Consider the following 56,107-nt stretch of genomic DNA (forward strand, 5'->3'; position numbering starts at 1 on the left):
GAAGATCGCATCCGGCAGCAGCGGCCCTTGGCCGCGATCTGCAGAACCTCGGCGCTCCGTATGCGCCGGACCGCCATGGCCTTGATAAGGCTAACCTCGTAGCGTGGAAAACGGCGCAGCCTTTTCCACTTATGAATCCGCAGGGACGCCCTCACCCCAACCCTCTCCCCCAGGGAGAGGGGGTAGCTCAGTGCATCTTGTAGCATCAGCGCACCGTCATAGCCGCGATAAGGGTGTCCTCCGAGATGGGCTCAGGTACATGCCCTCATCCAGACATTCCCTCTCCCTTTGGCAGAGGGCCAGGGTGAGGGTAACGGCACAGCCTTTTCCACTGGAGCATCCACTACGGGAATGCTAACGGAACGCCCAAAGAAAAAGGGGCTATTGAGCCCCCTTCCTTTCGCAATGCCCTGCCGGCTTACCGCCGCTTGTCCTTGCGCTTCTTCTCGGCCTTCTTGTGGTGGCTCATCAGGCGACGCTTCTTGTTCACCTGGCGTTCGGTGAGGGTGTTCTTCTTGCCCTCAAAGGGGTTTTCACCCCCGCGGTACTCGATGCGGATCGGCGTCCCCACCAGCTTGAGCACCCGGCGATAGGTCTTCTCCAGGTAGCGGGTGTAGGACTTGGGCACCGCATCGGTCTGGTTGCCGTGGATGACGATCAGCGGCGGATTGGCGCCGCCCAGGTGGGCGTATCTCAGCTTGATGCGGCGACCGCTGACCATCGGCGGCTGGTGCTCCTGCACCGCGTCCTCGAGGATCTGGGTCAGGCGACTGGTGGGCCAGCGGGTGGTGGCCGAGGCGAAGGACTGCTGCACCGACTTGTACAGATGGCCCACGCCGGTGCCGTGCAGCGCCGAGATGAAGTGGATGTCGGCGAAATCGACGAACAGCAGGCGGCGCTCCAGCTCGGTCTTGACGTAGTCGCGCTCGCCGGACTCCATGCCGTCCCACTTGTTGAGGGCGATCACCAGGGCGCGGCCGGTTTCCAGCACGAAGCCAAGCAGGTTGAGGTCATGCTCGACCACCCCTTCGCGGGCGTCCATGACGAAGATCACCACGTTGGCGTCCTGGATCGCCTGCAGCGTCTTGACCACCGAGAACTTCTCGACCGCCTCGAAGATCTTGCCGCGGCGGCGCACACCAGCGGTGTCGATCAGGGTGTAGCGCTCTTCGTTGCGCTCGAAGGGGATGTAGATGCTGTCCCGCGTGGTACCGGCCTGATCGAAGACGATCACCCGCTCCTCGCCGAGCATGCGGTTGACCAGGGTCGACTTGCCGACGTTGGGGCGACCGATGACGGCGATCTTGATCCCGGTAGTCTCGTCGATGCCCTGCACGCGGCGGAAGACGTCACCGCCCTCTTCCGCAGCCGCCCGCACCTCCTCCTCGGAGAGCTCCTCGACCTCCACCTCGTCCTTGGGAAAGACGCCTAGGGCGGCTTCCAGCAGGTTGTTCACGCCGCGGCCATGGGCCGCGGCGATGGGATAGGCGTCGCCGATGGCCAGCGGGCTGAATTCCGCCCGGGCGATGTCGGGGTCGACGGTGTCGACCTTGTTGGCCACCAGGAAGGTGCGCTTGTTTCTCTTGCGCAGGTGCTCGGCAATCATCTGGTCGGCGACGGTCAGGCCGTCGCGGGAGTCCACCAGGAACAGCACCGCATCGGATTCTTCGATGGCCTGTAGGGACTGCTCGGCCATCTTCAGGTCGATGCCTTCCTCGTCACCGGAGATACCGCCGGTGTCGACCACGATATAGGTCCGTCCCTGCCACTTGGCTTCGCCGTACTTGCGATCGCGAGTCAGGCCGGCGAAGTCGGCGACGATGGCGTCGCGGGTTTTGGTCAGGCGGTTGAAAAGCGTGGATTTGCCGACGTTCGGCCGCCCCACCAGGGCAATTACGGGAACCATGCGGCTCTCCCAGAGCAGAAAACACGATGGCCGCTACCGAAATTCCCGGTAGCGGCCATCGGTTGAGGATAATAGTTTCTAGCGCAGGCGATAGGCGACGAGTTTACCGCCATTGCCGTAAACGTAGAGCATGTCGCCGACGACCAGGGGTCGTACCCGGACGCCATCGCCATCGACCTTGGTGCGGCCGACGAAACGGCCATCGACCTGGCTCAGCAAGTGGATGTAGCCGGCGTAGTCGCCCACCACCACGTTGCTCGACCAGACCACCGGACCGGTGAGCTGGCGGCGCGCCAGATCGGCGTTGGTCCACAGCGCGGAGGTGGAGGATTCCTCGACCGCCTCGACGGTGCCGTTGTCCAGGCTCAGGTAGACGTTGCCAAAACCTTCGGCCACGCCGTCGTAGCTGGAGGCATCGCGCTGCCAGAGTACCTGGCCATTGGCCGGGTTGAGCGCAGCCACGCGACCGTTGTAGCTGACCACGTAGAGCGTATCGCCGGACAACGACAGGCCGCCGTCGATATCCACCACGCGCTCCAGCTCGGAACGGCCCTTGGGTATGGCGATCTGCTGTTCCCACAACGGCAGGCCACGCTGGACGTCCAGGGCGACCACCTTGCCGCTGGCGAAGCCGGCCATGACCACCTGGTTGGCCACCAGGGGCGCACCGGTACCGCGCAGGCTCAGCACCGGCTGGGTGTCTTCGTAGATCCAGCGACGGGTGCCGCTGCCCAGTTCGAAGGCCTGCAACTTGTCGTCCTGGGACTGGACCACCACCACGTCGTTGTTGACGACCGGGGCGGACAGCACCTCGCTGGAAGCCTGGGCGCGCCACTTCTCGTCACCGCTGGCGGCGTCGAGGGCGATCACCTGGCCACGCAGGGTGCCGACCAGCACCAGGCCGGAACCGACCCCGACCCCACCGGAGACCGGCAGGTCCAGGTCCTTCTTCCACAGCACCGCGCCGGTCTCGCGATTCATCGCCATGACTCGGCCATCGGCATCGGCGGCAAAGATGGTCTGGCCGTCCACGGCCGGCACCAGGCGGTTGTATTCCTTGCCCTGGCCGTCACCCACGGAGCGACTCCAGACTTCATCCAGCCGGACTTCCGCCTTGAAGTCCTTCAGTTCGGCCGGGGGCAATTCCTTCTTGCCAGTGCTGCTGCACCCGACGACCGCAAGGGCGAGACCCAGTACCGCGATAGGCTTCCAGCGCAACATCAGGCATCTCCTTTGGCGAGATCATCGAGTTTCATCTGCAACACGCCTTCGGCTGCATCGTTGGGCAACGCAGCGCGGGCTTTTTCGTAGGCCGCACGGGCCTCGGTGGGCTTCTTCAACGCCACCAGCAGGTCACCGCGCAGTTCTTCGCGATTGGCGACATAGGCCTTGGGCGCATCGCCGGCGAGCAGCTTCAGGCCTTCTTCGGCCTTGCCCTGGGCGGCGAGGACCCGGGCCAGGCGCTGGCGCGCCAGCTCGCCGAGTTCGGCGTCGTGGGGCTTGTCCACCACCGCCTTCAGCTCGTTGGCGGCATCGTCCAGACGGTTGTTCTCCACCGCCACCTTGGCGACGAAGAGGCTGCCGTACTGGGCGTAGGCGGTACCGGAATAATCCTGCTTGAGCTTGCCGTAGGTATCGGTCACCTGGGCAGTGTCGACCTTGCCGCCGGGCGCCAGGGCCGCTTCAACCAGCTGCTGATAGAGCACCGAGGCGCCCTGCGCCTGGTTGTTCTGATAGCGCTGCCAACCCTGCCAGCCGAGCACCGCCACCAGGGCGATGACCCCACCCGCCACCAGCGGCTTGCCGTTACGCTGCCACCAGGCCTTGGCGACCACCAGATTGTCGTCGTCGATGGAACTCAAATCCGTTCTCCTCAATTCCCGCGACCGGTACCGGCCGGGGGCAAAATCTCGTCCAGACGTGCGGCCAGGGCCGCGAAATCCACCGTTTCCTGGGGCGCTTCGCCGCGCAACGGCTTGAGCGCCACGCGCTGCGCGGCCAGCTCGTCCTCACCGAGGATCATGGCCCAGAGCGCGCCGCTCTTGTCGGCCTTCTTGAACTGGCTCTTGAAGCTGCCGCCACCGGCATTGACCAACAGGCGCAGGTCGGGACGGGCATCACGCAGTTGCTCGGCCAGGCGCAGGCCGGCCAGCTCGGCCGCCTCGCCGAAGGCACAGAGGTACAGGTCGGCGGGACGCTGCAGGTCGCCCGGCAGGCACTCCAGGGTTTCCAACAGCAGCACCAGTCGCTCGACGCCCATGGCGAAACCGACGCCGGGAGTCGGCTTGCCACCGAACTGGGTGATCAGGCCATCGTAGCGGCCGCCGGCGCAGACGGTGCCCTGGGCGCCGAGCTTGTCGGTGACCCACTCGAACACGGTGCGGCCATAGTAATCCAGGCCACGCACCAGCTTGGGATTGATCTGGTAGCGGATCCCGGCGGCGTCCAGACGGGCCTTTAGGCCGTCGAAGTGGGCGCGGGAGTCGTCGTCCAGGTAGTCGGCCAGGGTCGGCGCCTCCTGCAGCAGCGCCTGGGTCTGGGCATTCTTGCTGTCGAGGATGCGCAGAGGATTGGTGGTCAGGCGGCGCTGGCTGTCTTCGTCGAGCTGCTCGAAGCGCTCCTGCAGATAGGCCACCAGGGCGTCGCGATAGCGCGCGCGATCGGCACTGGAGCCCAGGCTGTTGAGTTGCAGGGTGACGGCGTCGGCCAGGCCCAGGCGCTGCCACAGGCGCGCGGTGAGCACGATGAGCTCGGCGTCGATGTCCGGCCCGGGCAGGTTGAACACCTCCACGCCGATCTGGTGGAACTGGCGATAACGGCCCTTCTGCGGCTTTTCATAGCGGAACATCGGTCCGGCGTACCAGAGCTTCTGCACCTGGCCACCGCCGGTGAGGCCGTGCTCCAGCACCGCCCGCACGCAACCCGCGGTACCTTCGGGCCGCAGGGTCAGGGATTCCTCGTTGCGGTCGAGGAAGGTGTACATCTCCTTGTCGACCACGTCGGTGCCCTCGCCGATGCCGCGGGCGAAGAGTTCGGTGAACTCCATGATGGGCAGACGGATCTCGTGGTAGCCGTAGCCATCGAGCAACGTCGCGAAGGTACGCTCCAGGTAGCGCCAGGCCGGAGTCTGCTCCGGCAGGATATCGTTCATGCCACGGATGGCTTGCAGGGACTTGCTCACGAAAGGGCCTTATTCCTTGATCTTTCAGCTGCGCGCGATCAGCGCGGCATCCGCCGCGGCCTTTTCGGCCGCCTTGCGGCGGATGAGCCCTTCCAGCTCGTCCACCAGATTGTCGTTGTTCAGCTTGGACGCAGGCTTGCCGTCGATGTACACCAGGTTGTTCGGCGTACCCCCGGTCAGGCCGACGTGGGCTTCCTTGGCTTCGCCGGGGCCGTTGACCACGCAGCCGATCACCGCGACGTCCAGGGGTACCAGCAAGTCTTCCAGGCGCCCTTCCAGCTCGTTCATGGTCTTGACCACATCGAAGTTCTGCCGCGAGCAGCTCGGGCAGGCGATGAAGTTGATGCCACGCGAACGCAGGCGCAGGGACTTGAGGATATCGAAACCGACCTTGATCTCCTCGACCGGATCGGCCGCCAGGGAGATGCGGATGGTGTCACCGATGCCCTCGGCCAGCAGCATGCCCAGGCCCACGGCGGATTTTACCGTGCCCGAGCGCAGGCCGCCGGCTTCGGTGATGCCCAGGTGCAGCGGCTGCTCGATGCGCGTCGCCAGTTGGCGATAGGCGGCCACGGCCATGAAGACGTCACTGGCCTTTACGCTCACCTTGAAGTCCGGGTAGTCCAGCTTCTCCAGGTGATCGACATGGCGCATGGCCGATTCCACCAGGGCTTCCGGGGTGGGCTCGCCATATTTCTTCTGCAGGTCCTTTTCCAGCGAACCGGCGTTGACGCCGATACGGATCGGGATGCCACGCTCGCGCGCCGCATCGACCACCGCCTTCACCCGGTCTTCGCGACCGATGTTGCCGGGGTTGATGCGCAGGCAGTCCACGCCCAGCTCGGCCACGCGCAGGGCGATCTTGTAGTCGAAGTGGATATCGGCCACCAGCGGCAGGCTGACCCGCTGCTTGATGCGGCCGAAGGCTTCGGCGGCGTCCATGTCGGGCACGGAGACACGCACGATGTCGGCACCGGCATCCTGCAGGCGCTGGATCTGCGCCACTGTGGCGTCGACGTCGCAGGTTTCGGTATTGGTCATGCTCTGCACGGCGATGGGGGCATCGCCGCCGACCGGCACCGAGCCGACCCAGATCTTGCGGGAGGGCCGACGTTTGATGGGCGATTCGCTATGCATGCTGGTTTCCCATGAGGTCGCCGGACGTCATTGTCCGGCCTGACCGAGTTTGATTCGGGCGGTCTCGCCCTTGGTGAAGGGCGCGAGGTCGACGATCTGACCGTTGTAGGTGATCTGGGCTCCGCGAGCGAAACCGAGCCGGATATTGACCGGTGCCTTGATCGAGGCGTAATCGAGGGTCTCGCCGCCCTTCTTCATGCCACTGAAGAGGATCTTGCCGGTGCCGTCGCTGACCTGCAGCCAGCAGTTGGCGGAGAAACGGATGTTCAGGCTGTCGGCACCAGCCACGGGAGCGGTCGCTGGGGCGTTCGGCGCTGGCGTGCCGGGCACGGTTGCCGGGGCCGCGCTGCTCGGCGCCGGCGTGGCGGGTGCCGGGGTCGCGGACGCAGGGGGGGCGGTAGGCGCGGGCATGGAGGCCACGGTGCTGGCGTCGGGCACCGGGGTCCCTACGGGCGAAGGCACGCTGGCGGCCGGCGTCTGGGCTTGCGCCTGGGGCTGCTCTTCCGGCTCGTCGATGGGGTGGATCTCGGTCTTGCCATCGGCGCCCTCCACTTCCACGTGTTCCAGGCTGACTGCGCCGCTGCTGGAGGCCTGGCGACTGCGTTCCTGCCACCAGAACAGGCCCATGGCGATGATCAGTACCACCAGGATGAAGCTGACGAATCTCAGGACGTTACGGGACAAGCGCACCGGCTCGTCGAGCCGCCCCAGGCTGTGCACGGTGCTGCCCTTGGCATCGGTACCGGTATAGCCGTCGAAGGCACGCACCAGCTCCACCTGATCGAGGCCGAGCAGCTTGCCGTAGGCCTTGATGTAACCCCGGGTGAAGGTATGTCCCGGCATCTGCTGGTAATTGCCGGCTTCGAGTTGCTCGATGATACGTCCGCTCAGATTGAGACTCTGGGCGACCTGGGCCTGGCTCCAGCCAAGCTCCTCGCGTTTTTGCCGCAGGATTTCACCAGGGTGGCCCCGTCCGGCGTGTACCGCTTCGGATTGCACTGCGGTCATTTCTGCTCCGACTGAAGTTGACGATATTCAGGTGAGTTCGGGTACAGGCGCTTCAGCTGCAGGGCATAGCTCGCCGCGGTGTTGCGGTCGTTGAACACTTCGGCGAGGCGGATCCCGAGCAATAGGCTGCGGGCATCCTGGGGACTGAGCTGGCTGAAGGCCTGGTAATAGCTACGGGACGGCACGTAGTCCCGCGACTGATAGGCCAATTGAGCCAATTCGAACAGGGCCCTGGGCTGGTTACGGTCCAAGCGCAGGGATTTTTCCAGATTTTCCTTGCCCAAGTCGATCTGATTGAGTCGCAGGGCGGTCAGGCCGAGATTCTCGAAGACCCGGGCGCGCTCAGGATAGAGGGTGTCTTCGGCCGCCTGGGTGAAGCGTTCGTAGGCATCCTTATAACGGGCCTGCTCATAGAGGAAGCTGCCGTAGTTGTTGAGGATACGCGCATCGCGGGGGCGCTCGCGCAGGGCCAACCGGTATTCCTCGTCCGCCAGCTTGGCTTCGCCCTGGGCCTGGAAGACCAGCGCGAGGGCAGCGTGGGCTTCGGCGCTCGAAGAATCCAGCTCCAGGGCTTTCTTCAGCGGCACCTTGGCCTGCTCGGTGTTGCCCTCCTGGACATAGCCGAGGCCGAGCTGGATGTAGGCATCACGCGCCTGCATCCGTCCCTGGCGGGTATCCATGGGATTGCGGTCACCCTCGGTCACGCAGCCGGCGAGGCCACCGACCAACAGGGCGAGCGCGACAATGGCACAGCGCGTGATCGCCATGGTCGCGCCCTCAGCCCTGGAGCGGCGTTACGGTTTCGGCACCGTCGAGCTGGCGGACGGCGATGTAGCGCTGGCTGCGCCGCGTACGGTCCATGACCTGCCCGACCAGCTGCCCGCAAGCGGCGTCGATGTCATCACCGCGGGTGGTGCGCACGGTGACGTTGAAGCCGGCCTGCTGCAGCAGCTCCTGGAAACGGCGGGTAGCGTTCTTGCTCGGCCGCTCGTAGCCGGAGTGCGGGAAAGGATTGAACGGAATCAGGTTGATCTTGCAGGGCACGTTGCGCAGCAGCTCGATCATCTGGTGCGCATGCTCGGGCAGGTCGTTGACATCCTTGAGCAGGGTGTACTCGATGGTCAGGACGCGCTTCTCGCCCAGTTGGCCGATGTATCTCTGGCAGGCATCCAGCAGCATGGCCAGCGGATACTTGCGGTTGATCGGCACCAGCTCGTTGCGCAGCTCGTCGTTGGGCGCGTGCAGCGACAGCGCCAGGGAGACGTCGATGTGCTTGGCCAGCTCCTCGATCATCGGCACCACGCCCGAGGTGGACAGGGTGACCTTGCGCTTGGAGATGCCGTAGCCGAGGTCGTCCATCATGATGCGCATGGCGGCGACGACGTTGTCGAAGTTCAGCAGGGGTTCGCCCATGCCCATCATCACCACGTTGGTGATGGCACGGTCGATCTTGGCCGGTACGGTGCCGAAGGACTTGTTGGCGATCCACACCTGGCCGATCACCTCGGCGGCGGTGAGGTTGCTGTTGAAGCCCTGCTTGCCGGTGGAGCAGAAGCTGCAGTCCAGGGCGCAACCGGCCTGGGACGACACGCACAGGGTGCCGCGGCCGTTCTGCGGGATGTAGACGGTCTCGACGCAGCTGCCGGAGGCGACGCGGATCACCCACTTGCGGGTACCGTCGCGGGAAATGTCCTCGCTGACGATCTCGGGGCCACGGATCTCCGCGGCGGCCTTGAGCTTTTCCTTGAGCGCCTTGCCCAGGTTGCTCATGGCGTCGAAATCATCGATACCGAAGTGATGGATCCACTTCATGACCTGGCCGGCGCGAAAGCGCTTCTCCCCGATGGACTCGAAGAACGACTCGAGTTGCGGCTGGGTCAGGCCCAGCAGATTGACCTTATCGGTGGCTGTGGTCATGGGATCACCTCGACGAAATCTGTTTGGAACCCGCGCAGGGCGCGGGCGGTGCCAGGAAGGCGGACTGGCCGCTTTCCTGGCCGGCGCTCATCCTTAGCGGACGCGCTCGCAGACTTCGGTAGCTGCGAAGAAGTAGGAGATCTCGCGAGCGGCGGACGCTTCGGAATCCGAACCGTGAACGGCGTTCTCGTCGATGGAGACGGCGAAATCGGCGCGGATGGTGCCGGCGTCGGCCTTCTTGGGATCGGTAGCGCCCATCAGTTCACGGTTCTTGGCGATGGCGTTCTCGCCTTCCAGCACCTGAACCACGACCGGACCGGAGGTCATGAAGGAGACCAGGTCCTTGAAGAAGGGACGCTCTTTGTGTTCGGCGTAGAAGCCACCGGCTTCGCGCTCGGACAGCTGGACCATCTTGGCAGCGACGACGCGCAGGCCAGCCTTCTCGAAGCGGGTGACGATCTCACCGACGACATTCTTGGCTACGGCATCGGGCTTGATGATCGACAGGGTACGTTGAACAGACATGTAAACTCCGAATGTGGGAATAAAGCAAAAACGAAACCCGCGGATTATACGCGGGTCCCGGTGAAAAGCGTAGCGCGGTGCGGGCGAGGCGTCAGGCGGATTCTTCGATCCAGGCGGCCTGGATGGCTTCCAGCACCTTCTCGCCACCGCGCAGGGGATCGTCGTCGAAGTCTTGCAGGGCCACCACCCAGTTGCGCAAATTGACGAAATTCACGTAGCGCGGATCCACGTCGGGATGGGCGTCATTGAGTTCGATGGCGATATCCAGCACATCGGTCCATTTCAGTGCCATGACGCTACCCTCAGTGACCTTCGGAAACCTGATTGATGGTGTAACGTGGAATTTCCACCACCAGGTCTTCGCTGCCCACTACCGCCTGGCAGGACAGGCGCGAGCGCATTTCTAGGCCCCAGGCCTTGTCCAGCATGTCGTCCTCGAGTTCGTCGGAAGGTTCGAGCGAATCGAAGCCTTCCTGGATGACCACGTGGCAGGTGGTGCAGGCACAGGACATCTCGCAGGCGTGCTCGATGTCGATGCCGTTGCGCAGGGCGGCGGCGATGATGGTCTCGCCTTCGCTGGCTTCGAAGACCGCGCCCTCGGGGCAGTGTTCGGCGTGGGGCAGCAGGGTGATCTGCGGCATGATGGAACTACTCCTCGATATCGTTGAGACGGCGACCCGCCAGGGCCGCCTTGACCGAGGCGTTCATCCGCCGGGCGGCGAAGGCATCGGTCACGTGAGAAAGACGCTTGGTCTGCTCTTCGAGCGCCTGGACGTCGGTGGCTTCCAGCAGTTCGGCCAGCCGGCCGATTTCCAGCTCGATCACCTGACGCTCCTCGACGTCCAGCAGGCGCTCGCCATCGGCGGCCAGCGCGGCGGTGACCGCCTCGACCAACCGCCGGGCCTCGACCTGCTGCTCGCGTAGCGCGCGGGCCTGCATGTCGTCACCGGCATGGCGAAAGGAATCCTGCAGCATGTTGGCGATCTCGCCATCGGTCAGGCCGTAGGACGGCTTGACCTGCACACTGGCTTCCACGCCACTGGACAGCTCGCGGGCGCTGACGCCGAGCAGGCCGTCGGCATCGACCTGGAAGGTCACGCGAATCTTGGCGGCACCGGCGACCATGGGCGGGAAGCCGCGGAGTTCGAAGCGGGCCAGGGAACGGGCATCCTTGACCAATTCGCGCTCGCCTTGCAGCACATGCACCAGCATGGCGGTCTGGCCGTCGCGATAGGTGGTGAAGTCCTGGCCGCGCGCCACCGGGATGGTGGTGTTGCGCGGGATGATCTTCTCCATCAGGCCACCCATGGTTTCCAGCCCCAGGGACAGCGGAATGACGTCCAGCAGCAACAGCTCTTCGCCGGCCCGGTTGCCGGCCAGGGAGTCGGCCTGCAGGGCCGCGCCGATGGCGACCACGCGATCCGGGTCGATGTCGGTGAGCGGGGTGCAGTCGAACAGCTCGCCGACCGCTTCACGGACATAGGGCACGCGAGTGGAACCGCCGACCATGACCACGGCGGCGATGTCCGCCGGCTCCACGTCGGCATCGCGCAGGGCGCGACGGCAGGCCTTGAGGCTACGGGCGACTAGGGGCGCGATGAGCTCCTGAAAGGTGCTGCGCTCGAGCACGCCCGACCAGTCGCCATGGCGGACCTCGACGCGCTCGGCGGCAGACAGGGCTTCCTTGGCGGCACAGGCGCTCTGCAGCAGGCGCCGCTGGGTGCCCGGGTCCAGGTCACTGGACAGCCCGGCCTGCTGGACGATCCAGTTGGCGATGGCATGGTCGAAGTCGTCACCGCCCAGGGCGCTGTCGCCACCGGTGGCCATGACTTCGAAGACGCCACGGGTCAGGCGCAGGATGGAGATGTCGAAGGTACCGCCACCCAGGTCATAGATGGCGACCACGCCCTCCTCGCCCCGGTCCAGGCCATAGGCCACGGCGGCAGCGGTGGGTTCGTTGAGCAGGCGCAGCACGTTCAGCCCCGCAAAACGGGCGGCATCCTTGGTGGCCTGGCGCTGGGCATCGTCGAAATAGGCCGGCACGGTGATCACGGCGCCGACCAGCTCGCCACCGAGGGTGGCCTCGGCGCGCTCGCGCAACACGCGCAGGATGTCGGCAGAGACTTCCACCGGGCTCTTGCGACCCGCAGCGGTCTCGATGAAGGGCATTTCCGATTCACCGGCGACGAAGCGATAGGGCAACTGCTCACCCAGCTGCTTGACATCGGCGATGCCACGCCCCATGAGGCGCTTGACGGACAGAATGGTGTTGAAAGGGTCCTGGGCCGCGGCAGCCTTGGCGCCGGCGCCCACTTCCACGCCGCCGGCGGCGTAGCGCACGGCGGACGGCAGGATCACCTCACCCTGCAGATCGGGCAGGGTCTCGGCCACGCCACTGCGCACGGCGGCCACGAGGGAATTGGTAGTGCCCAGGTCGATGCCTACCGCCAGCTTGCGCTGATGCGGCTTAGGCGCCATCCCGGGTTCGGCAATCTGCAATAGAGCCATTGGCTAGTCGGCTTATGGTTGTCGGTGCCTCGGCGACACCTGTGATTAATCGTCCAGACGCTCTTCGAGCTGGCGGATCTCGCTGGCCAACTTGTCGAGGAACTGCATGCGACGGACCAGGCGCTCGGCGTGCTCGCGCTGGACAGCGTCCTGCCAGATCGCGGCGAAGGCCTGCTCGATGTCGCGCTGGGCATCCTTGAGACGCTGGCGGAAAGCGGGAATGCCGGCGCTGTCGCCCGCCTCCTGCAGCTCTTCCAGTTCTTCGCGCCATTGCAGCTGCTGCATGAGGAAGTCGCCGTCCTGGATGGTCGCTTCGAGGGGCATCTCATGCCCTTCGAGCTCCAGCAGATAGCGCGCACGGCGCGAGGGAGCCCGCAGCACGTGGTAGGCCTCGTTGAGCTCGGCCGAACGCTCCAGCGCCTGGCGGCGCTCGCGCTCCGGCGCATCGGCGAAGCGATCCGGGTGGACGGTACGAGCCAGATCGCGATAGCGCGAAGACAGGCCCGCCTGGTCGATCTCGAAGGCGGGCTTGATTTCGAACAGCGCGAAGTGACAGGGCTTACCCATGGCTGGCCTCAGATGTTGAAGCTTTCGCCGCAGCCACACTCGCCACGCACGTTGGGATTGTTGAACTTGAAGCCCTCGTTGAGGCCTTCACGAACGAAATCCAACTCGGTGCCGTCCAGGTAGACCAGGCTCTTGGGGTCGATGATGACCTTGACGCCATGGCTTTCGAACACCTGGTCCTCGGCCGCGAGTTCATCGACGAACTCGAGGACGTAGGCCAGTCCCGAGCAGCCCGTGGTACGAACGCCCAGGCGGATGCCGGCACCCTTGCCACGCCCATCGATGGAACGCTGCACGTGACGGGCGGCGGACTCGGTCATGCTGATCGCCATGGTTCCTCCTTAGAGCAGGCCTTTCTTCTGCTTGTAGTCGCTGACGGCCGCCTTGATGGCGTCTTCGGCGAGCACCGAGCAGTGGATCTTCACCGGCGGCAGGGCCAGTTCTTCGGCGATCATGCTGTTCTTGATCGACGCCGCTTCCTCGATGCTCTTGCCCTTCATCCACTCGGTGGCCAGGGAGCTGGAGGCGATGGCGGAGCCACAGCCGTAGGTCTTGAACTTGGCATCTTCGATGATGCCCTGCTCGTTGACCTTGATCTGCAGACGCATCACGTCGCCGCAGGCCGGGGCGCCGACCATGCCGGTGCCGACATCGGGATCGGCCGCGTCGAACTTGCCGACGTTGCGCGGATTTTCGTAGTGGTCGATGACCTTTTCACTGTATGCCATGGTTCAATCCTCACTCATCAGGGGTGGGTCAGTGGGCTTGCCACTCGACCTGACTCAGGTCTACGCCTTCTTTGAACATGTCCCACAGCGGAGACAATTCGCGCAATTTGTTGACGGCTTCGGTGACCTTGCTCGCGGCGTAGTCAACGTCTTCTTCGGTGGTGAAGCGGCCGAAGGTGAAGCGAATGGAGCTATGCGCCAGCTCGTCGTTGCGGCCCAGGGCGCGCAGGACGTAGGACGGTTCCAGGGACGCCGAGGTACAGGCCGAACCGGACGAGACCGCCAGGTCCTTGAGCGCCATGATCAGCGACTCGCCTTCGACGTAGTTGAAGCTCAGGTTCAGGTTGTGCGGCACCCGATGGATCAGGCTGCCGTTCAGGTAAACCTCCTCGAGGCCTTCGAACTGACGGTAGAAGCGATCGCTCAGAGCCTTGATACGGGCATTTTCCTGGGCCATCTCTTCCTTGGCGATGCGGAAGGCCTCGCCCATGCCGACGATCTGGTGGGTGGCCAGGGTGCCGGAACGCATGCCGCGCTCATGGCCACCGCCGTGGGTCTGGGCCTCGATACGGACGCGCGGCTTGCGGCGCACATAGAGGGCACCGATACCCTTGGGACCGTAGGTCTTGTGCGCCGAGAAGGACATCATGTCGACCTTGAGCTTTTCCAGATCGATCTCGACCTTGCCGGTGGACTGGGCCGCGTCGACGTGGAAGAGCACGCCGCGGGAGCGGGTCAGCTCACCGATGGCGGCGATGTCGTTGACGGTGCCGATCTCGTTGTTGACGTGCATGATGGACACCAGGATGGTGTCTTCACGCAGGGCGGCCTCGACCATCTCAGGCGTCACCAGGCCATCTTCGCCGGGTTCGAGATAGGTCACCTCGAAGCCTTCACGCTCGAGCTGACGGGTGGTATCCAACACCGCCTTGTGCTCGATCTTGGAGGTGATGAGGTGCTTGCCCTTGTTCTGATAGAAGTGCGCGGCGCCCTTGATGGCCAGGTTGTCGGACTCGGTGGCACCGGAAGTCCAGACGATCTCGCGCGGGTCGGCATTGACCAGCTCGGCCACCTGGCGACGGGCGTTTTCCACGGCTTCCTCGGCCTTCCAGCCGAACAGGTGGGAGCGCGATGCGGGGTTGCCAAAGTTGCCGTCCACCAGCAGGCACTCGCTCATTTTCTGAGCGACGCGCGGATCGACGGGCGTGGTAGCGGAATAGTCTAGGTAGATCGGCAATTTCATCGGTTACTCCTAATCAGACGGGCGTCTCTGCTCAGTCGATGGTGGACGCTTCGATTTTTTCGACCGCCAAGGGCGATTGCTTGCTGGCACAGGCCTTGTTGTCCTGACGCTTGGCAACCTGCTGGATCTCGTTGCGGGCGACCAGGTCGGCCAGGGTGATGCCACTGAGAAAGGTGTGGATCTGATCGCTCAGATCGCACCACAGATGGTGAGTCAGGCAGGTATCGCCCTGGTGACAGCCACCGCTGCCCTGGCAGCGCGTGGCATCCACGGATTCGTTGACGGCATCGATAACCTGGGCCACATGGATACCGCCCATGTCGCGCGCCAGCTGATAGCCACCGCCCGGGCCGCGTACGCTGTTGACCAGCGAACCACGGCGCAGCCGGGCGAACAGCTGTTCCAGATAGGACAGCGAGATGCCCTGCCGCTCGGAAATGTCGGCCAGCGACACCGGGCCCCGTTGGGCATGCAGCGCCAGGTCGAGCATGGCGGTGACGGCATAGCGGCCTTTGGTGGTCAGTCTCATGACGAACTCGAGCGGGTTGCATCGGATAACCCGATTATCGGATTCCCGACCAAAAAGGTCAACTTTAAAACCGACCAAATCACTCAGGCATTATCTATCGGGGGGATAGTCCGCGGGTGGGATTCGCCACGGGCGGCCTTCTGGGTTTCGGTGAGGATGCCGCGCAGGATGTTCATCTCCAGCTTGCTGATGCCGGCACGGCCGTAGAGTCGGCGCAGGCGACTCATCAGGTGACGTGGCTTGGCTGGATCGAGGAAGCCGATCTCCACCAGGGTCTGCTCCAGGTGGTCGTAATAGAGTTCCAGCTCCTCCACCGTCACCGGCTGGGTATTGAGCATGGCGGTGGCTTCGACCTTGTTCATCTTGGTCGGCTGGTTCTGCGCGGCAAGCCAGGCCATGCGCACCTCGTACACCAGCACCTGGACCGCGGCGGCGAGGTTGAGCGAACCGAAGGCCGGGTCCGAGGGGATGTGCACATGGTAGTGGCAGCGCTGCAGCTCTTCGTTGGTGAGGCCGGCGTATTCGCGACCGAACACCAGGGCCACCTCGCCGCCCTGCTCCACCTGGGCCAGGGAGGTAGTGGCGCACTCACGCGGATCGAGCAGCGGCCAGGGAATGCGACGATCCCGGGCACTGGTACCCAGTACCAGGCTGCAGCCGGTCAGGGCTTCCTCCAGGGTGTCGACGACGATGGCGGCATCGAGCACGTCATTGGCGCCGGAGGCGCGGGCATTGGCCTCGCCGCTGGGGAAATCCTCGGGCTCGACCAGATAGAGGCGCGACAGGCCCATGTTCTTCATCGCCCGGGCGGCGCCGCCGATGTTGCCGGGATGGCTGGTGTTGACCAGGACGACGCGGATGTTGTTCAGCACGTGGCTATCCTCGAGCGGACGCGGGAAATCGGCGCCGTATACTACGCCCACCTGCGCCCGCATGCTACGAATACCCCTTCCCGCGCCACGAAGTCTGCTATCATTGCCGGCTTTCCTTATACAACCCAGGTGATCTATCCATGCAGCCCATGCTGAACATCGCACTGCGCGCGGCCCGCAGCGCCGGTGAATTGATTTTCCGTTCTATTGAGCGCCTGGACGTGATCGCCGTCGACGAAAAAGGCGCCAACGACTTCGTCTCCGAAGTGGATCGCGCCGCCGAGCAGACCATCCTGGCCACCCTGCGCAAGGCCTACCCCACCCATGGCTTCCTCGGTGAGGAGTCCGGCTATCTGCCTGGCGAAGGCGAAGGCGCCGACTACGTCTGGGTAGTCGACCCCCTGGACGGCACCACCAACTTCCTTCGTGGCGTCCCGCACTTCTCGGTGAGCATCGCCTGCAAGTACAAGGGTCGCCTGGAGCACGCCGTGGTCCTGGACCCGGTACGCCAGGAAGAATTCACCGCCAGCCGTGGCCGCGGTGCCGCGCTGAACGGTCGCCGCATTCGCGTCACCAATCGTCGTAGCCTGGAAGGCGCCCTGCTGGGTACCGGCTTCCCCTTCCGCGCCAATGACGTCGACCACCTGGACAACTACCTGGGCATGTTCCGCAGCCTGATCGGCCAGACCGCCGGCATTCGCCGTGCCGGTTCCGCCGCCCTGGACCTGGCCTATGTCGCCGCCGGTCGTTTCGACGCCTTCTGGGAAATGGGGCTGTCGGAATGGGACATGGCCGCGGGCGCCCTGCTGGTGCAGGAAGCCGGTGGCCTGATCGGTGACTTCAACGGTGGTCACGACTTCCTCGAGAAGGGCCACATCGTCGCCGGCAATCCCAAGTGCTTCCGCGGCCTGCTGACTCAGATCCAGCCGCATCTGCCGGCTTCGCTCAAGCGCTGAGTCCGTAGCGGTCACAGAAAAGCCCCTGTCGGCAGCGCCGACAGGGGCTTTTTCTTGCCTGCTGCAGAAGTCTCTGCAGCAGGTGTCGGTCAGCTTTACTTGACCACTTTCAAGCTCGGTCGGGCTGGCGTGGGCTTGGGTGCCTCGGGCTTGTTGCCACCATTGTCCGGCCCCTGGTCATCAGGCGGCGTGGGCTCGCTGTCGAAGACCATGCCCTGGCCGTTCTCCCGGGCATAGATGGCGAGGATGGCGCCCACGGGAATGTAGAGGTTGTAGGCCACACCGCCGAAACGGCCGTTGAAGCTCACGGCTTCGTTGTCCATGTGCAGGTCGCGCACGGCACTGGGCGAGGCGTTGAGTACGATCTGGCCGTCGTTGGCATAGCCCGGCGGCACGCGCACTTCGGCGTACTCGGCGTTGACCAGCAGGTGGGGCGTGCAGTCGTTGTCCACGATCCACTCATAGAGCGCGCGGACCAGGTAAGGGCGACTGGAATTCATGGGGTTCTCCTCTAGCGCATCTCACGCTCGGTGACCGAAAGGCTGGATCGGAAACTGTCGCGGACGAACATACGATCCATGTAGTCCTGCAGCGGCTTGGCCGCCCGGGACAGTTCGATGCCCAGGCGCGGCAGTCGCCACAGGAGGGGGAGCAGGCAACAGTCCACCAGGGAAAAGTCGTCGCTCAGGAAGAAGGGGGTTTCCGCAAAGATCGGCGCCACGCCGGTCAGGCTCTCGCGCAACTCCTTGCGCTTGACGGCGAGGTCGGCACCGGGCGCCGCCTGCAGGATGGCGTCCGCCAGGGTACACCAGTCACGGCCGATGCGGTGCATCAGCAGCCGGGACTTGCCGCGCGTCACTGGGTAGGCCGGCAACAGCGGCGGATGCGGATAGCGTTCCTCCAGGTACTCCATGAGCACCTCGGTGCCATAGAGCACCAGATCGCGATCCATCAACGTCGGCACGGTGCCATAGGGATTGTGCTCGGCCAGTTGCCGCGGGCACTCGCCACGGCGTACGGCGACCAGCTCGCACTCGACGTTCTTCTCCGCCAGGATCAGACGGATCCGGTGGCTGTAGTGATCCTCAGGATCGTGGAAACAGGTCAGGCGGGTTATGGCGCCCATGGGTCCCTCCCCCGTTGGGGGCGAAGCTGTAAAGGCGGGATTATCTCGCACCTTGCCGCCTGCCACCTAGTCTCATCGCTCACTGTCGGGCAATCGCCGCCAGAATTGGCGCTTGAGCCAGAAGGCCAGGATGGCGAACAGCACCAGATAGCCCAGCACCCAGGGGGCGAGACGCCAGGCCAGGGCACGTTCCGGCGCGGCCGAATAGCCCAGGTAGGCGACCAGATCCTCGACCGTGCGGGCGAATTGCTCGGGCGTCTGGGCGCCGCTGCCGGATTCCAGGCGTAGCACGCAACGCCCGTCGTTGCAGTCGCGCAGTTGCCGACCGCGCAGGGCGGCCAGGACGTCGGGCATGCGGGTACCGGGCGCCGCGAGGTTATCGACTCCGAGCGGGCGATCCGGCGCCACATAGAACTCCTGCAGGAAGGCACGCAGCCAGGCCTCGCCCCGCACGACAGCGATGAGGGTGAGATCGGGCGGCACGCTGCCGAAGGCGCGGCGGGCGTCTTCGGGCTTGAGCAGGCCGAGCATGGGCGCACTGGCGGTGCGGCCAGGCGCCCAGCTGGCGAGGTCGAGGTGGAGATCGGCGGCGACGCGGTCGAAACGCTGGTACTCCTGGCCGTGGCAGGCGAGGCAGTAGCGGCCAAAGGTGATGGCGCCCGCGCGTGGATCGCCCGGTTCGGCAGCGCCGGCCAGACCGGTGCACAGCAGCAGCAGGCTCAGCAACAGGTACCTCATGGCGTTTGCTCCACCAGCGGTCGAGCACGCCCCAGACGGCTGTACCAGGGCATGCCCAGCAGACTGGCGAAGTAGAATCCAGCGGCCAGGCGCGCCAGCAACAGGCGCCCGTCGGTGATCGCCACTATGCCCAGCACGCCCAACGCGGCGAAGGCCAGGCAGCCGGCATACAACCCCAGCCGCGCCGGCCAGGCCTTGTGGCGGACCGAGCGCACCGGACTGCGATCCAGCCAGGGCAGCACGAACAGCAGGGCGATGGCCAGGGCCGCCAGGCCGAGACCACCGGCCTTGCTCGGCACCGCCCGCAGCAACGCATAGAAGGGTGCCAAATACCAGGGCGGGGCGATATGGCTGGGGGTGACCAGCGGATCGGCCGGCTGCTGGTTGGCCGGTTCCAGCACCAGGCCGCCCAGCTCCGGCGCCAGCAGCACCACGCCGAGGAAGACCAGCAGGAAGATCGCCAGCCCGCAGAGATCCTTGAGGGTCAGGTAGGGATGGAAAGGCACCCCAGCCGCACCACGCAGGTCGCGCTCGTCACCCTCGGGGTTGTTCGAGCCGGTCTGGCGCAGGGCGACGATGTGCAACGTCACCAAGGTCAGAATCAGCAGCGGTAGCCCCACCACATGCAGGGCCTGGAAGCGGCGCAAGCTGGCATCGGATAGCACCACCCCGCCCCGCAACAAATCGGCCAGGCTCGAACCTATCAGCGGCACCGCCTCGACCGCGCTCAGGGACACCTGGGCTCCCCAATAGGATAGTTGCCCCCAGGGCAGCAAGTAACCGAAGAAGGCCTGGGCCAGCAGCAGGACGTAGAGCAGCACGCCGAAGGTCCAGACCAGCTCGCGCGGGGCACGATAGGAGCCGTACAGCAGGCCGCGCAGCAGGTGCAGATAGAGGCAGACGAACAGCGCCGAGGCGCCTACCGCGTGCAGGTAGCGGATCAGCCAGCCGAAGGGTACCTCGCGCATGAACAGCTGGACCGAGGCGAAGGCGCCCCGCACCGTCGGTTCGTAGCCGAACAGCAGCCAGAGCCCGGTCAGCACCTGCAGCGCCAGGATGAAGACTAGCAGCGCACCGAATAGATAGAAGACGTTGAGGTTGCGCGGCACGCGATAGTCGCTGATATGCCGGCGCCAGAAGGCGCCTAGCGGCAGGCGTCGCTCCAGCCAGCCACGCTCGTTGTCCTTCATGCCGCTCCCTCCTCGTCGCTGCCGATCACCAGCAGGCTGTCGCCGCGGAAATGATAGGGCGGCACGGCCAGGTTCAGTGGTGCTGGCTGGTCGCGATAGACCCGGCCCGCCAGATCGAAGTGGGAGCCATGGCAGGGGCATAGATAGCCGCCGTCCTGATTCGCCGCGCTCGGCGCCAGGGAGGGGATGCAGCCGAGGTGGGTACAGATGGCGGTGACCACGAAGATGTCCGGACGCCGCGAGCGCAGGCGGGGGTCGACATAGAGCGGCTGGCTGGATTCCCTGGAGTCCGGGTCGGCGAGGTTGGCCTGGTCGGCCAACAGTCGCGCCTGATCCGTCGCACTACGGCGCAGGACGCAGACCGGCTGGCCGCGCCACTGCACCGTGAGCTGCTCGCCTTCGCCCAGCGTCCTGATATCCACCTCGACCGGAGCCGCCGCCACCTCCGCCGACCGACCGGGCCGCAGGGCGCAGACGAAGGGCACGCTGCCCGCCACCAGGCCCAGGCCGCCGACAGCGGAGGTGGTGGCGATCAGCAGGCGGCGACGCTGGGCATCGGGCGAGTCGTCGGTCACGTCAGGCTTCCCGGCTCCATTTCCAGCGTCACGCCGAAGCGCTCGCGGACCGAGGCGCGGATGCGCTCGGCCAGGGCCAGGACGTCACGGCTGCTGGCGCCGCCAAAGTTGACCAGCACCAGCGCCTGGGCGGCATGTACCCCAACGGCACCGTCGCGATGGCCGCGCCAGCCAGCCTGGTCGATCAGCCAGCCGGCGGCCAGCTTGACCGTGCCATCGGCCTGGGGATAGGTCGGCAGCGTCGGATGGTCTTCCTTGAGGACGGCGGCAGTCGCCGCGCTCACCACCGGATTCTTGAAGAAGCTGCCGGCATTGCCCAACACCGCCGGGTCGGGCAGCTTGCTGCGGCGGATGCTGCAAATCGCAGCACTGACGGCTTCCGGCGTGGGCTGCGCGACCCCGGCTTCGGCCAGCGCCTGGCGCACCGGACCGTAGTCCAGCACCAGCTGTGGCTGGCGGCTCAGGTGGAAGCGCACGCGCAGCACGATCCAGCGTCCGGCTTCAGCCTTGAAGCGGCTTTCACGATAGGCGAAGGCGCAGGCGTCCGGCGCCAGGTCATGGATTTCGCCGCTGTGGCGGTCGAGTGCCGTGACGCCGGCGCAGCGATCCTTGAGTTCGACGCCATAGGCGCCGATGTTCTGGATCGGCGAGGCGCCCACGGTCCCCGGGATGAGACTGAGGTTTTCCAGCCCGTACCAGCCGTTGGCCAGGGTGGTCATGACGAAGGGGTGCCAGGCTTCGCCGGCTTCGGCTTCCACCAGCAGGGCATCGCCCTCCTCCGCCAGCAGGCGAATACCGCGCGAGGTCAGCCGCAGCACCAGGCCCTCGACCCGTTCGGGCAGGACCAGGTTGCTGCCGCCACCCAGTACCCGTAACGGCACGCCCTGATCGCGGGCCAACGCCAGGGCCTCGAATACATCGGCATCGCTCGCGGCTTCCAGATACCCATCCGCTTCGGCCACCAGGCCGAAGGTATTGAGTCCCTGCAGCGGGACGCCCTGTTGCACCTCAGCGACCATGACGGGCAGCGACCTCGGCAACCAGACCGTCGCAGGCGCTTTCGAGCAGGTCGAGCACCCGTTCGAAACCGGCCGCGCCGCCGTAATAGGGATCGGGAACCTCGTCCACCGCCAGGCCCTGGCGAGCCAGGAACAGCTCGGGCACCTTGCCGCCCTCGGGGCGCAGTTGCTCCAGCCAGGCGAGGTTGTCGTGGTCCATGGCCAGGATCAGGTCGAAGCGTTGGAAGTCCTCGACGGTCACCTGGCGCGCGCGTAGGCCGCTGATATCGTAACCGCGACTGGCGGCCGCCTCGATGGCGCGGGAATCCGGCGCCTTGCCGCGGTGCCAGTCGCCGGTTCCAGCCGAATCAAGCTCCACCGCTGCGGCCAGGCCGGCGGCTTCCAGCTTGGATCTCAGGATGCCTTCGGCGGTCGGCGAGCGGCAGATGTTGCCCATGCAGACGAAGAGGATGCGCAGGCTCATCTAGGCTCCCAGCAGGCGGCGGACGCGCTCGAGATCTTCCAGGGTATCCACCCCGGCCTGGGGCGCTTCCAGGGCATCGGCGACGTGGATGCGCACGGCATGCCAGAGGGCGCGCAGTTGCTCCAGGGCTTCCGTCTCTTCCAGGGCGCAGGGGCCCCAGCCGACGAAATCGGCGAGGAAGCCGGCGCGATAGGCATAGATGCCGATATGGCGACGATAGGGAAAGCCGGCAGGCAGTTGCGTGCGGTCGCCGGCGAAGGCGCTACGTGCCCAGGGCAGCGGCGCCCGGCTGAAGGTCAGCGCCAGGCCGTTCACGTCGGTGCTCACCTTGACCACATTGGGATTGAACAGGCTGTCGACGTCGTGGATGGGCTCGGCCAGGGTGGCCACGCCCGCCTCGGGATGGGCGGCGAGATTGCCCGCCACCTGGTCGATCACCGCCGGGGGAATCAGCGGCTCGTCGCCCTGGACGTTGACCACCAGGGCGTCGTCGGCCAGGCCGAGCAACTCGGCCACCTCGGCCAGGCGATCCGTGCCCGAGGCATGGTCGGGCCGGGTCAGCAGCACTCGGGCGCCGAAGCCTTCACAGGCGCGCAGGATGTCGTCGTGGTCGGTGGCTACCACCACCTGCTCGGCACCACTGCGCCGGGCCTGCTCCCAGACGTGCTGGATCATCGGCTTGCCGGCGATGTCGAGCAGCGGCTTGTTGGGCAGCCGGGTGCTGGCGAGCCGCGCCGGGATGACGACGGTGAAGGCGGTGCTCATTTATCCAGACGCTCGTCCGTGGTGATGATGCGCGCCTCGCTTTCCAGCATCACTGGGATGCCGTCACGAATCGGGAAGGCCAGGCCGGCGGCCTTGCTGATGAGCTCGGTCTTGTCGTCGCTCAGGATCAGCGGGCTCTTGGTCAGGGGGCAGGCGAGGATGTCCAGCAGCTTGAGGTCCATGGCGAGGGTTCCGTCAGAGAGAATGTTCGGGCAGGAGACGATCGAGACGCGCATCCAGCCAGGCGACGAAGGCGGCCGAGGGCTGGGCGTCCACCGCCAGGTACCACCAGTCGGCGGCGGCGAAGGGCCGGCACTTGACCGCATCCTTCTCGGTCATCACCAGCGGCAGTTCCGGCGTGAAAGCCAGTTCCGCAGCGCTGTAGGCGGCATGATCGGCGAAGGCATGGGGCAACGGCTGCCAGTGTAGTCCTTCGAGGGTAGCGAAGAAACGTCCAGGGTTGCCGATACCGGCCAGGGCGTGCAGGCGCTGCCCCGGCGGAAAGAAATCCAGCGGCCGCGCCTCGCCGCTGCGCAGATTGATCAGGGCGCTGGGCTGCAGGATCAGGCCGTAGCCATCGACGGGGTCGCGGGTAGCGCCGTTATGGATCACGGCGTCCACCTCGGCCAGGCGCTCCAGGGGCTCGCGCAAGGGGCCGGCCGGCAGGCAGCGACGGTTGCCGAAGCCCCGCGCCGCATCGACCATGACCAGTTCCAGATCCCGCGCCAGGCGATAGTGCTGCAGGCCGTCGTCGCTGAGGATCACATCGAGCGCTTCTTCAGCGAGCAGCCGCTCGACGGCGCGACCGCGGTCGGGGTCGATCACCAGGGGCACCGCGGTGCGCTGCACGATGAGCAGGGGTTCGTCGCCGGCCACCGCCGCGGTGTCGGTGGCCTGGACGCGCCAGGGCAGACTCGGCGGGGTGGCGCCATAGCCGCGACTGACCACGCCGACTTTCAGGCCGCGGGCGCGCAGATGGCCGATCAGCCAAAGGATCATGGGGGTCTTGCCGGTACCGCCGACGGTGAGATTGCCCACCACGATGACCGGCACCGGCGCACGATGGATGCTGCCCTGCCCCGCCAGGAAGCGTTGGCGCTTGCGCCGGGCGACCTGGCGATAGAGGGCTTCCAGGGGCGCCAGCAGGCGCAGGGCGGGATGGCCCTCGTACCAGGCGCGGACCAGGCGTTCGCCCAGGCTCACGGGCGTTTCGCCTGGGCCTCGAGAGTGGTGATGCGCAACTGACTGAAGCCCAGCTTGCCGGCGGCGTCCATGGCCATGACCACCGACTGGTGGGTGGCGCGGCCATCGGCGGTGATCACCAGCGGCAAGCTGTTGTCGCCACCGGATTCGCGTTGCAGCGCGGTGGTCAGGCCGGTCAGGTCGTTGCGCACCAGCGTCTGGCCATTGAGCGCCATCTGGCCGTCGGCGGTGATGCTGATCTCCAGGGTCTTGCCCTGGTTGGCGGCCGCGGCGGCGCTGTCGGCCTCGGGCAGTTCGATCTTCAATTGGCTGGGCCGGCTGAAGGTCGCGGTCACCACGAAGAACAGCAGCAGGACGAAGATGACGTCGATGAAGGACGCCAGGTTGATATAGACCTCTTCGCGAGCGGCGCCCCCGGCGCGGCGACGGAATTTCACGCGGCGGCTCCTTCGCGGACGTCCACCTCGCGATCACCATGGAGGATGTCCACCAGCTTGACGGCTTCCTGCTCCATGCCCACCACCAACTCGTCGACCCGGCGCAGCAGGTAGCGGTGGAAGAACACCGCGGGGATCGCCACCAGCAGGCCAGCAGCGGTGGTCACCAGGGCCTTGGAGATACCGCCGGCGAGGATGGGGGCATTGGCCATGCCGTCGTTCATGAAGGCGCTGAAGATGTCGATCATGCCGAACACTGTGCCGAGCAGGCCCATCAGCGGCGCCAGGGCGGCGATGCTGCCGAGGGTGTTGAGATAGCGTTCGAGGTCGTGCACCACGCGGCTGCCGGCTTCCTCGATGGCCTCCTTCATGATGTCGCGACCATGGCGGGAATTGGTCAGGCCCGCGGCGAGGATGTCACCCAGCGGCGAACCGGCGCGCAACTCGCGCAACCGCTCGTTGTTCAGCTGCTTGTCCTGGATCCAGCGCCAGACCTGGGCAAGCAGGTTGGGCGGTGCGACCCGGCTACGTCTCAGGGTCCACAGCCGCTCGGCGATGATGGCCGTGGCCAGGATGGAACTGAGGATGATCGGCAGCATCATCCAGCCGCCAGCTTTGACCATTTCGAACACGAGACCGTTACCCCCGCCGCAAAATGCCGCCACTCTAGCACGAACGCTTCAGGGTGTCGGGGCGGGAGGGGGCGTCCGCCACCAGTGACGAGCCTGGCGCAGCCCCCGGGGCAAGTCCCATTTGCCGAGGGTCCAGTCCAGGGCGCCGAGTTCGGCGGTGTCGTAGCGCGTCACGCCGCGTTCGCGATAGCGCTCCACCACCAGGGGATGCGGATGGCCGTAACGATTGTGCCGACCGCGGGAAATCAGCACTCCGCGCGGTAGCACGGCGTCGATGAAGTCGGCACTGGAGCCGCTGCGGCTGCCATGGTGCGGCGCGCTGAGCCATTGCGCCGCAAGGGGCAGGCCGCTGGCTAGCAGTTCGACCTCGCGGCGTTCGTCGATGTCGCCGGTCAGCAGCAAGCGTTCGCCATTGGCTTCGACCTTGAGCACGCAGGAGGAGGCATTGGAGTCCGCGCTGGGCCGCCACCAGGTGGTGAAGTTGACGGCGTTCCAACGCCAGTTGGCGCCATCCACGCAGTCCTGGGCGCGCAAGCGCGGCGCCAATTGACCAGCCTCGCCACTGAGCACCAGGCCCGGCGGTAAACCCTTGGCTACGGCCGACGCCCCACCGGCATGGTCGGCATCGGCGTGGCTGAGCAGCAGGATGTCGAGTTCGTCGACGCCCGCGGCGCGCAGATTGGGCAGCACGACACGGGCGCCGCTGTCGTAGCTGCCCTGCCGCGGACCGGCGTCATACAGCAGCGCGTGCTCCCGGGTGCGCACCAGCACGGCCAGGCCCTGCCCCACGTCCAGTACCGTGATCCGCGCCTGCCCCTCGGCAGGCAGCGGGATCGCCGGGAATAGCCCCGGCAACATGAGCAGTGCCCCACAGCCACGTAGCGGTACGCCCGCCGGCAGCAGCGCCAGCAAGGCGCCGAGTCCGGCCAGCCAGAGCGCCCAGGCGGGCGCCAACGCGGGTTGCCAGGCCGCGGCCAACTGCGCCAGCCAATCCAACAGCCACAGCAGCACCTTGAGCAGAAAGCCAGACAGCCAGAGCGCGGGATCGCCCAGTGGCGACCATGGCAGGGACAGCAGCGTCCCCAGCAACGCCAGGGGCACGATGGCCATATCCATCAGCGGCACCGCGATGGCATTGGCCAGGGGCCCGCTGAGGCTCAGGGGCAGCCCCAACGCCAGGAGCAGCGGCGCCAATCCCACGCCCATGCACCACTGTGCGCGACCCAGGGTATGCCACCAGGGCAGCCGCCCCAGGCGCCCGGCGAAGCTCCACAGCAGCAGGAGCACCGCGCCGAAGGACAGCCAGAAGCCCGGCAACAGGCTGACCAGCGGATTGGCCGCCAGCACGCCCACCAGCGCCAGCAGCAGGGCATCTCCCAGCCGTACCTGTTGCCGTCCGAGTTGCCAGAGCAGGCCCAGGGTGACCATGAGACAGGCGCGCTGCACCGGCACCTCGAAGCCGGCCAGCAGGCCGTAGCCCAGGGCGGTGACCATCGTCAGGACGGCGGCGGACAGACGCCAGGGCAGCCGGCGCGGCCAGTAGCCACGGCGCGCCAGGGTGACCACCCCGGCATAGACACCCAGGGCGATCAGCCCGATGTGCTGGCCGGAAATCACCATCAGGTGCACGGTGCCGGTGTCCTGGAACAGTTGCCACTGGGCGTCGGTGATGCCGGAGGCGTCGCCGATCACCAAGGCGGCGAGCAGGCCGCCCTGCCCGGCCGGATCGCGGGTGTGCAGGTACTGGCGGATGGCATCGCGCCAGGTCGCCAGGCCGCTGGCCGCCTGGAGGCGCTGGCCATCCTTGACGCTGCCGGTGGCGCCTATGCCCTGGGCGAGCAGCCAGGCCTCGCGATCCTGGCCCAGGGCATTGGCCAGGCCCGCGGGACTGCGCAGCTCCACGGCAAGCCGCCAGCGCTCGCCCGCCAAGGGGCGCGGGCCGCCATACCAGTTCAGGCGTATCAGTGTCGGCAGCTTCAGGTCGCGCCGACTGCTGGCGTCGGCGAGCAGGAAACCCACCGAATCGGCGTCCACCGCTGGCAGCCCGCTCACCCGCCCTTCGATCCACAGCACCCGCTGTTCCAACCCCGGATCAAGACGATCCTGCAGTGCCCACTGGGCATGGAGCGCGGCCCAGGCCAGACCAAGACCGAAAGCGCCCACGACCGCCAGACGGGTGCCGAGCGAGATGAAGGCGACGGCAGCGAGTGCCGCCAGCAGGGGCATCGATGGCAAGGCCGGGAAGGCGCGCAGGACCAGCACACCCAGGGCGAAGGCAAGCAGAACAGCACGCATCAGGACTCCATCCGTGGAGAACCGAAAGGTCTAGGATGCGCGAATTAGAGCAGCTTGAGGGCGGAAGAGCCAGGGCTACGGGTGGACTCGCCTAAGTTGCCCTGGCGAAGGGATCAATCGTAGCGCAGGGCTTCGGCCGGCGAGGTGCGCGAGGCGCGCCAGGCAGGGTAAAGGGTCGCCAGGAAACTCATGCTCAGGGCAGCCACGGCGATCAGCACCACGTCCTCCAGCTCCAGCCGCGATGGCAGGTTGCTGATGAAGTACATGTCGCCACCGAACAGCTTGTGGCCGACCAGTCGCTCCAGGGCGGCGATCCAGTTGCTGACGTTGAGCGCCGCGATGACGCCGAGGATGCCGCCGATCAGGGTGCCGACCAGGCCGATCACCGTGCCCTGGACCATGAACACCGCCATGATCTGCCCCGGCGTGGCGCCCAGGGTACGCAGGATGGCGATGTCGGCCTTCTTGTCGGCCACCACCATGATCAGGGTGGCGATGATGTTGAAGGCGGCCACGGCGACGATCAGCAAGAGCAGCAGGCCGATCATGGTCTTTTCCATCTGCATCGCCTGGAACAGGCTGCCCTGGGAGATCGTCCAGTCGCGCGCCTGGTAGCCATCGCCGAGGGCCTTGGCCACGTCACGGGAAATGCGCGGCGCCTGGAACAGATCGTCCAGCGCCAGGCGGATGCTCTCCACCTGGCCCGGCTGCCAGCCCTTGAGCGGCGCGGCGTCGGCCACGTTGATCAGGGCCAGGGAGGCATCCAGCTCGGCGCCGACCTTGAAGGTACCGACCACGGTGAAGCGCCGCAGCCGCGGGGTGATGCTGCCGGTGGCACCGACCTCGGGGATGATCACCGTGACCTGGCTGCCCAGCTCCAGCTGGAAGCGTCGCGCGGCGATCTCGCCCAGCACGATGCCGAATTCGCCCGGCTTGAGGGCATCAAGGCTACCCTGGGTCATGCGCTCGCCGACGATGGACACGCGCTTTTCCTGGGCCGGATCGATGCCGTCCACCAGCAGCGGCTGCATGCGACCCCGTACCGAGAGCATGCCCTGCAACTGCGTATAGGGCACCGCCGCCAGCACATGGGGCTGCTGCTCGGCCTTGGCCGCCAGCGGGCGCCAGTCGTCCAGCGGCTGGGCGCCGCTGATGAAGGCATGGGGCACCATGCCGAGGATGCGGCCGCGCATCTCTTCCTGGAAGCCGTTCATAACCGACAGCACCAGGATCATGGCCAGCACGCCCAGCGCCAGGCCGAACATGGAAACCAGCGAGAAGAAGGAGATGAACGACTTGCGCCGCTTGGCGCGGGTGTATCTCAGGCCGATGAACAGCGAAAGCGGTCTGAACATGGCGACCTCAGACCTGCCGGGCCGGCGTGGCGTCGACCAGATGGCCTTCGTCCAGGCGCAGCATCCGGTCCATCTGGCCAGCCAGCACCTGGTCGTGGGTCACCACCAGGAAGGCCGTGCGCAGCGAGGTGGACAGTTCCAGCATCAGGTCCTGGATGCCGTGGGCGGTGTGTTGATCGAGGTTGCCGGTGGGTTCGTCGAGCAGTACCAGCTTGGGCTGGTTGACCAGGGCGCGGGCGATGGCCACGCGCTGACGCTCGCCGCCGGACAACTCGGCCGGCTTGTGGCCCAGGCGATGACCGAGACCGACCCGCTCCAGCAGCTTGGCGGCGCGCTCACGGGCTTCGCCGATGGAGGCCTTGCCGATCAGCAGGGGCATGCAGACGTTTTCCAGGGCGCTGAATTCGGGCAGCAGGTGGTGGAACTGGTAGACGAAGCCCATGGCGCGGTTGCGCAAGAGGCCACGGGCCTTCTCGTTCAGCGCCGACAGCTCTTCGCCATCGAGCCAGACGCTGCCGCTGCTGGGGGTGTCCAGGCCACCGAGCAGGTTCAGCAGGGTGGTCTTGCCCGAACCGGAACTGCCGACGATGGAGACGCGCTCACCTGGTTGCAGGGTGAGCTGGACGTTGCTCAGCACCTCGACGGTCTGGGGGCCTTCCTCGTAGCGCTTGCCCAGGTCCTGGCAACGCAAAACGGCTCGATCATTCATAACGCAGGGCCTCGGCGGGTTGGGTACGGGCAGCGCTCCAGGAGGGATAGAGCGTGGCCAGGAAGCTCAGGGCGAAGGACGCGCCACAGACCAGCAGCACGTCGTGCAGTTGCAGCTGGGCCGGCAGGTAGTCGATGAAATACACCTCGGCGTTGAGGAACTGGTGCCCGCTGAGACGCTGCACCCAGGCCAGCGCGGCGCTGACGTTGAGCGCGGCGAGCACGCCCAGCACGCAGCCGATGGCGGTACCGATGACGCCGATGAAGGTGCCCTGGACCATGAACACCGCCATGATCTGCCGGGGCGTGGCGCCCAGGGTGCGCAGGATGGCGATGTCGGATTTCTTGTCGGTCACCACCATCACCAGGGTGGAGACGATATTGAAGGCGGCTACGGCGACGATCAGCAGCAGCAGCAGGCCGATCATGGTCTTCTCCATGCCGATGGCCTGGTAGAGGTTGCCATGGGTGCGGGTCCAGTCGCGGGCATACCAGTCGTTGCCGGGCAACTGGCGGGCGATGTTCCAGGACACGTCGGGCGCTTGGAACAGGTCGTGCAATTTCAGGCGCACACCTTGCACCGCACTCGCCGGCCAGCGTTGCAGCCGGGCGGCGTCCTCGATGTGGATCAGGCCTACCGAGCCATCCAGCTCGCCGGCGCCGACGCTGAAGATGCCCACCACGGTGAATCTCTTCATGCGCGGAAACATGCCGGCGGGAGTCACGGCCACTTCGGGGGCGATGTAGGTGAGCTTGTCGCCGACCTTGACGCCGAGTTTCTCGGCGGCCAGCGACCCTATGATGATGCCGAATTCACCCGGCTTGAGGTCGTCCAGCCTACCCTCGCGCATGAAGCTCGCGATGATCGAGACCTTGGGCTCCTCGGCCGGGTCGATGGCGTTGAGCAGGACGGTCTGCACCGCCTTGTCGTGGGCCAGCATGCCCTGCAACTGGGTGAAGGGCGCCACCGCCGCCACCTGGCTGTTCTGCAACGCCCGCTCGCGCACGCTGCGCCAGTCGGTCACCGGCTGGTAGGACTCCACCGTCGCATGGGGAATCATGCCCAGGACGCGCTCGCGCATCTCGCGGTCGAAGCCGTTCATGACCGACAGCACCACGATCATGACGACCACGCCGAGCGCCAGGCCGATCATGGACGTGAGCGAGATGAAGGAGACGAAATGATTGCGGCGCTTGGCGCGGACGTAACGCAGGCCAAGGTAGATCGGCAGGGGTCTGAACATAGGCTCGCTTGCACGGCGGGAAGACGTAGGCGCCCTGCGGGGTGGACGGCGACACCGTGCCGGCTCGCCAGCTACACTCGGGGCCATCACCCACGGAGCGGCCCGACATGACCACCCCAGACGCGCGTGAACGGCGGGAATACTATCGCATCACCGACCGCATCGCACTGCAAATCGGCCCTGCCGAAGGCGCCTCCGGCGAGACCGCGCCGCTGTTCGCACTGCTGAGCGAACTGCACCAGCTGGAATTCGAATCCCGTCATCTGCTGCGCAACCTGGACGAACGCGACCGCGCCATCACCGCCTGCCTGCGTCTGGTGCACAAGCGCCTCGACCTGCTCGGCCAGGCCTTCGCCTGGAACCTGATGCACGACAGTGGCGCCACCCGGGAGGTGGTGCTGTCGGAAGGCGGCCTGGCCTTCGTCGATGCCGAGCCACTGGCCTTGGGCACGCGCCTGGAGCTACGCATGGCCCTGCCGCCCCAGGGGCTGGGCCTGCAGGTACTCGCCGAGGTGACCAGCTGCCAGGCCGTCGCCGGCGGTCATGAAATAGGCACCAGCTTCATCGAGCTGGAAGACGCCCAGCGTCAGCTGCTGGCCCGCCACGTCCTGCGCCAGCAGGCCCGCGGCCGCCGCGCCGACCGCGGAGAGGACACGTGAAAGGCGCCTGGCTGGCCTTGCTGCTCGGCACGGCCGCGCCCGGCTGGGCCGATACCCTGCAGATCCCGCTGGGCCAGCAGGGCGACCCCGGCGTCTCCCTCCCCCTGCGCGGCGACAGTCGTGCTCAGGTACTGGAACGCTTCGGCCTGCCCGACCAGGAACATCCGCCGGTCGGCCACCCGGCCATCCGCCGCTGGGACTATCGAGCGTTCAGCGTCTATTTCGAAAACGATCGGGTGCTGGATGCGGTCCGCGAACCGCGCCGCCCGTCTCCCTCACCCTAGCGTCTAGGAGCCTTCATGACCCTCATCTACGGACACCGCGGCGCCCGCGGCGAAGCGCCGGAAAACACCCTGGCCGGCTTCGAGCTGTGCCTGGAACTGGGCGTCCAGCGTTGCGAGCTGGACCTGCACCTCTCGCGGGACGGCGAGCTGGTGGTGATCCATGACCCCACCCTCAAGCGCACCACCGGGCGTGGCGGCAAGGTCAGCGAAAAGGCGGTGGCCGACCTAGTGGCACTGGACGCCCGCCAGGGTGGCCCGGCATGGCCACGCCCTGCCCCCATCCCGACCCTGCGCGAACTCTTCGAGAAGTGCCGCTTCGAGCATTGGCAGCTGGAGGTGAAGAGCGCCTCGCGAGTACGGGCGGCCCAGACCGTGAGGGCCATCGCCGCATTGGTCGAGGAGTTCGGCCTGCAGGACAAGATCACCGTGACCAGTTCTTCACGGGAAGTGCTACGCGCCCTGCAACGCGACACACCCCACCTGGCCCGTGGCCTGGTGGCGGAATACGCCTGGCTCGATCCGCTCAAGGTGGCGGCCAACTATGGCTGTCATCTGCTGGCACTGAACTGGACGCTGTGCACCCCGGAACGTCTGCTCAAGGCCAAGCGCCAGGGCCTGCACGTCTCGGTCTGGACGGTCAACGACGCCAGCCTGATGCGCCGCCTGGCCGACTTCGGCGCGGACAGCCTCATCACTGACTTCCCGAGCCTGGCGCGGAGGACATTGGGGTAGCGGATCGCGACCCTGGCGGTCCGCCGACGCAGCCACTCCTATGCCTCCCTGACCCCGACCGATCGCGGCCATGGGCCGCTCCTACAGGCACGGACGTCACCGTAAGAGCGGCCCATGGCCGCGATGCCTTTCCGACCGAAGACGTCAGAACAACCGATTCAACCCATCGAACGCCGCTACCCGGTAGGCCTCGGCCATGGTCGGGTAGTTGAAGGTGGTGTTGACGAAATAGCGGATGCTGTTCGCCTCGCCCTCCTGGTTCATGATCGCCTGGCCGATGTGCAGGATCTCCGACGCCTGGTCGCCGAAGCAGTGCACGCCAAGCACCTGCAGGGTCTCGCGGTGGAAGAGGATCTTCAGCATGCCCACCGGCTCACCGGAGATCTGCGCCCGCGCCATGCTCTTGAAGAAGGCCTTGCCCACTTCGTAGGGCACCTTCTCCTGGGTCAGCTCGCGCTCGGTCTTGCCCAGGGAGCTGATCTCCGGAATGGTGTAGATACCGGTGGGGATGTCGTTGACCACCCGCCCACGGTTGTCGTGGAGGAGGTTGTCCGAGGCCGAACGGCCCTGGTCGTAGGCGGCGCTGGCCAGGCTCGGCCAGCCGATGACGTCGCCAGCGGCATAGATGTTGGGCACCGAGGTCCGGTAGTTCTCGTCGACGGAGACCTGGCCACGGCTGTTGACCGCGAGTCCCACGTTCTGCAGGCCCAGTTGATCGGTGTTGCCGGTCCGGCCGTTGCACCAGAGCAAGGCGTCAGCGCGCAGCTTCTTGCCGGACTTCAGGTGCAGCACCACCCCGTGCTCCTGGCCCTCGATGCGCTCGTATTCCTCGTTGTGGCGGATGAGCACGTTGTTGTTCTGCAGGTGGTAGCTCAGGGCGTCGGAGATCTCGTCGTCGAGGAAGCTGAGCAACTGGTCACGGTTGTCGATCAGGTCCACCAGCACGCCGAGGCCGCTGAAGATGGAGGCGTATTCGCTGCCGATCACCCCGGCGCCGTAGATGATCAGCCGGCGCGGGGTGTGCGTCAGGGACAGGATGGTGTCGCTGTCGTAGATGCGCGGATGGCTGAAGTCCACGTCCACCGGGCGATAGGGACGTGAACCGGTGGCGATGACGACCTGCTTGGCCACCAGCCGCTCCAAGTCGCCACGCAGGTTGACGATCTCGATGGTGTTTTCGTCGGCGAAGCTGGCGGTGCCGAAGAACAGGTCGACGCGATTGCGCGCGTAATAGCTGGTGCGCGAGGACACCTGGCGGGCGATCACCCGTTCGGCGCTGCGCAGCACGTCGGGGAAGGAGAACCAGCGCGGCTCGCCGATGGAGCGGAACATCTCGTTGGTATTGAACTGGATGATCTGCTTGACCGAATGGCGCAGCGCCTTGGACGGGATGGTGCCCAGGTGCGTGCAGTTGCCGCCGACCACCTGGCGGTTGTCCACCACCGCCACCCGGCGACCGTTCTTGGCGGCATTCATCGCCGCACCCTCGCCGGCCGGTCCCGAACCCAGAACCACCACGTCGTAGCTATAGACCGCCATGCTTTCTCCTTAGAAGGTTAGCCGTCTGCAGGCGACGGCTGGAGCCGGACCCACCTGACAGGAGGTGACGTCCGACGTGAGATCGCCCCCGAGGGCTGCGACCTCTTGTCACGGGTCGCCATTGTGGCGCAAAACTCTGGCAAAACGAAAACGGGAGCCACCTGGGCTCCCGTTTTTTCTTACAAGTCAGCCTTGCTGGAAACGCAAGACTCAGGCCGGGAAGGCCGGCGGGTTGACGCCCGCTATTTCTTCCAATACCCGGACGACCTGGCAGCTGTAGCCGAACTCGTTGTCGTACCAGACGTAGAGCACGACGCGGTTGTCGCTGACGATGGTAGCACCGGCATCGACCACGCCCGCATGACGGGAGCCGACGAAGTCGCTGGAGACCACTTCCGGCGAATTCACGAAATCGATCTGCTTGTGCAGCGGCGAGTGCAGCGCCATGGTGCGCAGGTACTCGTTGATCTCGTCCTTGCTGGTGCCGTTTTCCAGGTTCAAGTTGAGGATCGCCATGGAGACGTTGGGCGTCGGCACGCGGATGGCATTGCCGGTCAGCTTGCCAGCCAGTTCCGGCAGCGCCTTGGCCACGGCCTTGGCGGCGCCGGTCTCGGTGATCACCATGTTCAAGGCAGCGCTACGGCCACGGCGATCGCCCTTGTGGAAGTTGTCGATCAGGTTCTGGTCGTTGGTGTACGAGTGAACGGTCTCGACGTGACCGTTGACGATGCCGTACTTGTCGTTGACCGCCTTCAGGATCGGCACGATGGCGTTGGTGGTGCAGGAAGCCGCGGTGACGATGGTGTCTTCGGCGGTGATGGTGTCATGGTTGATGCCATGCACGATGTTCTTCAGGTTGCCCTTGCCCGGCGCGGTCAGCACCACGCGGGACACGCCCTTGCACTTGAGGTGCTGGCCCAGGCCTTCGGCATCGCGCCACTTGCCGGTGTTGTCGACGACGATGGCGTCCTGGATGCCATACTGGGTGTAGTCCACGCTGGTGGGATCGTTGGAGTAGATCACCTTGATCAGGGTACCGTTGGCGCACAGGGTGCTGTTGGCCTCGTCGACGGTGATGGTGCCGTCGAAGGAACCGTGCACGGAATCGCGGCGCAGCAGGCTGGCACGCTTGACCAGGTCGTTGTCGGCGCCCTTGCGGACCACGATGGCACGCAGGCGCAGGCCGTCGCCGCTGCCCTGGTGCTCGATGAGGATACGGGCCAGCAGACGACCGATACGACCGAAGCCGTACAGGACGACGTCGGTGCCCTTGCGCTGCTCGACGCCCTGCTTGCCGACCACGGCGGCCAGTTCACTGCGCAGGAAATCCTTGAGGTCGCGACCGGCACCTTCGGCCTTGAACTTCAGGCTCAGGCGGGCCAGGTCGATGGAAGCGGCACCCAGTTCCAGCTCGCTCAGGGCTTTCACCAGCGGGAAGGTGTCCTGCACGGACAGCTCGACGTTGTCGATCTGGCGCGCGAATCGGTGAGCCTTGAGAATGGAGATCACCGAACGGTTGACCAAACCGCGACCGTAAATGGAGGTCACAACGTTGTTGTTGCGGTACAGCTGACCAATCAGGGGAATCATGGCCTCGGCGAGCGCTTCGCGATCGATCCATTCTTCAAGGCACTGCTCAGGCTTCTGACTCACGACAAATCCTTCCCTATGTAGGAGCTGAAAAAAGGAACTACATTATGACCGCGCCGCCTGTCCCAGGCAATCGACGCGCGTCGCTGCACTGACAGCGCGAAAGCCCGGTCGTTACAATCCCAACCCACCGAACATCCACCGGAGTTCCGCCCGCGTGTCAGTTTTGCGTACCCCGTCAATTCCTGAAACCGCTGGTCGCCAACAATGGGGCAACCTGCCCGGCGCCGCGCTAGCCCTCGCCATCGCTGAAGCCACCAAGGCCGCGACTCGCCGCTTCACCCTGCTGATCACCCAGGACAGCCAGAGTGCCGACCGCCTGGAGCAGGAACTGCGCTTCTTCGCCCCTGAATTGCCGGTGCTGAATTTCCCCGATTGGGAGACGCTGCCCTACGATGTCTTCTCGCCACACCAGGACATCATCTCCCAGCGCGTCGCCACCCTTTATCGGTTGCCGGAGCTCTCCCACGGCATTTTGGTAGTCCCTTTGTCCACCGCCCTACACCGCCTGGCGCCCACGCGCTTCCTGCTCGGCAGCAGCCTGGTGCTGGACATCGGCCAGCGCCTGGACGTGGAAGCCACCCGCTCGCGCCTCGAAGCGGCCGGCTATCGCTATGTGGATACGGTGTACGAACACGGCGAATTCACCGTGCGCGGCGCCCTGATCGATCTCTTCCCCATGGGCAGCAGCCTGCCCTACCGGATCGACCTGTTCGACGACGAGATCGAGACGCTGCGCACCTTCGATCCGGAGACGCAGCGCTCCATCGACAAGGTCGACAGCATCCGCCTGCTGCCGGCGCGGGAATTTCCGCTGCACAAGGAAGCCGTGACCGGCTTTCGCGCGCGTTTCCGCGAGCGCTTCGACGTGGACTATCGCCGCTGCCCCATCTATCAGGACCTGGCCAGCGGCATCACCCCGGCAGGCATCGAGTACTACCTGCCGCTGTTCTTCGAGGAGACCTCGACCCTCTTCGACTACCTGCCGGCCAATACCCAGGTGTTCTCCCTGCCTGGCATCGAACAGGCCGCCGAACAGTTCTGGACCGATGTCCGTACGCGCTATGAAGATCGCCGGGTCGACCCCGAACGACCGCTGCTACCGCCAGTGGAGGTCTTCCTGCCGGTGGAGGACTGCTTCGCCCGCCTGAAGAACTGGCCACGAGTGGTCATAGGCGCGGATGACCTGGAATCCGGCGTGGGCCGCGAGCGCTTCGCCGCGCGCGCCCTGCCGGACCTGGCCATCGACGCCAAGGCCAGCCAGCCGCTCGCAGCCCTGGAACACTTCATCACCGACTTCCCCGGTCGCGTGCTGTTTACCGCGGAAAGCGCCGGGCGCCGCGAGGTGCTGCTGGAACTGCTGGCCCGCCTGAACCTGCGCCCCGGTCAGGTCGAGGGCTGGGCGGCGTTCCAGGCTAGCGGCGAGCGCATCGCCATCGCCCTGGCGCCGCTGGACGAAGGCCTGGTGCTGGACGACCCCGCGGTCGCCCTGATCCCGGAAAATCCGCTGTTCGGCCAGCGCATCATGCAGCGCCGCCGTCGTGAGAAGAGTCGCGATGGTGGCGAGAACGTCATCAAGAACCTCACCGAGCTGCGCGAAGGCGCACCGGTGGTGCACATCGATCACGGTGTGGGCCGCTACATGGGCCTGATCACCCTGGAGCTGGACGACCAGCCCCAGGAATTCCTGCTGCTGGAATACGCCGACGACGCCAAGCTCTATGTGCCGGTGGCCAACCTGCACCTGATCGCCCGCTACTCGGGCACCGACGATGCCCTGGCCCCGTTGCACAAGCTGGGCTCCGAGACCTGGCAGAAGGCCAAGCGCAAGGCCGCCGAACAGGTGCGCGACGTGGCCGCCGAGCTGCTCGACATCTATGCCCGTCGTGCTGCCCGCAAGGGCTATGCCTTCAAGGACCCGGCGGTCGACTACGCCACCTTCTCCGCTGGCTTCCCGTTCGAGGAGACGCCGGACCAGCAAGCGGCCATCGAGGCGGTGCGCAAAGACATGCTGGCGGGTACGCCGATGGATCGTCTGATCTGCGGCGACGTGGGCTTTGGCAAGACCGAGGTGGCCATGCGCGCCGCCTTCATCGCCGTGCACGGGGGTCGCCAGGTGGCGGTACTGGTGCCCACCACCCTGCTCGCCCAGCAGCACTACAACAGCTTCCGCGACCGTTTCGCCGATTGGCCGGTGCGGGTCGAGGTGATGAGCCGCTTCAAATCGGCCCAGGAGGTCGCCGCCGCCACGCGCGAGCTGGCCGATGGCAAGATCGACATCATCATCGGTACCCACAAGCTGTTGCAGGGCGATGTGAAGTTCAAGGATCTGGGGCTGGCGATCATCGACGAAGAACACCGCTTTGGCGTGCGCCAGAAGGAACAGCTCAAGTCGCTGCGCAGCGAGGTGGACATCCTCACCCTCACCGCCACGCCGATCCCACGCACCTTGAACATGGCCGTGGCGGGCATGCGCGACCTGTCCATCATCGCCACTCCACCGGCCCGGCGTCTCTCGGTGCGCACCTTCGTCATGGAGGAGCAGAACGCGGTGATCAAGGAAGCCCTGCTGCGCGAACTCTTGCGTGGCGGCCAGGTGTACTTCCTGCACAACGAGGTCAAGACCATCGAGAAGCGCGCCCGCGAGCTGGCGGAGCTGGTGCCCGAGGCGCGCATCGGCATCGGCCATGGCCAGATGCGCGAGCGCGATCTCGAACAGGTGATGAGCGATTTCTACCACAAGAGGTTCAACGTGCTGGTCGCCTCGACCATCATCGAGACCGGTATCGACGTGCCCAGCGCCAACACCATCATCATCGAGCGCGCCGACAAGTTCGGCCTGGCCCAGCTGCACCAGCTGCGCGGCCGGGTCGGTCGCAGTCACCACCAGGCCTATGCCTACCTGCTCACCCCGCCACGCAAGGGCATGACGCCGGACGCCGAAAAGCGCCTGGAAGCCATCGCCGGCGCCCAGGACCTGGGGGCCGGCTTCATCCTGGCGACCCACGACCTGGAGATCCGCGGCGCGGGCGAACTGCTCGGTGAAGGCCAGAGCGGCCAGATCCAGGCGGTGGGCTTCACCCTCTACATGGAAATGCTGGAGCGGGCGGTCAAGGCCATCCGCAAGGGCGAGCAACCCAACCTGGAGCAACCCCTGGGCGGTGGGCCGGACATCAACCTGCGCGTTCCCGCGCTGATCCCGGAGGACTATCTGCCCGACGTCCATGCGCGGCTGATCCTCTACAAACGCATCGCCTCGGCAGCGGACGAAGAGGCGCTCAAGGAACTGCAGGTGGAGATGATCGATCGCTTCGGACTGTTGCCGGAACCGACCAAGAACCTAGTGCGGCTGACGCTGCTCAAACTGCGGGCGGAAGGCCTGGGCATCGTCAAGGTGGATGCCGGGCCCCAGGGCGGGCGGCTGGAATTCGCCGCCGATACCCAGGTGGATCCGCTGGTGCTGGTGAAGATGATCCAGGCGCAGCCGAAGAAGTACCGGCTGGAAGGCGCCACGCTGTTCAAGTTCCAGGTGCCCATGGAACGCGCCGAAGAACGCTTCAACGTGCTGGAAGCCCTGTTCGATCGGCTGACGCCGGCCACCAGCTGATGACCGCGCCGCTCCTGAGAGCCGGTTCAAGGTCTCGCGAGCTAGAGACAAACAAGGCAAAAATGGCTGAGGAAGCGGATCGGACCCGCGCTCGGGTTTACGAGGGGTAAATGAGCATTCCGATGGGGCTGGCCTTCCAGGCCATTTTCAACGCCGTTTGGCCGACGCGCAGCAGACTTTGAACAGGCTCTGAGAGCGTTCGGGAGCGGCGCGAGCACCAATCAGCCCGCCAGCACCTCGGCCAGCACCTGCCGCACCTCGTCGATACCGCTGGCCAGGACGGCTTCGATCTCGGCCATGGTGATCTCCCGCTGTACCTTACCGGCCGCCGGATTCACCACCAGCGCCAGGCAGGCGTAGGGCAGGCCCAGTTCCCGGGCCAGGGCCGCTTCCGGCATCCCGGTCATGCCGACGATGTCGCAGCCATCGCGCTCCAGCCGGACAATCTCTCCCGCCGTTTCCAGGCGCGGCCCCTGGGTGGCGGCATAGACGCCATGGTCGCTGTGCGGCAGCTGCAACTTGCGCAGCGCGCTCAGCAGGCGCTGACGCAGGGGCTCGTCGTAGGGAAAGCTGAAGTCGATATGGGTGACATGCTCGAGGTCCGCGCCTTCAAAGAAGGTGTGGCCGCGGCCCCAGGTGTAGTCCACCAGCTGATGGGGCACGCACAGGTGGCCGCTGCCCATGGCGGCATGGATACCGCCCACGGCATTCACCGCGAGGATCGCTTCAGCGCCGGCTTCCTTGAGCGCCCAGAGGTTGGCGCGGTAGTTGACCTGGTGTGGTGGAATGCGATGGGGATGGCCGTGGCGCGCGAGGAACAGCACCGGGCGGCCGGCATAGTGGCCATGTTGCACAGGCGCCGAGGGATCGCCCCAAGGCGTTTCGAAGGCCTGGGCCTGGTCCAGCTCCAGGCCGGCAAGCGAGGTGAGGCCGGTACCGCCGATGATGGCGTAGGTGGTCATGGGAAGGTCCTTAGAGCCTGTTCAAAGGCTCGCGAGCTAGAGACAAACAAGGCGCAACGACCAACGGGAGTAACAGCCAACGGCTGGCCCGTAGGGTGAGCGCCAGCGAATCAAATGCCTGAGGAAGCGGAGTTTACGTGTGGTAAATGAGCATTCCGAAGGCATTTTTAACGCGGTTTGGCCGACGCGCAGCAGGCTTTGAATAGACTCTTAGATGAGTTCAGCCTGGCGCAACCGTTGCAGCGCCTGGCTCCACTGCGGCTGCTGCCGATAATCGACATCGACGTGGCGATGGGCCCTCATGCTGGCCAGGTGCGGCGCGGGCGAAAGGCCCAGCTGTTGCGCCCGGCTCAGGGCCAGCTCGGCGGCGCCACGGTCATTGCAGACTAGCGCCATGTCGCACCCAGCGGTAAGGGCCGCCTCGACGCGTTGTCCGGCATCCCCAGCGACGTGGGCGCCAGCCATGGAGAGGTCGTCACTGAAGATGACGCCCCGGTAGCCCAGCTCACCGCGCAGGATGTCCTGCAGCCAACGGCGCGAGAAGCCGGCCGGCTGGAGATCCACTGCGGGGTAGATGACGTGGGCGGGCATCACCCCGCCCAATTTGGGCAACAGCGCCTGGAACGGACGCAGGTCGGTACGCTGGAGGGTCTCCAGATCGCGTTCGTCGGTGGGGATGGCGAAGTGGGAATCGGCCTCCGCCCAGCCATGACCGGGGAAGTGCTTGCCAGTGGCAGCCATGCCGGCGTCGCCCATGCCAGCGACGAAGGCACCACCCAGCGCTATCACCTGGTCGGCGCTGCCGAAGGAACGGGCACCTATCACCTGGCTGCGCTGATGGTCGACATCCAGCACCGGAGCGAAGCTGAAGTCCAACCCCACAGCCAGTATCTCGGTCGCCATCAACCAGCCGCAGAGACGCGCCAACTCCGGGCTGTCCACCCGCCCGGCGAGTTGCCCCATGGCCGGCAGACGCACCACGTCACGCCGCAGACGCTGGACACGGCCGCCTTCCTGGTCGACGGCCAGCAGCAGGTCGGGACGCACCGCCCGGATGCTGCGGCACAACTCGCGTACCTGTGCAGGGGTTTCGATGTTGCGAGCGAACAGGATCAGTCCGCCCACTTCCGGTTGGCGCAGCAACTGCCGGTCCTCGGCGGTGAGCCAGGGGCCGGCGATATCGACCATCAGGGAGCCTTGCATGGGTACCTCGTCCGATTGGCCCGGCACAGGGGCCGGGAAAGGGACGCAAGCTTAACCCAGGCGCTACCGGCCTCGCAGCCTAGTAGGTCTCGGCCGTCTCCGCCGCAACCGGACGCCGCGGCCGATACTGTGCCTGGGCCAGTTCCGGTGCGTGCATCGCCGTGGGCGCGCGCATGCCGGTGGCGAGGAAAGGCACCATCAGCCGCAGCACCTGATCGGTGTGGGTATCGACCCCGAAGTCGTTCTCGCCGATCGCCCGCAGCGCCTTGATGCCGGACATGCTGAACACCGCGGCGCCGAGCATGAAATGCGCGCGCCAGAACAACTCCAGCGGCGGAATCTCGGGGACGGCGCGATTCACCAGCAACAGGAAACGCCGAAATGCCCGCCCGTAGGTCTGCTCCAGATACTTGCGCAGATGCCCCTGGCTCTGACTGAACGCCAGGCCGAGCAGGCGCATGAACACCGAAAGATCGTTGCCATGGCGCGGCTTGATGGCCAGCGAGTGGTCCACCAGCAGGTTGAGCAGCGCCTCCAGGCTCACCTCTTCCCCCGTCTTGGGTTGCCACTGATCCAGGTCCCGTTCCAGGTTGAAGCAGAAGGGATCGAGGAAACGCGAGAATACGGCCTGGATCAGCGCCTTCTTGGAGCCGAAGTGATAGTTGACGGCGGCCAGGTTGACGCCGGCCCGGGTGGTGATCAGCCGCAACGAGGTCTCCGCGAAGCCCCGCTCGGCAAACAGCTGTTCGGCGGCATCCAGGATGCGCTCGACGGTATCCGACTGGGCCATGACCTTCCCTACCTGAAGAATTCCGTTTGAAACATATGTTTCAAACGCGGTCGAGTCAATCACGCCGACCCTTGCGACACTCGACGATGCAGGATAGGCGCCGGGGGCCCTTGCCCCTGCCTACCATCAGATGTTGGGGACGCGGTATTGCTTGCCCCTGGAAGTTACTGTATATAATCACAGCATCACTAGACGACGCGACGTGCATCATGCTGAAACTGACACCGCGACAAGCCGAGATCCTGGCCTTCATCAAGCGTTGCCTCGAAGCCAATGGCTTTCCGCCCACCCGCGCCGAGATCGCGCAGGAGCTTGGTTTCAAATCACCGAATGCGGCCGAGGAGCACCTCAAGGCCCTGGCCCGCAAGGGCGCCATCGAGATGACCCCGGGTGCCTCGCGCGGCATCCGGATTCCGGGACTGGATACGCGCAAGGCCGACGAAAGCCTGCCGGTCATCGGTCGGGTCGCCGCTGGTGCGCCCATCCTCGCCGAGCAGAACGTCGAGGAGAACTGTGCCATCAACCCGGCCTTCTTCCAGCCCCGTGCCGACTACCTGCTCAAGGTGAAGGGCATGAGCATGAAGGACGTCGGCATCCTCGATGGCGACCTCTTGGCTGTCCACGTGACCCGCGAAGTGCACAACGGCCAGATCGTCGTGGCCCGGGTAGGCGATGAGGTGACCGTGAAGAGATTCAAGCGCTCGGGCAACCAGGTCACCCTGTTGGCGGAAAATCCCGACTTCGCTCCTATCGAGGTCGATCTTTCCACCCAGGAATTCGCCATCGAAGGGTTAAGCGTCGGCGTTATCCGCCGCTAACCTCTAGGGCTGGTCCACCGCCAGCCCTTTTCAACCAGCACCATCAATGCCGAAGTCTTGATCGGGGGATAGTTTCGCGCTCCAGAAAGCGCTCAAGACCAGGCCGGAGAACAGTGACGTCCCGTAGCAGTGGCACGGACGTCGAGTGGATTGATCGAGTCGCCTCCAGGAGGTCGCCATGCAATTTCCCCTGATGTTCGATACACCGCGCCCGTCCGTTCAAGAGCTGGACCTGGCACCGACCCTGCTTTTGCAGGAGCTGACGGCCTTCCTGCCCAAGCCCGGCAAAGTCGCCCGGGAACTACCGGTCGCGCCCCTGCCCGATACCTTCAGCGAGATGTCCTTGCATGGCAGCCAGGAGCAGTGCCTGCAGTTGCTGGCCCCGATCCTGCGGCAACTCAGCGAGAAGGATGATGCCCGTTGGCTGACCCTGGTCACCCCGCCTTCGCTGCTGAGCAGCGCCTGGCTGCGCAGCACCCATCTGAACAAGGAACGGGTGCTGCTGTTGCAGACCCCGAGTTCCGCCAAGACGCTGCAGCTGGCCTGCGAAGTGCTGCGCAAGGGGCAAAGCCATACGGTGATCAGTTGGCTGCATGACCTGAGCGATGCGGGCAAGCAGCAATTGGCACGGGCGGCGGCCCAGGGCAACAGTCAGAGCCTGAACATCAGATTCGCCTGAACCCGGCGGAGGCGTTGGCAGGGAGCGGCGGCATCCCAATGCGGGGTGCCGGGATCGACGCGGAGGTCAGTGCAGGACGCGAGGTTGATCGTCACGCTGGAGGCTGTCGCCTTCGGCCAGCCGACCGGCCATCTGCACGCCCAGGTTGAACATGGCCTTGGCCACCTCCACCTGCTGGCCATGCAGGAAATCCTTGGCATCGCTGGAAAACTCCAGGGTGACGAGTGCTTCCTCATCGTCCGCACGGCGCAACACGATGCGACCATCGGAGAGTTCAACGATTTCCAGGTAGGCAGTAGTCATTCAGTATCTCCACAGCTAAGCGGATAGTGTAACAGCGTGGGGTCTGAGAGGCTGGATTGCCTGAGTCTTTTTCGATGGCCTGCAGGTCGACCGACGTACCGGGACCTTCGCGTGAAGCTTAGCGGGGATTCCTGAGCGGAAGCTGCCGCCAGGAGTCACGGCACGACACAGACGAGAAAATGGCAATACCGCCGGGAACCGGCAGTCTCGCCAGGGCAGCGCCATGACTACCGAATCCCAGGCAGGCTTCCAGGGTTGGCGTGAACGCCGCGCCCTACCACTCCGTCATGGCACCTCGGAATCTGAGCGCCGTCTGCTTGAGGTTTTCCCGCCAGGCTTCCACCTCTTCCAGCGGCAATTCTGGCTCGGCGGGCTCCAGGCTCACTGCCTCGATCAGCGGTAGCGTCGGGTCCTGCTTGGGACGCCGCAGAACCTGGGGCGGCTGCAGCAGCCGCTGGTACTCGGCGATCAGCTGCGCCAGCCAGGTCTCGGGATTGCTGGCCAGCTCGATCAGCTCGCCCATTTCGGGGCTGGGTGCGCTAGCCAGGGTCTCGGGTGCGAGGTGAGTAGCCAGCGAGGTGGCGTCCATGGTGGGGTGGCGGTAGAAGCCGGCTACCTCCTGGCAGAGGCCCAGCAGCGCGCCCTGCAGGTGGAACAGGCAGGCTTCGCGCTCGGCCAAGATGCGTCCCTGACTTTGCGCCGAGGGCGCGGCCAGGGCGGCACGCCAGCTTTCCAGGGCCAGGCCGGCGAAATACAGCTTCTGGTTGGTGCGGGTGTAACGCTCGTTGGCCATGGCCCTCTCCTACGACCGGCGCGCGCCGGTCGGCTATCTCCCGCCGGGGCCGACTGGCCTCAGCGCTTTTCTTCCACCTGCCACTTCTTGCCGTCGTAGAAGGCCTTCCAGCCGGTTGGCTTGCCCTCGACCTCGGTCTGTACGTACTGCTCCTTGGTCTTGCGGCTGAAGCGGATCACCGCCGGACGGCCTTCGGAATCCTTCACCGGGGCACTGAGCAGATAATGGTACTTGGGATCGATCTCGTCGCGATGGGGCAGCAACTCGCTGACCAACGGCGCACGGGTCTCGCGATTCTTCGGGAAACCACTGGCGGCCAGGAACAGCCCCGAGGCGCCGTCGCGCAGCACATAGGTGTCGTCGACCTTCTCGCAGCGCAGCTCCGGCATGGGCACCGCGTCCATCTTCGGCGGGGCCGGCTCGCCGTTCTTGAGCAGCTTGCGGGTGTTCTTGCAGGCCGGGTTGGTACAGCCGAAGAACTTGCCGAAACGACCGGTCTTGAGTTGCATCTCGCTGCCGCACTTGTCGCATTCCAGCGAGGGGCCTTCGTAGCCCTTGATGCGGTAGCTGCCCTCTTCGATCTCGTAGCCCGGGCAGTCCGGGTTGTTGCCGCAGACGTGCAACTTGCGGTGCTCGTCGATCAGATAGGCATCCATCGCGGTGCTGCAGATGGGACAGCGGTGTTTGCCGCGCAGGACCAGGGACTCGGATTCGCCCTCGTCGTCCTCGGCGATCTCGTCACCCGGCACCAGGTTGATGGTGGCCTTGCAACGTTCCTTGGGCGGCAGGGCGTAGCCCGAGCAGCCGAGGAAGACGCCGGTGGAGGCGGTGCGGATCATCATCGGCCGGCCGCAGAGCTGGCAGGGAATGTCGGTCAGGGTCGGCTGGTTGGCGCGCATGCCCTTCTCGCCCGCCTCGGCGGTTTCCAGCTTCTGCTTGAAGTCGCCATAGAACTCGTCGAGCAGATTCTTCCAGTCCCGCTCACCCTGGGCGACGTTGTCCAGGTTGCCTTCCATGCTGGCGGTGAAGCCGAAGTCCATCAGGTTGGCGAAGCTTTCGTTGAGTCGATCGGTGACGATGTCGCCCATCTTCTCGGCATAGAAACGGCGATTGTGTACCGTAACGTAGCCACGATCCTGGATGGTGGAAATGATGGCGGCGTAGGTGGACGGCCGGCCGATACCGCGCTTCTCCAGCTCCTTGACCAGGCTGGCTTCGGAGAAGCGCGCCGGTGGCTTGGTGAAGTGCTGGCTCGGGTCGAGCTTGATCAGGCCCAGATCCTCGCCCTGCTTCATCTCGGGCAGGACGTCGTCGTCGCCCGGCTTGCTCTGCTGCGGCAGCACCCGGGTATAACCGTCGAACTTGAGGATACGGCCACGGGCGCGCAGCTCGAAGTCACCCGCCGCTGCGGTCACGGTGGTGGACAGGTATTCGGCCGGTGGCATCTGGCAGGCCAGGAACTGGCGCCAGATCAGCTCGTACAGGCGCTCGGCGTCCCGCTCCATGCCCGACAGGCTGTTGGGCTTGACGTTGACGTCGGACGGCCGGATGGCTTCGTGGGCCTCCTGGGCACCTTCGCGGCTGCCGTAGACGTTGGCCTTCTCCGGCAGGTACTGCTTGCCGAATTCGCTCTCGATGTAGCCGCGAGCCATGGCGATGGCGTCGCCCGACAGGTTGGTCGAGTCGGTACGCATGTAGGTGATATAGCCAGCCTCGTAGAGACGCTGGGCCATCATCATGGTCTTCTTCACGCCGAAGCCGAGGCGATTGCTCGCCGCCTGCTGCAGGGTGGAGGTGATGAAGGGGGCGGAGGGCTTGCTGCTGGTCGGCTTGTCCTCGCGCTTGGCGATGCGATAGGCAGCCTTCTCCAGCTGGGCCAGGGCCGCCTTGGCCTGGGCTTCGTTCAGCGGCTTGAAGGCCTCGCCCTTCTCGCGTACCACCTCGAAGCGCACCTGGGCCTTCTTCGGCGTGGCCAGGTCGGCATGGATTTCCCAGTATTCCTCGGGCACGAAGGCACGGATCTCGCGCTCGCGCTCCACCACCAGCTTGACCGCTACCGACTGCACCCGACCGGCGGACAGGCCACGGGCGATCTTCGACCACAGCAGCGGCGAGACCATGTAGCCGACCACGCGATCAAGAAAGCGGCGTGCCTGCTGGGCGTTGACGCGATTGATGTCCAGCTCGCCGGGCCGGGAGAAGGCCTCCTGGATGGCCTTCTTGGTGATCTCGTTGAAGACCACGCGCTTGTAGCGCGAGTCGTCGCCGCCGATGGCTTCCCGCAGGTGCCAGGCGATGGCCTCCCCTTCGCGGTCCAAGTCGGTTGCGAGATAGACGGTGTCGGCGTCCTTGGCCAGGCGGCGCAGTTCCTCGATCACCTTTTCCTTGCCGGGCAGGATCTCGTAGTGAGCCTTCCAGCCATGCTCGGGATCGACGCCCATGCGGGCGAACAGCTGGCGCCGGGCCTTTTCCTTGGGTGACAGCGCAGGCGCCTCGGAGGCGGTCTTGCGCGTCCTGGCGGCGGGCTCCTTGGCGGTGCCGGCGCCGCTGGTGGGGAGGTCGCGGATGTGGCCGATGCTCGACTTCACCACGTACTGGTTGCCCAGGTACTTGTTGATGGTCTTGGCCTTGGCCGGGGATTCCACGATGACCAGCGATTTACCCATGGGAGAGTCAGATTCCTGCTTGAAAGCGATGAGCGAGCGGAGAGCGAGCGCCGGGACGGCGAATGGAGAACCAGACCGACATCAGTCTGGTGCGCCGGGGGCGGTCGGCCAACGCGGCACCGCTATATATAGTGGCGATGTCGGCAAGGTCAAGGCTGGGTCTTGGCTTCCAGACCCAAGGGATCGGCTTCGACGCTGATCAGCGAGAAGCGCGGCAACTGCTCGCCATCCACCTGGACGCTCTCGCGAAACATGCTCAGGGGCCGGGCCCAGAGCCCATATTCGCCATACAGCGCCTGATAGATGACCAGCTCTTCCTCGGTCTCGGAGTGCCGGGCCACACCCAGCACCCGATACTGCTGACCTTTGTAGTGCCGGTAGAGTCCCGTCTGCAATGCCATGTTCCACCTCGAAAAAAGAAAACCGGGGCAGCCCTGGGGGCGCCCCGGTCGGATGACGCACGCCGCGGATCAGCGCAGGCGTTCGAACACCGTGGTGATGCCCTGGCCGAGACCCACGCACATGGTGGCCAGACCGAAGGTGCCGTCATTCTGTTTCATGACATTTAACAGCGTGCCTGAAATCCGGGCGCCAGAGCAACCGAAGGGGTGACCCAGGGCGATGGCGCCGCCGTGCAGGTTGACCTTCTCGTCCATCTTGTCGAGTACCTTGAGATCCTTCAGCACCGGCAGGGCCTGGGCGGCGAAGGCCTCGTTGAGCTCGATGAAGTCGATGTCGGCGATGGTCAGGCCGGCGCGCTTGAGCGCCTTCTGCGACGCCGGCACCGGACCGTAGCCCATGATCGCCGGATCGACGCCGGCCACCGCCATGGAGCGGATCTTCGCCAGCGGCTGCAGACCCAGGTCCTGGGCGCGTTGGGCCGACATGACCAGCATGCAGGAGGCACCATCGGTGATCTGCGAGGAGGTACCGGCGGTCACGGTGCCGCCCTTGGGGTTGAACGCCGGTTTCAGCGCGGCCAAGCCCTCGACGGTGGTTTCCGGGCGAATGGTCTCGTCGAAATCGAAGACCTTGAGGAAGCCGTTCTCGTCATGACCTTCCAGGGGAATGATCTCTTCCTTGAACTTGCCTTCCTGGGTGGCCTTCCAGGCCAGCTGGTGCGAGCGGTAACCGAACTGGTCCTGGGCCTCGCGGGTGATGCCGTGCATCTTGCCCAGCATCTCGGCGGTCAGGCCCATCATGCCGGACGCCTTGGCGGCGTGCAGCGACAGCTGGGGATTCGGGTCGACGCCGTGCATCATGCCGACGTGGCCCATGTGCTCCACCCCGCCGACGACGAAGACGTCGCCGTTGCCGGTCTGGATCGCCTGGGCGGCGGTGTGCAGGGCGCTCATGGAGGAACCGCACAGGCGGCTCACCGTCTGGGCGCCGCTGGTGTGCGGGATGCGGGTCAGCAGCGAGGCCATGCGGGCGATGTTCCAACCCTGCTCCAGGGTCTGGTTGACGCAGCCCCAGATCACGTCCTCCACCTCGGCCGGATTGACCTGGGGATTGCGGTCGAGGACCGCATCGATCAGCCGCGCGGACAGGGTCTCGGCGCGGGTATTGCGGTGCATGCCGCCCTTGGAACGACCCATGGGTGTGCGGGCGAAGTCGACGATGACGACGTCTCTCGGATTAAGGCTCATCTTGTTCTGGCTCCTGGCTCAACCAAAGAAGCGCTGGCCGGCGGCGGCCATTTCGCGGAGTTTGGGGGTCGGGTGGTACAGCGGCCCGAGGTCGGCATACTTATCGGCCATGGCGACGAATTCGGCCACGCCGAGGCTGTCGATGTAGCGCAGCGCACCACCCCGGAAGGGGGGGAAGCCGATGCCGTAGATCAGGCCCATGTCGGCCTCGGCGGCGCTGTCGACGATGCCGTCTTCCAGGCAGCGCACGGCTTCCAGGCACAGCGGCACCATCATGCGCTCGACGATCTCCTCGTCGGTGAACTCACGCTGTTCGTAGGTGACCGGTGCCAGCACCTCGGCCACGGCCGGATCGGCGACCTTCTTCGGCTTGCCCTTCTTGTCGGTCTCGTAGACATAGAAGCCCTTGCCGTTCTTCTGGCCGAAGCGCTGGGCTTCGTAAAGGGCGTCCACCGCGGTCTTGCGACTTTCCTTCATGCGCTCGGGGAAGCCCTCGGCCATGACGTCGCGAGCGTGGTGGGCGGTATCCATGCCGACCACGTCCATCAGGTAGGCCGGGCCCATGGGCCAGCCGAACTTCTCCATCAGCCGGTCGACGCGCTGGAAATCGGCGCCCTGGGCCAACAGCGCGGCGAAGCCGCCGAAGTAGGGGAAGAGGATGCGATTGACCAGGAAACCGGGGCAGTCGTTGACCACGATGGGGTTCTTGCCCATCTGGCGGGCATAGGCCACGGTGGTGGCGATGGCCTTCTCGCTGGTCTTCTCGCCGCGGATCACTTCGACCAGGGGCATCATGTGCACCGGGTTGAAGAAGTGCATGCCGCAGAAGTTTTCCGGGCGCTTGAGCGCCTGGGCCAGCAGGCTGATGGAGATGGTGGAGGTGTTGGAGGTGAGGATGGCGTCCTCGCGCACCTGGCCTTCCACTTCGGCCAGCACGGCCTGCTTGACCTTGGGATTCTCCACCACGGCCTCGACCACCAGGTCGACGCTCTTGAAGTCGCCATAGGACAGGGTCGGGCGGATACGGTTGAGTGCCTCGGCCATCTTCACCGGCTCCAGGCGGCCCTTCTCGACGCGCTTGTTGAGCAGCTTGCTGGCTTCGCTCAAGCCCAGCTCCAGGGCTTCGTCACGGATGTCCTTCATCAGGATCGGCGTGCCCTTGAGCGCGGACTGGTAGGCGATGCCGCCACCCATGATGCCGGCGCCCAGCACGCTGGTCAGCTTGACCGGCGCGGCCAGCTTCTCCAGTCCCTTGGCCTTGCGCTTGAGCGCCTGGTCGTTGAGGAACAGGCCGACCAGGCTGGCGGAGACCGAGGTCTGGGCCATCTTGGCGAAACCGGCGCCCTCGACTTCCAGGGCCTTGTCGCGGCCATAGTTGGCGGACTTCTGGATGGACTTGATGGCTTCCAGCGGCGCCGGATAGTGCGGGCCGGCCTGGCTGGCGACGAAGCCCTTGGCCGATTCGAAGGCCATCATGGCTTCGATGGCGTTGAGCTGCAGCTTCTCCAGCTTGGGCTTGCGCTTGGCACGGTAGTCCAGCTCGCCGGCGGCGGCGCGGCGGACCAGGTCCAGGGCCGCGTCGAACAGGTGCTCGGGGGCCACCACGGCATCGGCCACGCCGACCTTGAGGGCGGTAGTCGCGTCGTTTTCCTTGCCGGAGGCGATCCACTCGATGGCGTTGTCGCTGCCGATCAGGCGCGGCAGGCGCACGGTGCCGCCCCAGCCCGGGTAGATGCCCAGCTTGACTTCCGGCAGGCCGATGCGGGCCGCAGTGCTCAGCACCCGGTAGTCGGCGGCCAGGGTCATCTCGCAACCGCCACCCAGGGCGATGCCGCCCACGGCGGCCACGGTGGGCACCGGCAGGTCTTCGAAGTCGTTGAAGATGCGGTTGATCTCGGCGATGCCAGCCTGCAGCTCTTCGGTCGGTCGGCTGAACATCTCGACGAATTCGGTGATGTCGGCGCCGACGATGAAGACGTCCTTGCCGCTGGTGACGATGACGCCGCGCAGGCCGGCGTGGGCTTTCAGGGCATCCACGGCCTGGCGGAATTCGCGCAGGGTGATGGCGCTGAACTTGTTGACCGATTCACCTTGGAGGTCGAAGCGAAGTTCGGCGATGCCGTCCTCCACGTCGCGCACCGAAAGGGCTTTGCCTTCGAAAATCATCAGCGGGTCTCCCTTGAGTCCTGGTCGCGAGGCGGGCGGCAGCTTCAGTTGGAAGCCGAGAATCGCCAGCCCCGATATTGTTCTGTGGAGGGCACCGGCAGGCCGGGGCGAAAATTCATACAACCGTTTGAACGGCTCGCACAACCTTCTGGCAAAAGCGTGCGCTTGTCAATTGGGACGCACAGGGAAAGCGTAGTTGGAGGTTCGAGCGGTGGGCGCTTGAGCTTGCCGCGCTTCTGTGCAAGATAGCCGTGGAGCTATCCCCGACTCCTGGAGTCGAAACTACAGGTGGACTGGAGTCTGGCTGAAAAGCCGCCGCGCGAGTGCCGGCGCTTTCCCGCTGAAGCCTGAAGTCCGCGAATCGAGCGTCAGCCACGGTACGGTCTGGCGCCCTATCATGAAGGAGAGAGGTGTATGGCCTACCAACACATATTGGTCGCAGTCGACCTGACCGAGGATTGCCAGCCGGTGATCCGGCGTGCGGTGGCGCTGGGTCAGTGCTGTGGCAGCAAGGTGTCGCTGGTGCACGTGGTCGAGCCCATGGCCATGGCCTTCGGCGGTGACGTGCCCATGGACCTGTCGTCGCTGCAGCAGCAGCAGATCGAACAGGCCCGTGAGCGACTGGACGGTTTCACCACCCAGTATGCGGAGCTGGCCGGCAATTGCGTGCTGGCCTATGGTCAGCCGCGCCAGGAGATCCACCGCATGGCCAAGGAACAGGGCTGCGACCTCATCGTGGTCGGCAGCCATGGTCGTCACGGTCTGGCGCTCTTGCTGGGCTCGACGTCCAACGACCTGCTGCACGGGGCGCCCTGCGATACCCTCGCGGTAGCTCTGAAGAAAGACAAGGCCTAAGAGCCTGTTCAAAGTCTGCTGCGCGTCGGCCAAACGGCGTTGAAAAGACCTTCGGAATGCTCATTTACCATTCGTAAACTCCGCTTCCTCAGATCTTTTCGCCTTGTTTGGCTCTAGCTCGCGAGACTTTGAACGGGCTCCAAGTCCGCAACCGAGCTGGATTACTCCAGCTCGGCCCAGCGCTCGATGAGGCGATCCAGCTCCGCCTGCAGCTCGTCCAGGCGGGCGAGCTTGGCCTGGGTAACCTCGGCCGGCAGCTGATAGAAACCCGGGTCGGCGATGGCGGTCTGCAAGGCTTCCAGCTCGATTTCCGCGGTCTCGATCGCGGCTGGCAGGGCATCCAGTTCACGCTGCTCCTTGTAGCTGAGCTTGCGCTTGGCCGGTGCGGCGGCCGCGGCGACCGGTGCGGGCTCGACCTTGGCGGCCGGTGCCGGCTTGTCTTCACGGGTCTGCACCCCGAGCAGGCGTGGCGAGCCGCCCTGGCGCAACCAATCCTGGTAGCCGCCCACGTATTCCTGAACCCGCCCTTCCCCTTCGAATACCAGGGTGCTGGTCACCACGTTGTCGAGGAAGGCCCGGTCGTGGCTGACCATCAGCACGGTTCCCTCGAAGCTCAGCAGCACCTCTTCGAGCAATTCCAGAGTCTCGACGTCGAGGTCGTTGGTGGGTTCGTCCAGCACCAGCAGGTTGGCCGGCTTGCTGAACAGCTTGGCCAGCAACAGCCGCGCCCGCTCGCCGCCGGACAGCGCCTTGACCGGGGTACGGGCACGCTGGGGGCTGAACAGGAAGTCGCCCAGGTAGCTCAGTACATGGCGATCCTGGCCGTTGATGGTGATGAATTCGCGACCTTCGGCGAGGTTGTCGATCACCGTCTTCTCCGGTTCCAGTTGCAGGCGCAACTGGTCGAAATAGGCGATTTCCAACTTGGTGCCGTACTGGATGGTACCGGCGGTGGGCTGCAGGTCGCCCAGCAGCAGCTTGAGCAGGGTGGTCTTGCCGGAACCGTTGGGGCCGAGCAGGCCGATGCGGTCGCCGCGCTGGATCAGCAGGGTCAGATCGCGGATCAGCGGCTCGCCGCCGGGATGGGCATAGCTCATGTGCTCGGCGAGGATGACCTGCTTGCCGGACTTGTCCGCCGTCTCCAGCAGGAGGTTGGCCTTGCCCTGGCGCTCACGGCGCTCGCTGCGCTCGTTGCGCATGGCCTTGAGGGCGCGGACACGGCCTTCGTTGCGGGTGCGGCGGGCCTTGATGCCCTGGCGAATCCACACCTCTTCCTGGGCCAGGCGCTTGTCGAACAGGGTATTGGCGGTTTCTTCCGCAGCCAGTTGCTGTTCCTTGTGCACCAGGAAGCTGGCGTAGTCGCCCTGCCAATCGATCAGGTTGCCGCGATCCAGTTCGAGGATGCGGGTGGCCAGGGCCTGGAGGAAGGCGCGGTCGTGGGTGATGAACAGCACGGCGCCGGGATAGCCGCGCAGGGCGTCTTCCAGCCAGGCGATGGCGCCGATGTCCAGGTGGTTGGTAGGTTCGTCGAGCAGCAGCAGGTCGGGCTCGGCCACCAGGGCCTGGGCCAGCAGCACGCGCCGCCGCCAGCCGCCGGAGAGCTCGGCCAGGGTCTTGTCGGCCGGCAGTTGCAGTCGGCTCAGGGTGCTTTCCACCAGTTGCTGCAGGCGCCAGCCGTCGCGGGCTTCCAGCTCCTGCTGCACGCGCATGAGCTGGTCCATATCCAGCTCGCCGCTGGTGTCCTGGGTCAGGTGGTGATACTCGGCGAGCAGTTCGCCGACGCCGGCCAGGCCCGCGGCCACCACGTCGAACACCGTGCGGTCGTCGGCTCGCGGCAATTCCTGCGGCAGCTCGCCGATCTTCAGCGCCGGGGCGCGCCAGACTTCGCCGTCATCGGCCTGCTGCTCGCCCTTGACGATGCGCAGCAGGCTGGATTTACCAGTGCCGTTGCGGCCGATGATGCATACCCGCTCGCCCCGCTCGATCTGCCAGGACACCCCGTCCAGCAAGGGGGTGACGCCAAAGGCCAGGGATACGTTGGTGAACTTGAGCAGCGCCATGGGTTTCTCCGCGAAAAAGGCCAGCCAGTCTAGCAGAGACGCCCCCCCAGCGCCGGCCGGCGAAACGTACGCACCACCCGACGGCAGGCGATCCGCGCCGCTTTCGCCGTCTGGCGCCGGCACGTAAGCTAGACTGCCCCGTGACGGGTCGGCCACCTGCCTTGAGCAGTGCGCGCCACCCCCTCCGCATCCAGCTTTTACGGAATTCCCATGCGCGGTCGCCTGTTCGTCATCCTGCCCCTGCTCCTCGCTCCGTTGATCGGCTCCACCACTTCGCAAGCCGCTCCCCTGGAGCAGCAGCGGCAACTCTACGACCAGGCCAAGGCGGCACTGGACCGGGGCGACGCCAGTGTCTACCTGGCCAATCGCGGCGAGCTGCGCACCTATCCGCTGGAGCCCTACCTGGCCTACGACGAGCTGATCAAGCGCGTCCCCGGCGCCAGCGACGCCGAGATCGAGACCTTTCTCACCGAGCACGGCGACCTGCCGCAGTCCAACTGGCTGCGTCTGCGCTGGCTGCGCAGCCTGGCCGACCGCGGCGACTGGAATCGTTTCGAGAAATACTATTCGCCCGACTACAACTTCACCGAGCTGGACTGCCTGCACGGCCAGTACCTGATCGCCCAGGGCGATGCCAGCGAGGGCTTCAAGCTGGCGGAAAAATACTGGCTGGTGGGCAAGGCCCAGCCGACTACCTGCGACGGTCTGTTCCAAGCCTGGGCGGCGCGTGGCCAGCTCACCGAGGAGCGTGTCTGGGAGCGCGCCAAGCTGGCCGCCGACAAGGGCGAGTACGGCCTGGTGCGCACCCTGATGGCCCAGTTGCCGACGCTGTCCGGCCAGGCCCAGCGCCTGATCGAGGTGGCCCAGAAGCCGCAGCAGATCGCCAACGTCCAGGCCTTCGCCCCGGCCAGCGAGAGCCTCGCCGACGTGGTCGGCCTGGGCCTGCGCAAGCTGGCGCGCCAGGACCCGGAACAGGCCATGAGCCTGCTCGACGTCTACAGCCAGCGCATGCCCTTCACCCGTGACGAGAAGGTCGCCATCGCCCGCCAGATCGGCCTGACCCTGGCGAAGAACTTCGATCCGCGCGCCCTGCCGCTGATGGAGCGCTACGACCCCGAGCTACGCGACGACGACGTCAGCGAATGGCGCGCCCGGCTGCTCCTGCGCCTGGGTCGCTGGAGCGATGCCCACGCCCTGATCGAGCGCTTCCCGCCGAGCCTGGCGAAGGCCAATCGCTGGGAATACTGGCGCGCCCGCACCCTGGAGCTGATGCAGCCGCAGAGTCCGGCGGTGCTGCGCGAATACGCCGAGGTCAGTCGCGAGCGGGACTACTATGGCTTCCTCGCCGCCGACCGCAGCAAGGCGCCCTATCAACTCAACAACAAGCCGCTGGTGCTGAGCGAAGCGCTCAAGCGCAAGGTACGCAACACCCCCGGCGTGCAGCGCGCCCTGGAATTCATCGCCCGGGGCGAGCCGATCAATGCCCGCCGCGAGTGGTTCTACGTCAGCCGCCACTTCAACCGCGACGAGCTGGTCGCCCAGGCGCGCCTGGCCTACGACATGCAGTGGTACTTCCCGGCGATCCGCACCATCAGCCTGGCCAAGTACTGGGACGACCTGGACATCCGCTTCCCCATCGCCTATCGGGAAAGCTTCGTGCGCGAGGCCCAGACCCGCGGCCTGCACAGCAGCTGGGTGTTCGCCATCACCCGCCAGGAGAGCGGCTTCATGGCCGATGCCCGCTCCGGGGTGGGCGCCATGGGCCTGATGCAACTGATGCCGGCCACCGCCAGCCATACCGCCAGCAAGTTCGCCATCCCTCTGGCCTCGCCGCAACAGGCACTGACGCCGGAGAAGAACATCCA

Annotated in this window: 55 protein-coding genes (1 of these 55 cut by a window edge); 9 read left to right on the top strand and 46 right to left on the bottom strand. The window is 65.7% G+C overall.

All coding sequences use genetic code 11. From position 1 onward, the window contains the following. Positions 1 to 418: 418 nt before the first annotated feature. From der to trmJ, 18 genes are all read right to left on the bottom strand, one after another. Positions 419 to 1,906 (bottom strand): ribosome biogenesis GTPase Der, encoded by a 1,488-nt coding sequence (gene der, locus RND78_RS19845; RefSeq protein ID WP_312731558.1) that lies wholly within the window; start codon positions 1,904 to 1,906, stop codon positions 419 to 421. Between the two features lie 78 nt (positions 1,907 to 1,984). Beyond that, positions 1,985 to 3,127: an outer membrane protein assembly factor BamB gene (bamB, locus tag RND78_RS19850; protein ID WP_312731560.1), complete on the bottom strand. Its 1,143-nt coding sequence runs from the start codon at positions 3,125 to 3,127 to the stop codon at positions 1,985 to 1,987. Beyond that, complete coding sequence (locus RND78_RS19855) at positions 3,127 to 3,768, bottom strand: tetratricopeptide repeat protein (protein WP_059232316.1); 642 nt, start codon at positions 3,766 to 3,768, stop codon at positions 3,127 to 3,129. Before RND78_RS19855 ends, bamB begins: the two co-directional genes overlap by 1 nt. 11 nt (positions 3,769 to 3,779) lie before the next feature. Further along, positions 3,780 to 5,087 (bottom strand): histidine--tRNA ligase, encoded by a 1,308-nt coding sequence (gene hisS / locus RND78_RS19860; RefSeq protein WP_312731563.1) that lies wholly within the window; start codon positions 5,085 to 5,087, stop codon positions 3,780 to 3,782. A gap of 24 nt (positions 5,088 to 5,111) precedes the next feature. After that, complete coding sequence (gene ispG, locus RND78_RS19865) at positions 5,112 to 6,224, bottom strand: flavodoxin-dependent (E)-4-hydroxy-3-methylbut-2-enyl-diphosphate synthase (RefSeq protein WP_295461998.1); 1,113 nt, start codon at positions 6,222 to 6,224, stop codon at positions 5,112 to 5,114. A gap of 27 nt (positions 6,225 to 6,251) precedes the next feature. Further along, positions 6,252 to 7,232 (bottom strand): helix-turn-helix domain-containing protein, encoded by a 981-nt coding sequence (locus RND78_RS19870; RefSeq protein ID WP_312731564.1) that lies wholly within the window; start codon positions 7,230 to 7,232, stop codon positions 6,252 to 6,254. Next, positions 7,229 to 7,999: a type IV pilus biogenesis/stability protein PilW gene (gene pilW / locus RND78_RS19875; protein ID WP_312731565.1), complete on the bottom strand. Its 771-nt coding sequence runs from the start codon at positions 7,997 to 7,999 to the stop codon at positions 7,229 to 7,231. Before pilW ends, RND78_RS19870 begins: the two co-directional genes overlap by 4 nt. 10 nt (positions 8,000 to 8,009) lie before the next feature. Further along, positions 8,010 to 9,149 (bottom strand): 23S rRNA (adenine(2503)-C(2))-methyltransferase RlmN, encoded by a 1,140-nt coding sequence (gene rlmN / locus RND78_RS19880; RefSeq protein ID WP_059232311.1) that lies wholly within the window; start codon positions 9,147 to 9,149, stop codon positions 8,010 to 8,012. A gap of 93 nt (positions 9,150 to 9,242) precedes the next feature. Beyond that, on the bottom strand, positions 9,243 to 9,674 hold the full coding sequence (gene ndk / locus RND78_RS19885) for a nucleoside-diphosphate kinase (protein ID WP_059232310.1): 432 nt from the start codon (positions 9,672 to 9,674) through the stop codon (positions 9,243 to 9,245). 91 nt (positions 9,675 to 9,765) lie between these two features. Then, complete coding sequence (gene iscX / locus RND78_RS19890; protein WP_312731572.1) at positions 9,766 to 9,966, bottom strand: Fe-S cluster assembly protein IscX; 201 nt, start codon at positions 9,964 to 9,966, stop codon at positions 9,766 to 9,768. A gap of 10 nt (positions 9,967 to 9,976) precedes the next feature. Continuing rightward, a complete protein-coding gene (fdx, locus tag RND78_RS19895; RefSeq protein ID WP_007162423.1) occupies positions 9,977 to 10,315 on the bottom strand; it encodes an ISC system 2Fe-2S type ferredoxin in 339 nt (112 codons plus the stop codon). A gap of 7 nt (positions 10,316 to 10,322) precedes the next feature. Beyond that, entirely contained in the window at positions 10,323 to 12,182 is a 1,860-nt protein-coding gene (gene hscA / locus RND78_RS19900) for a Fe-S protein assembly chaperone HscA (RefSeq protein ID WP_312731575.1), read from the bottom strand. 45 nt (positions 12,183 to 12,227) lie between these two features. Beyond that, the gene (gene hscB, locus RND78_RS19905) at positions 12,228 to 12,749 is read right to left on the bottom strand and encodes a co-chaperone HscB (RefSeq protein WP_312731577.1); all 522 of its coding nucleotides are present in this window, start codon (positions 12,747 to 12,749) and stop codon (positions 12,228 to 12,230) included. An 8-nt stretch (positions 12,750 to 12,757) separates the two neighbouring features. Beyond that, the gene (iscA, locus tag RND78_RS19910; protein WP_058759989.1) at positions 12,758 to 13,081 is read right to left on the bottom strand and encodes an iron-sulfur cluster assembly protein IscA; all 324 of its coding nucleotides are present in this window, start codon (positions 13,079 to 13,081) and stop codon (positions 12,758 to 12,760) included. Between the two features lie 9 nt (positions 13,082 to 13,090). After that, the gene (gene iscU / locus RND78_RS19915; protein WP_007162419.1) at positions 13,091 to 13,477 is read right to left on the bottom strand and encodes a Fe-S cluster assembly scaffold IscU; all 387 of its coding nucleotides are present in this window, start codon (positions 13,475 to 13,477) and stop codon (positions 13,091 to 13,093) included. Positions 13,478 to 13,505: 28 nt separating this feature from the next. Further along, positions 13,506 to 14,720 (bottom strand): IscS subfamily cysteine desulfurase, encoded by a 1,215-nt coding sequence (locus tag RND78_RS19920; RefSeq protein ID WP_312731580.1) that lies wholly within the window; start codon positions 14,718 to 14,720, stop codon positions 13,506 to 13,508. 31 nt (positions 14,721 to 14,751) lie between these two features. Then, positions 14,752 to 15,249, bottom strand: a complete 498-nt coding sequence (gene iscR / locus RND78_RS19925; protein ID WP_312731582.1) for a Fe-S cluster assembly transcriptional regulator IscR — start codon at positions 15,247 to 15,249, stop codon at positions 14,752 to 14,754. Positions 15,250 to 15,332: 83 nt separating this feature from the next. Continuing rightward, complete coding sequence (gene trmJ / locus RND78_RS19930) at positions 15,333 to 16,121, bottom strand: tRNA (cytosine(32)/uridine(32)-2'-O)-methyltransferase TrmJ (RefSeq protein WP_312731584.1); 789 nt, start codon at positions 16,119 to 16,121, stop codon at positions 15,333 to 15,335. 140 nt (positions 16,122 to 16,261) lie between these two features. Here trmJ and suhB point away from each other — a divergent pair, with 140 nt between their 5' ends. After that, complete coding sequence (gene suhB / locus RND78_RS19935) at positions 16,262 to 17,077, top strand: inositol-phosphate phosphatase (RefSeq protein ID WP_312731587.1); 816 nt, start codon at positions 16,262 to 16,264, stop codon at positions 17,075 to 17,077. A gap of 95 nt (positions 17,078 to 17,172) precedes the next feature. Here suhB and RND78_RS19940 read toward each other — a convergent pair whose 3' ends face one another. The 16 genes from RND78_RS19940 to RND78_RS20015 form a co-directional block, all read right to left on the bottom strand. Continuing rightward, positions 17,173 to 17,577 carry a ClpXP protease specificity-enhancing factor gene (locus RND78_RS19940; protein ID WP_312731589.1) on the bottom strand — a complete coding sequence of 135 codons (405 nt, stop codon included), beginning with the start codon at positions 17,575 to 17,577 and terminating at the stop codon, positions 17,173 to 17,175. Positions 17,578 to 17,588: 11 nt separating this feature from the next. Beyond that, complete coding sequence (locus RND78_RS19945) at positions 17,589 to 18,203, bottom strand: glutathione S-transferase N-terminal domain-containing protein (RefSeq protein WP_312731592.1); 615 nt, start codon at positions 18,201 to 18,203, stop codon at positions 17,589 to 17,591. Positions 18,204 to 18,275: 72 nt separating this feature from the next. After that, positions 18,276 to 18,941, bottom strand: coding sequence for a cytochrome c1 (locus RND78_RS19950; RefSeq protein WP_312731595.1), 666 nt, complete (start codon positions 18,939 to 18,941; stop codon positions 18,276 to 18,278). Then, entirely contained in the window at positions 18,938 to 20,131 is a 1,194-nt protein-coding gene (locus RND78_RS19955; protein WP_312731597.1) for a cytochrome bc complex cytochrome b subunit, read from the bottom strand. Before RND78_RS19955 ends, RND78_RS19950 begins: the two co-directional genes overlap by 4 nt. Next, the gene (petA, locus tag RND78_RS19960) at positions 20,128 to 20,706 is read right to left on the bottom strand and encodes a ubiquinol-cytochrome c reductase iron-sulfur subunit (RefSeq protein WP_312731599.1); all 579 of its coding nucleotides are present in this window, start codon (positions 20,704 to 20,706) and stop codon (positions 20,128 to 20,130) included. The genes RND78_RS19955 and petA overlap by 4 nt, the downstream gene beginning before the upstream one ends. Then, positions 20,703 to 21,725, bottom strand: coding sequence for a UDP-N-acetylmuramate dehydrogenase (murB, locus tag RND78_RS19965; RefSeq protein ID WP_312731601.1), 1,023 nt, complete (start codon positions 21,723 to 21,725; stop codon positions 20,703 to 20,705). The genes petA and murB overlap by 4 nt, the downstream gene beginning before the upstream one ends. Further along, a complete protein-coding gene (locus RND78_RS19970) occupies positions 21,715 to 22,188 on the bottom strand; it encodes a low molecular weight protein-tyrosine-phosphatase (protein ID WP_312731603.1) in 474 nt (157 codons plus the stop codon). Before RND78_RS19970 ends, murB begins: the two co-directional genes overlap by 11 nt. Then, entirely contained in the window at positions 22,189 to 22,953 is a 765-nt protein-coding gene (kdsB, locus tag RND78_RS19975; protein ID WP_312731606.1) for a 3-deoxy-manno-octulosonate cytidylyltransferase, read from the bottom strand. Further along, positions 22,950 to 23,135 (bottom strand): Trm112 family protein, encoded by a 186-nt coding sequence (locus RND78_RS19980; protein WP_007162406.1) that lies wholly within the window; start codon positions 23,133 to 23,135, stop codon positions 22,950 to 22,952. The genes kdsB and RND78_RS19980 overlap by 4 nt, the downstream gene beginning before the upstream one ends. Before the next feature lie 13 nt (positions 23,136 to 23,148). Further along, the gene (gene lpxK, locus RND78_RS19985) at positions 23,149 to 24,156 is read right to left on the bottom strand and encodes a tetraacyldisaccharide 4'-kinase (RefSeq protein WP_312731607.1); all 1,008 of its coding nucleotides are present in this window, start codon (positions 24,154 to 24,156) and stop codon (positions 23,149 to 23,151) included. Beyond that, complete coding sequence (locus tag RND78_RS19990) at positions 24,153 to 24,593, bottom strand: ExbD/TolR family protein (RefSeq protein ID WP_059232292.1); 441 nt, start codon at positions 24,591 to 24,593, stop codon at positions 24,153 to 24,155. Before RND78_RS19990 ends, lpxK begins: the two co-directional genes overlap by 4 nt. After that, complete coding sequence (locus tag RND78_RS19995) at positions 24,590 to 25,225, bottom strand: MotA/TolQ/ExbB proton channel family protein (protein ID WP_059232291.1); 636 nt, start codon at positions 25,223 to 25,225, stop codon at positions 24,590 to 24,592. Before RND78_RS19995 ends, RND78_RS19990 begins: the two co-directional genes overlap by 4 nt. Positions 25,226 to 25,273: 48 nt before the next feature. After that, positions 25,274 to 27,520: a DNA internalization-related competence protein ComEC/Rec2 gene (locus RND78_RS20000; protein ID WP_312731610.1), complete on the bottom strand. Its 2,247-nt coding sequence runs from the start codon at positions 27,518 to 27,520 to the stop codon at positions 25,274 to 25,276. A gap of 113 nt (positions 27,521 to 27,633) precedes the next feature. Continuing rightward, on the bottom strand, positions 27,634 to 28,875 hold the full coding sequence (locus RND78_RS20005) for a lipoprotein-releasing ABC transporter permease subunit (RefSeq protein ID WP_312731612.1): 1,242 nt from the start codon (positions 28,873 to 28,875) through the stop codon (positions 27,634 to 27,636). Positions 28,876 to 28,882: 7 nt separating this feature from the next. Continuing rightward, on the bottom strand, positions 28,883 to 29,584 hold the full coding sequence (gene lolD, locus RND78_RS20010; RefSeq protein ID WP_026083696.1) for a lipoprotein-releasing ABC transporter ATP-binding protein LolD: 702 nt from the start codon (positions 29,582 to 29,584) through the stop codon (positions 28,883 to 28,885). Next, complete coding sequence (locus RND78_RS20015; protein ID WP_312731614.1) at positions 29,577 to 30,827, bottom strand: lipoprotein-releasing ABC transporter permease subunit; 1,251 nt, start codon at positions 30,825 to 30,827, stop codon at positions 29,577 to 29,579. Before RND78_RS20015 ends, lolD begins: the two co-directional genes overlap by 8 nt. A 107-nt stretch (positions 30,828 to 30,934) precedes the next feature. Here RND78_RS20015 and RND78_RS20020 point away from each other — a divergent pair, with 107 nt between their 5' ends. The 3 genes from RND78_RS20020 to RND78_RS20030 are packed head-to-tail and all read left to right on the top strand — an operon-like array spanning position 30,935 to position 32,502. Beyond that, a complete protein-coding gene (locus RND78_RS20020) occupies positions 30,935 to 31,486 on the top strand; it encodes a PilZ domain-containing protein (protein WP_312731615.1) in 552 nt (183 codons plus the stop codon). Continuing rightward, positions 31,483 to 31,770: a phosphodiesterase gene (locus RND78_RS20025; RefSeq protein WP_312731616.1), complete on the top strand. Its 288-nt coding sequence runs from the start codon at positions 31,483 to 31,485 to the stop codon at positions 31,768 to 31,770. Before RND78_RS20020 ends, RND78_RS20025 begins: the two co-directional genes overlap by 4 nt. 15 nt (positions 31,771 to 31,785) lie before the next feature. Continuing rightward, positions 31,786 to 32,502: a glycerophosphodiester phosphodiesterase gene (locus RND78_RS20030; protein WP_312731618.1), complete on the top strand. Its 717-nt coding sequence runs from the start codon at positions 31,786 to 31,788 to the stop codon at positions 32,500 to 32,502. A 144-nt stretch (positions 32,503 to 32,646) separates the two neighbouring features. On the opposite strand, the gene sthA is transcribed toward RND78_RS20030, so the two are convergent. Together sthA and RND78_RS20040 are read right to left on the bottom strand one after the other, a co-directional pair. Beyond that, entirely contained in the window at positions 32,647 to 34,041 is a 1,395-nt protein-coding gene (sthA, locus tag RND78_RS20035; protein WP_312731619.1) for a Si-specific NAD(P)(+) transhydrogenase, read from the bottom strand. A gap of 210 nt (positions 34,042 to 34,251) precedes the next feature. Continuing rightward, positions 34,252 to 35,694 carry a glyceraldehyde-3-phosphate dehydrogenase gene (locus RND78_RS20040; RefSeq protein ID WP_312731621.1) on the bottom strand — a complete coding sequence of 481 codons (1,443 nt, stop codon included), beginning with the start codon at positions 35,692 to 35,694 and terminating at the stop codon, positions 34,252 to 34,254. Between the two features lie 154 nt (positions 35,695 to 35,848). On the opposite strand from RND78_RS20040, the gene mfd reads away from it, so the two are divergent. After that, a complete protein-coding gene (mfd, locus tag RND78_RS20045; protein WP_312731622.1) occupies positions 35,849 to 39,298 on the top strand; it encodes a transcription-repair coupling factor in 3,450 nt (1,149 codons plus the stop codon). A 221-nt stretch (positions 39,299 to 39,519) separates the two neighbouring features. Here mfd and RND78_RS20050 read toward each other — a convergent pair whose 3' ends face one another. The 3 genes from RND78_RS20050 to RND78_RS20060 form a co-directional block, all read right to left on the bottom strand. Beyond that, complete coding sequence (locus tag RND78_RS20050; protein ID WP_312731624.1) at positions 39,520 to 40,260, bottom strand: S-methyl-5'-thioinosine phosphorylase; 741 nt, start codon at positions 40,258 to 40,260, stop codon at positions 39,520 to 39,522. Between the two features lie 210 nt (positions 40,261 to 40,470). Further along, a complete protein-coding gene (gene nagZ, locus RND78_RS20055; RefSeq protein WP_312731625.1) occupies positions 40,471 to 41,463 on the bottom strand; it encodes a beta-N-acetylhexosaminidase in 993 nt (330 codons plus the stop codon). A gap of 79 nt (positions 41,464 to 41,542) precedes the next feature. Continuing rightward, a complete protein-coding gene (locus RND78_RS20060) occupies positions 41,543 to 42,253 on the bottom strand; it encodes a TetR/AcrR family transcriptional regulator (RefSeq protein WP_312731628.1) in 711 nt (236 codons plus the stop codon). Between the two features lie 209 nt (positions 42,254 to 42,462). Here RND78_RS20060 and lexA point away from each other — a divergent pair, with 209 nt between their 5' ends. Further along, on the top strand, positions 42,463 to 43,071 hold the full coding sequence (lexA, locus tag RND78_RS20065; RefSeq protein ID WP_312731630.1) for a transcriptional repressor LexA: 609 nt from the start codon (positions 42,463 to 42,465) through the stop codon (positions 43,069 to 43,071). A 178-nt stretch (positions 43,072 to 43,249) separates the two neighbouring features. Beyond that, complete coding sequence (sulA, locus tag RND78_RS20070; protein ID WP_312731631.1) at positions 43,250 to 43,750, top strand: SOS-induced cell division inhibitor SulA; 501 nt, start codon at positions 43,250 to 43,252, stop codon at positions 43,748 to 43,750. 66 nt (positions 43,751 to 43,816) lie between these two features. Here the strand turns inward: sulA and RND78_RS20075 are convergent, their stop codons facing one another. The 6 genes from RND78_RS20075 to fadB form a co-directional block, all read right to left on the bottom strand. Further along, complete coding sequence (locus RND78_RS20075; RefSeq protein WP_059232276.1) at positions 43,817 to 44,053, bottom strand: hypothetical protein; 237 nt, start codon at positions 44,051 to 44,053, stop codon at positions 43,817 to 43,819. Positions 44,054 to 44,327: 274 nt separating this feature from the next. Beyond that, a complete protein-coding gene (locus RND78_RS20080) occupies positions 44,328 to 44,846 on the bottom strand; it encodes a DUF6586 family protein (protein WP_312731632.1) in 519 nt (172 codons plus the stop codon). A 59-nt stretch (positions 44,847 to 44,905) separates the two neighbouring features. Then, a complete protein-coding gene (gene topA, locus RND78_RS20085) occupies positions 44,906 to 47,512 on the bottom strand; it encodes a type I DNA topoisomerase (RefSeq protein ID WP_312731633.1) in 2,607 nt (868 codons plus the stop codon). 149 nt (positions 47,513 to 47,661) lie between these two features. Continuing rightward, positions 47,662 to 47,913 (bottom strand): DUF1653 domain-containing protein, encoded by a 252-nt coding sequence (locus tag RND78_RS20090; RefSeq protein WP_312731634.1) that lies wholly within the window; start codon positions 47,911 to 47,913, stop codon positions 47,662 to 47,664. A 69-nt stretch (positions 47,914 to 47,982) separates the two neighbouring features. Continuing rightward, entirely contained in the window at positions 47,983 to 49,161 is a 1,179-nt protein-coding gene (gene fadA / locus RND78_RS20095; RefSeq protein ID WP_312731635.1) for an acetyl-CoA C-acyltransferase FadA, read from the bottom strand. Between the two features lie 18 nt (positions 49,162 to 49,179). After that, positions 49,180 to 51,327, bottom strand: coding sequence for a fatty acid oxidation complex subunit alpha FadB (fadB, locus tag RND78_RS20100; protein ID WP_312731637.1), 2,148 nt, complete (start codon positions 51,325 to 51,327; stop codon positions 49,180 to 49,182). Positions 51,328 to 51,741: 414 nt separating this feature from the next. Here fadB and RND78_RS20105 point away from each other — a divergent pair, with 414 nt between their 5' ends. Beyond that, the gene (locus RND78_RS20105) at positions 51,742 to 52,182 is read left to right on the top strand and encodes a universal stress protein (protein ID WP_007162381.1); all 441 of its coding nucleotides are present in this window, start codon (positions 51,742 to 51,744) and stop codon (positions 52,180 to 52,182) included. A 161-nt stretch (positions 52,183 to 52,343) separates the two neighbouring features. On the opposite strand, the gene RND78_RS20110 is transcribed toward RND78_RS20105, so the two are convergent. Further along, positions 52,344 to 54,242, bottom strand: coding sequence for an ATP-binding cassette domain-containing protein (locus RND78_RS20110; RefSeq protein ID WP_312731639.1), 1,899 nt, complete (start codon positions 54,240 to 54,242; stop codon positions 52,344 to 52,346). A 210-nt stretch (positions 54,243 to 54,452) separates the two neighbouring features. Between RND78_RS20110 and RND78_RS20115 the strand changes: the two genes are divergently transcribed. Further along, positions 54,453 to 56,107, top strand: the 5' portion of a protein-coding gene (locus RND78_RS20115) for a transglycosylase SLT domain-containing protein (RefSeq protein ID WP_312731640.1). 274 nt of this gene lie beyond the right edge of the window; 1,655 of the gene's 1,929 nt are visible here — the first part of the coding sequence; it begins with the start codon at positions 54,453 to 54,455; the stop codon falls past the right edge of the window.

Source organism: Pseudomonas oryzihabitans (assembly GCF_032027545.1).
GTDB lineage: Bacteria > Pseudomonadota > Gammaproteobacteria > Pseudomonadales > Pseudomonadaceae > Chryseomonas > Chryseomonas oryzihabitans_F.

Coding starts and splice junctions, on each gene's coding strand:
- der (WP_312731558.1), bottom strand. CDS start 1,906: ATGGTTCCCGTAATTGCCCTGGTGGGGCGGCCGAACGTCGGCAAATCC.
- bamB (WP_312731560.1), bottom strand. CDS start 3,127: ATGTTGCGCTGGAAGCCTATCGCGGTACTGGGTCTCGCCCTTGCGGTC.
- ispG (WP_295461998.1), bottom strand. CDS start 6,224: ATGCATAGCGAATCGCCCATCAAACGTCGGCCCTCCCGCAAGATCTGG.
- RND78_RS19870 (WP_312731564.1), bottom strand. CDS start 7,232: ATGACCGCAGTGCAATCCGAAGCGGTACACGCCGGACGGGGCCACCCT.
- pilW (WP_312731565.1), bottom strand. CDS start 7,999: ATGGCGATCACGCGCTGTGCCATTGTCGCGCTCGCCCTGTTGGTCGGT.
- rlmN (WP_059232311.1), bottom strand. CDS start 9,149: ATGACCACAGCCACCGATAAGGTCAATCTGCTGGGCCTGACCCAGCCG.
- ndk (WP_059232310.1), bottom strand. CDS start 9,674: ATGTCTGTTCAACGTACCCTGTCGATCATCAAGCCCGATGCCGTAGCC.
- iscX (WP_312731572.1), bottom strand. CDS start 9,966: ATGGCACTGAAATGGACCGATGTGCTGGATATCGCCATCGAACTCAAT.
- fdx (WP_007162423.1), bottom strand. CDS start 10,315: ATGCCGCAGATCACCCTGCTGCCCCACGCCGAACACTGCCCCGAGGGC.
- hscA (WP_312731575.1), bottom strand. CDS start 12,182: ATGGCTCTATTGCAGATTGCCGAACCCGGGATGGCGCCTAAGCCGCAT.
- hscB (WP_312731577.1), bottom strand. CDS start 12,749: ATGGGTAAGCCCTGTCACTTCGCGCTGTTCGAAATCAAGCCCGCCTTC.
- iscA (WP_058759989.1), bottom strand. CDS start 13,081: ATGGCGATCAGCATGACCGAGTCCGCCGCCCGTCACGTGCAGCGTTCC.
- iscU (WP_007162419.1), bottom strand. CDS start 13,477: ATGGCATACAGTGAAAAGGTCATCGACCACTACGAAAATCCGCGCAAC.
- RND78_RS19920 (WP_312731580.1), bottom strand. CDS start 14,720: ATGAAATTGCCGATCTACCTAGACTATTCCGCTACCACGCCCGTCGAT.
- iscR (WP_312731582.1), bottom strand. CDS start 15,249: ATGAGACTGACCACCAAAGGCCGCTATGCCGTCACCGCCATGCTCGAC.
- suhB (WP_312731587.1), top strand. CDS start 16,262: ATGCAGCCCATGCTGAACATCGCACTGCGCGCGGCCCGCAGCGCCGGT.
- RND78_RS19940 (WP_312731589.1), bottom strand. CDS start 17,577: ATGAATTCCAGTCGCCCTTACCTGGTCCGCGCGCTCTATGAGTGGATC.
- RND78_RS19945 (WP_312731592.1), bottom strand. CDS start 18,203: ATGGGCGCCATAACCCGCCTGACCTGTTTCCACGATCCTGAGGATCAC.
- RND78_RS19950 (WP_312731595.1), bottom strand. CDS start 18,941: ATGAGGTACCTGTTGCTGAGCCTGCTGCTGCTGTGCACCGGTCTGGCC.
- RND78_RS19955 (WP_312731597.1), bottom strand. CDS start 20,131: ATGAAGGACAACGAGCGTGGCTGGCTGGAGCGACGCCTGCCGCTAGGC.
- murB (WP_312731601.1), bottom strand. CDS start 21,725: ATGGTCGCTGAGGTGCAACAGGGCGTCCCGCTGCAGGGACTCAATACC.
- RND78_RS19970 (WP_312731603.1), bottom strand. CDS start 22,188: ATGAGCCTGCGCATCCTCTTCGTCTGCATGGGCAACATCTGCCGCTCG.
- kdsB (WP_312731606.1), bottom strand. CDS start 22,953: ATGAGCACCGCCTTCACCGTCGTCATCCCGGCGCGGCTCGCCAGCACC.
- RND78_RS19980 (WP_007162406.1), bottom strand. CDS start 23,135: ATGGACCTCAAGCTGCTGGACATCCTCGCCTGCCCCCTGACCAAGAGC.
- RND78_RS20000 (WP_312731610.1), bottom strand. CDS start 27,520: ATGCGTGCTGTTCTGCTTGCCTTCGCCCTGGGTGTGCTGGTCCTGCGC.
- RND78_RS20005 (WP_312731612.1), bottom strand. CDS start 28,875: ATGTTCAGACCGCTTTCGCTGTTCATCGGCCTGAGATACACCCGCGCC.
- lolD (WP_026083696.1), bottom strand. CDS start 29,584: ATGAATGATCGAGCCGTTTTGCGTTGCCAGGACCTGGGCAAGCGCTAC.
- RND78_RS20015 (WP_312731614.1), bottom strand. CDS start 30,827: ATGTTCAGACCCCTGCCGATCTACCTTGGCCTGCGTTACGTCCGCGCC.
- RND78_RS20020 (WP_312731615.1), top strand. CDS start 30,935: ATGACCACCCCAGACGCGCGTGAACGGCGGGAATACTATCGCATCACC.
- RND78_RS20030 (WP_312731618.1), top strand. CDS start 31,786: ATGACCCTCATCTACGGACACCGCGGCGCCCGCGGCGAAGCGCCGGAA.
- sthA (WP_312731619.1), bottom strand. CDS start 34,041: ATGGCGGTCTATAGCTACGACGTGGTGGTTCTGGGTTCGGGACCGGCC.
- RND78_RS20050 (WP_312731624.1), bottom strand. CDS start 40,260: ATGACCACCTACGCCATCATCGGCGGTACCGGCCTCACCTCGCTTGCC.
- nagZ (WP_312731625.1), bottom strand. CDS start 41,463: ATGCAAGGCTCCCTGATGGTCGATATCGCCGGCCCCTGGCTCACCGCC.
- RND78_RS20060 (WP_312731628.1), bottom strand. CDS start 42,253: ATGGCCCAGTCGGATACCGTCGAGCGCATCCTGGATGCCGCCGAACAG.
- lexA (WP_312731630.1), top strand. CDS start 42,463: ATGCTGAAACTGACACCGCGACAAGCCGAGATCCTGGCCTTCATCAAG.
- sulA (WP_312731631.1), top strand. CDS start 43,250: ATGCAATTTCCCCTGATGTTCGATACACCGCGCCCGTCCGTTCAAGAG.
- RND78_RS20075 (WP_059232276.1), bottom strand. CDS start 44,053: ATGACTACTGCCTACCTGGAAATCGTTGAACTCTCCGATGGTCGCATC.
- RND78_RS20080 (WP_312731632.1), bottom strand. CDS start 44,846: ATGGCCAACGAGCGTTACACCCGCACCAACCAGAAGCTGTATTTCGCC.
- topA (WP_312731633.1), bottom strand. CDS start 47,512: ATGGGTAAATCGCTGGTCATCGTGGAATCCCCGGCCAAGGCCAAGACC.
- RND78_RS20090 (WP_312731634.1), bottom strand. CDS start 47,913: ATGGCATTGCAGACGGGACTCTACCGGCACTACAAAGGTCAGCAGTAT.
- fadA (WP_312731635.1), bottom strand. CDS start 49,161: ATGAGCCTTAATCCGAGAGACGTCGTCATCGTCGACTTCGCCCGCACA.
- fadB (WP_312731637.1), bottom strand. CDS start 51,327: ATGATTTTCGAAGGCAAAGCCCTTTCGGTGCGCGACGTGGAGGACGGC.
- RND78_RS20105 (WP_007162381.1), top strand. CDS start 51,742: ATGGCCTACCAACACATATTGGTCGCAGTCGACCTGACCGAGGATTGC.
- RND78_RS20110 (WP_312731639.1), bottom strand. CDS start 54,242: ATGGCGCTGCTCAAGTTCACCAACGTATCCCTGGCCTTTGGCGTCACC.